Source organism: Intestinibacillus massiliensis, assembly GCF_900155735.1.
GTDB lineage: Bacteria > Bacillota > Clostridia > Oscillospirales > Butyricicoccaceae > Intestinibacillus > Intestinibacillus massiliensis.
In genome coordinates this window covers 198,462-254,603 of sequence record NZ_LT707060.1, presented here as the reverse complement: position 1 = coordinate 254,603, position 56,142 = coordinate 198,462, and the positions used below count along the sequence as shown (strand labels likewise).

Annotated in this window: 60 protein-coding genes and 2 pseudogenes (2 of these 62 running past the window's edge); 18 read left to right on the top strand and 44 right to left on the bottom strand. The window is 55.1% G+C overall.

Annotated features, from left to right (window positions below; all coding sequences use genetic code 11):
- The 4 genes from CZ203_RS12635 to CZ203_RS12620 all read right to left on the bottom strand — a co-directional run.
- On the bottom strand, positions 1–96 hold the start of the coding sequence (locus CZ203_RS12635) for a phage tail assembly chaperone (protein ID WP_087066470.1). It extends 306 nt beyond the left edge of the window; only the first 96 of its 402 coding nucleotides appear in the window; it begins with the start codon at positions 94–96; its stop codon lies off the left edge, out of view.
- Positions 93–524, bottom strand: coding sequence for a phage tail tube protein (locus CZ203_RS12630; protein ID WP_087066469.1), 432 nt, complete (start codon positions 522–524; stop codon positions 93–95). Before CZ203_RS12630 ends, CZ203_RS12635 begins: the two co-directional genes overlap by 4 nt.
- A gap of 372 nt (positions 525–896) precedes the next feature.
- Complete coding sequence (locus CZ203_RS12625; protein ID WP_087066468.1) at positions 897–1,955, bottom strand: phage tail sheath C-terminal domain-containing protein; 1,059 nt, start codon at positions 1,953–1,955, stop codon at positions 897–899.
- Between the two features lies 1 nt (position 1,956).
- Positions 1,957–2,409, bottom strand: coding sequence for a hypothetical protein (locus CZ203_RS12620; protein ID WP_087066467.1), 453 nt, complete (start codon positions 2,407–2,409; stop codon positions 1,957–1,959).
- 544 nt (positions 2,410–2,953) lie between these two features.
- On the opposite strand from CZ203_RS12620, the gene CZ203_RS14305 reads away from it, so the two are divergent.
- The 6 genes and pseudogenes from CZ203_RS14305 to CZ203_RS15205 form a co-directional block, all read left to right on the top strand.
- On the top strand, positions 2,954–3,097 hold the full coding sequence (locus CZ203_RS14305; RefSeq protein WP_143436219.1) for a recombinase family protein: 144 nt from the start codon (positions 2,954–2,956) through the stop codon (positions 3,095–3,097).
- A 104-nt stretch (positions 3,098–3,201) separates the two neighbouring features.
- Positions 3,202–4,467: a hypothetical protein gene (locus tag CZ203_RS12615; RefSeq protein ID WP_087066466.1), complete on the top strand. Its 1,266-nt coding sequence runs from the start codon at positions 3,202–3,204 to the stop codon at positions 4,465–4,467.
- Between the two features lie 53 nt (positions 4,468–4,520).
- Positions 4,521–4,661, top strand: coding sequence for a recombinase family protein (locus tag CZ203_RS14300; RefSeq protein WP_143436218.1), 141 nt, complete (start codon positions 4,521–4,523; stop codon positions 4,659–4,661).
- A gap of 501 nt (positions 4,662–5,162) precedes the next feature.
- On the top strand, positions 5,163–6,347 hold the full coding sequence (locus tag CZ203_RS12610; protein ID WP_087066465.1) for a hypothetical protein: 1,185 nt from the start codon (positions 5,163–5,165) through the stop codon (positions 6,345–6,347).
- 55 nt (positions 6,348–6,402) lie between these two features.
- On the top strand, positions 6,403–7,875 hold the full coding sequence (locus tag CZ203_RS12605) for a recombinase family protein (protein WP_159456523.1): 1,473 nt from the start codon (positions 6,403–6,405) through the stop codon (positions 7,873–7,875).
- Positions 7,865–8,026: pseudogene (locus tag CZ203_RS15205) on the top strand (manganese catalase family protein); the annotation flags it as partial. The gene CZ203_RS12605 and the pseudogene CZ203_RS15205, both read left to right, overlap by 11 nt.
- 60 nt (positions 8,027–8,086) lie before the next feature.
- Here CZ203_RS15205 and CZ203_RS12595 read toward each other — a convergent pair.
- The 5 genes from CZ203_RS12595 to CZ203_RS12575 all read right to left on the bottom strand — a co-directional run bounded on the left by CZ203_RS12595 (position 8,087) and on the right by CZ203_RS12575 (position 15,364).
- Positions 8,087–10,375: an S-layer homology domain-containing protein gene (locus CZ203_RS12595; protein ID WP_087066463.1), complete on the bottom strand. Its 2,289-nt coding sequence runs from the start codon at positions 10,373–10,375 to the stop codon at positions 8,087–8,089.
- Between the two features lie 16 nt (positions 10,376–10,391).
- On the bottom strand, positions 10,392–11,630 hold the full coding sequence (locus CZ203_RS12590; protein ID WP_087066462.1) for an ABC transporter permease: 1,239 nt from the start codon (positions 11,628–11,630) through the stop codon (positions 10,392–10,394).
- Positions 11,627–12,370, bottom strand: a complete 744-nt coding sequence (locus CZ203_RS12585; RefSeq protein ID WP_087066461.1) for an ABC transporter ATP-binding protein — start codon at positions 12,368–12,370, stop codon at positions 11,627–11,629. Before CZ203_RS12585 ends, CZ203_RS12590 begins: the two co-directional genes overlap by 4 nt.
- A gap of 11 nt (positions 12,371–12,381) precedes the next feature.
- Entirely contained in the window at positions 12,382–14,217 is a 1,836-nt protein-coding gene (locus CZ203_RS12580; protein WP_087066460.1) for an efflux RND transporter periplasmic adaptor subunit, read from the bottom strand.
- 250 nt (positions 14,218–14,467) lie between these two features.
- Positions 14,468–15,364, bottom strand: a complete 897-nt coding sequence (locus CZ203_RS12575; RefSeq protein ID WP_087066459.1) for a DMT family transporter — start codon at positions 15,362–15,364, stop codon at positions 14,468–14,470.
- Between the two features lie 371 nt (positions 15,365–15,735).
- Here CZ203_RS12575 and CZ203_RS12570 point away from each other — a divergent pair, with 371 nt between their 5' ends.
- The 3 genes from CZ203_RS12570 (at position 15,736) to CZ203_RS12560 (ending at position 17,917) form a co-directional block, all read left to right on the top strand.
- Positions 15,736–15,948, top strand: coding sequence for a helix-turn-helix domain-containing protein (locus tag CZ203_RS12570; RefSeq protein ID WP_087066458.1), 213 nt, complete (start codon positions 15,736–15,738; stop codon positions 15,946–15,948).
- Between the two features lie 119 nt (positions 15,949–16,067).
- A complete protein-coding gene (locus CZ203_RS12565; protein WP_087066457.1) occupies positions 16,068–16,256 on the top strand; it encodes a hypothetical protein in 189 nt (62 codons plus the stop codon).
- Complete coding sequence (locus tag CZ203_RS12560; RefSeq protein ID WP_235847530.1) at positions 16,253–17,917, top strand: recombinase family protein; 1,665 nt, start codon at positions 16,253–16,255, stop codon at positions 17,915–17,917. The genes CZ203_RS12565 and CZ203_RS12560 overlap by 4 nt, the downstream gene beginning before the upstream one ends.
- Positions 17,918–17,994: 77 nt before the next feature.
- On the opposite strand, the gene CZ203_RS12555 is transcribed toward CZ203_RS12560, so the two are convergent.
- From CZ203_RS12555 to CZ203_RS12535, 5 genes are read right to left on the bottom strand one after another with little or no spacing between them, the layout of a single operon-like run.
- Positions 17,995–18,792, bottom strand: coding sequence for an N-acetylmuramoyl-L-alanine amidase (locus CZ203_RS12555; protein WP_087066455.1), 798 nt, complete (start codon positions 18,790–18,792; stop codon positions 17,995–17,997).
- 14 nt (positions 18,793–18,806) lie between these two features.
- Entirely contained in the window at positions 18,807–24,044 is a 5,238-nt protein-coding gene (locus tag CZ203_RS12550; protein ID WP_087066454.1) for a GumC domain-containing protein, read from the bottom strand.
- Positions 24,045–24,056: 12 nt separating this feature from the next.
- Positions 24,057–25,475 (bottom strand): HlyD family secretion protein, encoded by a 1,419-nt coding sequence (locus tag CZ203_RS12545; RefSeq protein ID WP_087066453.1) that lies wholly within the window; start codon positions 25,473–25,475, stop codon positions 24,057–24,059.
- Between the two features lie 6 nt (positions 25,476–25,481).
- On the bottom strand, positions 25,482–25,730 hold the full coding sequence (locus CZ203_RS12540; RefSeq protein WP_087066452.1) for a hypothetical protein: 249 nt from the start codon (positions 25,728–25,730) through the stop codon (positions 25,482–25,484).
- A gap of 4 nt (positions 25,731–25,734) precedes the next feature.
- A complete protein-coding gene (locus tag CZ203_RS12535) occupies positions 25,735–26,082 on the bottom strand; it encodes a hypothetical protein (RefSeq protein WP_087066451.1) in 348 nt (115 codons plus the stop codon).
- Between the two features lie 178 nt (positions 26,083–26,260).
- Between CZ203_RS12535 and CZ203_RS12530 the strand changes: the two genes are divergently transcribed.
- Positions 26,261–26,515 carry a hypothetical protein gene (locus CZ203_RS12530; RefSeq protein ID WP_087066450.1) on the top strand — a complete coding sequence of 85 codons (255 nt, stop codon included), beginning with the start codon at positions 26,261–26,263 and terminating at the stop codon, positions 26,513–26,515.
- A gap of 232 nt (positions 26,516–26,747) precedes the next feature.
- Here the strand turns inward: CZ203_RS12530 and CZ203_RS12525 are convergent, their stop codons facing one another.
- The 27 genes from CZ203_RS12525 to CZ203_RS14800 all read right to left on the bottom strand — a co-directional run bounded on the left by CZ203_RS12525 (position 26,748) and on the right by CZ203_RS14800 (position 47,697).
- The gene (locus tag CZ203_RS12525; protein ID WP_087066449.1) at positions 26,748–27,119 is read right to left on the bottom strand and encodes a hypothetical protein; all 372 of its coding nucleotides are present in this window, start codon (positions 27,117–27,119) and stop codon (positions 26,748–26,750) included.
- A 14-nt stretch (positions 27,120–27,133) separates the two neighbouring features.
- A complete protein-coding gene (locus tag CZ203_RS12520; protein WP_087066448.1) occupies positions 27,134–28,879 on the bottom strand; it encodes a hypothetical protein in 1,746 nt (581 codons plus the stop codon).
- Entirely contained in the window at positions 28,880–29,848 is a 969-nt protein-coding gene (locus tag CZ203_RS12515) for a hypothetical protein (protein ID WP_087066447.1), read from the bottom strand.
- Between the two features lie 11 nt (positions 29,849–29,859).
- The gene (locus CZ203_RS12510) at positions 29,860–31,692 is read right to left on the bottom strand and encodes a hypothetical protein (protein WP_087066446.1); all 1,833 of its coding nucleotides are present in this window, start codon (positions 31,690–31,692) and stop codon (positions 29,860–29,862) included.
- A gap of 3 nt (positions 31,693–31,695) precedes the next feature.
- A complete protein-coding gene (locus CZ203_RS12505) occupies positions 31,696–32,091 on the bottom strand; it encodes a hypothetical protein (protein ID WP_087066445.1) in 396 nt (131 codons plus the stop codon).
- A 55-nt stretch (positions 32,092–32,146) separates the two neighbouring features.
- Positions 32,147–33,226, bottom strand: coding sequence for an FN3 associated domain-containing protein (locus CZ203_RS12500; protein WP_087066444.1), 1,080 nt, complete (start codon positions 33,224–33,226; stop codon positions 32,147–32,149).
- A gap of 34 nt (positions 33,227–33,260) precedes the next feature.
- Positions 33,261–34,151 carry a hypothetical protein gene (locus tag CZ203_RS12495; RefSeq protein ID WP_087066443.1) on the bottom strand — a complete coding sequence of 297 codons (891 nt, stop codon included), beginning with the start codon at positions 34,149–34,151 and terminating at the stop codon, positions 33,261–33,263.
- 133 nt (positions 34,152–34,284) lie between these two features.
- Positions 34,285–35,517: a hypothetical protein gene (locus CZ203_RS12490; RefSeq protein WP_159456519.1), complete on the bottom strand. Its 1,233-nt coding sequence runs from the start codon at positions 35,515–35,517 to the stop codon at positions 34,285–34,287.
- Between the two features lie 440 nt (positions 35,518–35,957).
- On the bottom strand, positions 35,958–36,182 hold the full coding sequence (locus tag CZ203_RS12485) for a hypothetical protein (protein ID WP_087066441.1): 225 nt from the start codon (positions 36,180–36,182) through the stop codon (positions 35,958–35,960).
- A 3-nt stretch (positions 36,183–36,185) separates the two neighbouring features.
- Complete coding sequence (locus CZ203_RS12480) at positions 36,186–37,526, bottom strand: phage terminase large subunit (protein WP_087066440.1); 1,341 nt, start codon at positions 37,524–37,526, stop codon at positions 36,186–36,188.
- A gap of 2 nt (positions 37,527–37,528) precedes the next feature.
- Positions 37,529–38,017: a helix-turn-helix domain-containing protein gene (locus CZ203_RS12475; RefSeq protein ID WP_087066439.1), complete on the bottom strand. Its 489-nt coding sequence runs from the start codon at positions 38,015–38,017 to the stop codon at positions 37,529–37,531.
- A gap of 148 nt (positions 38,018–38,165) precedes the next feature.
- The gene (locus CZ203_RS12470) at positions 38,166–38,774 is read right to left on the bottom strand and encodes a recombinase family protein (RefSeq protein WP_087066438.1); all 609 of its coding nucleotides are present in this window, start codon (positions 38,772–38,774) and stop codon (positions 38,166–38,168) included.
- 149 nt (positions 38,775–38,923) lie between these two features.
- The gene (locus CZ203_RS12465; protein WP_087066437.1) at positions 38,924–39,307 is read right to left on the bottom strand and encodes a hypothetical protein; all 384 of its coding nucleotides are present in this window, start codon (positions 39,305–39,307) and stop codon (positions 38,924–38,926) included.
- 306 nt (positions 39,308–39,613) lie between these two features.
- Positions 39,614–40,408 (bottom strand): rolling circle replication-associated protein, encoded by a 795-nt coding sequence (locus CZ203_RS12460; protein WP_087066436.1) that lies wholly within the window; start codon positions 40,406–40,408, stop codon positions 39,614–39,616.
- Positions 40,409–40,449: 41 nt separating this feature from the next.
- Positions 40,450–40,752, bottom strand: coding sequence for a hypothetical protein (locus CZ203_RS12455; protein WP_087066435.1), 303 nt, complete (start codon positions 40,750–40,752; stop codon positions 40,450–40,452).
- Between the two features lie 17 nt (positions 40,753–40,769).
- Positions 40,770–41,126: a hypothetical protein gene (locus tag CZ203_RS12450; RefSeq protein WP_087066434.1), complete on the bottom strand. Its 357-nt coding sequence runs from the start codon at positions 41,124–41,126 to the stop codon at positions 40,770–40,772.
- Entirely contained in the window at positions 41,108–42,205 is a 1,098-nt protein-coding gene (locus CZ203_RS12445; protein ID WP_087066433.1) for a phosphoadenosine phosphosulfate reductase domain-containing protein, read from the bottom strand. Before CZ203_RS12445 ends, CZ203_RS12450 begins: the two co-directional genes overlap by 19 nt.
- A gap of 82 nt (positions 42,206–42,287) precedes the next feature.
- Entirely contained in the window at positions 42,288–42,992 is a 705-nt protein-coding gene (locus tag CZ203_RS12440) for a hypothetical protein (RefSeq protein WP_087066432.1), read from the bottom strand.
- A gap of 230 nt (positions 42,993–43,222) precedes the next feature.
- On the bottom strand, positions 43,223–43,591 hold the full coding sequence (locus tag CZ203_RS12435; protein WP_143436216.1) for a hypothetical protein: 369 nt from the start codon (positions 43,589–43,591) through the stop codon (positions 43,223–43,225).
- A gap of 20 nt (positions 43,592–43,611) precedes the next feature.
- Entirely contained in the window at positions 43,612–45,540 is a 1,929-nt protein-coding gene (locus CZ203_RS15395; RefSeq protein ID WP_328588174.1) for a DNA cytosine methyltransferase, read from the bottom strand.
- 8 nt (positions 45,541–45,548) lie between these two features.
- Positions 45,549–45,887 (bottom strand): hypothetical protein, encoded by a 339-nt coding sequence (locus CZ203_RS12425; protein ID WP_087066430.1) that lies wholly within the window; start codon positions 45,885–45,887, stop codon positions 45,549–45,551.
- Positions 45,884–46,318, bottom strand: coding sequence for a hypothetical protein (locus tag CZ203_RS12420; protein ID WP_143436214.1), 435 nt, complete (start codon positions 46,316–46,318; stop codon positions 45,884–45,886). Before CZ203_RS12420 ends, CZ203_RS12425 begins: the two co-directional genes overlap by 4 nt.
- 112 nt (positions 46,319–46,430) lie before the next feature.
- Positions 46,431–46,613, bottom strand: a complete 183-nt coding sequence (locus tag CZ203_RS14290; protein ID WP_143436213.1) for a hypothetical protein — start codon at positions 46,611–46,613, stop codon at positions 46,431–46,433.
- Positions 46,614–46,879: 266 nt separating this feature from the next.
- The gene (locus CZ203_RS12410; protein WP_087066427.1) at positions 46,880–47,062 is read right to left on the bottom strand and encodes a hypothetical protein; all 183 of its coding nucleotides are present in this window, start codon (positions 47,060–47,062) and stop codon (positions 46,880–46,882) included.
- Positions 47,059–47,271: a hypothetical protein gene (locus tag CZ203_RS12405; RefSeq protein WP_087066426.1), complete on the bottom strand. Its 213-nt coding sequence runs from the start codon at positions 47,269–47,271 to the stop codon at positions 47,059–47,061. The genes CZ203_RS12410 and CZ203_RS12405 overlap by 4 nt, the downstream gene beginning before the upstream one ends.
- Positions 47,272–47,311: 40 nt before the next feature.
- Positions 47,312–47,494 (bottom strand): hypothetical protein, encoded by a 183-nt coding sequence (locus CZ203_RS12400; RefSeq protein WP_087066425.1) that lies wholly within the window; start codon positions 47,492–47,494, stop codon positions 47,312–47,314.
- Between the two features lie 50 nt (positions 47,495–47,544).
- Positions 47,545–47,697, bottom strand: a complete 153-nt coding sequence (locus tag CZ203_RS14800) for a hypothetical protein (RefSeq protein ID WP_159456517.1) — start codon at positions 47,695–47,697, stop codon at positions 47,545–47,547.
- A 145-nt stretch (positions 47,698–47,842) separates the two neighbouring features.
- On the opposite strand from CZ203_RS14800, the gene CZ203_RS12395 reads away from it, so the two are divergent.
- The 6 genes and pseudogenes from CZ203_RS12395 to CZ203_RS12380 all read left to right on the top strand — a co-directional run.
- Positions 47,843–48,313 (top strand): helix-turn-helix domain-containing protein, encoded by a 471-nt coding sequence (locus CZ203_RS12395; RefSeq protein WP_087066424.1) that lies wholly within the window; start codon positions 47,843–47,845, stop codon positions 48,311–48,313.
- A gap of 235 nt (positions 48,314–48,548) precedes the next feature.
- A complete protein-coding gene (locus CZ203_RS14795) occupies positions 48,549–48,725 on the top strand; it encodes a hypothetical protein (protein ID WP_159456516.1) in 177 nt (58 codons plus the stop codon).
- A 2-nt stretch (positions 48,726–48,727) separates the two neighbouring features.
- Complete coding sequence (locus CZ203_RS12390; protein WP_087066423.1) at positions 48,728–49,030, top strand: hypothetical protein; 303 nt, start codon at positions 48,728–48,730, stop codon at positions 49,028–49,030.
- A gap of 206 nt (positions 49,031–49,236) precedes the next feature.
- Positions 49,237–49,635 (top strand): hypothetical protein, encoded by a 399-nt coding sequence (locus tag CZ203_RS14285; RefSeq protein WP_143436212.1) that lies wholly within the window; start codon positions 49,237–49,239, stop codon positions 49,633–49,635.
- Positions 49,636–49,755: 120 nt separating this feature from the next.
- On the top strand, positions 49,756–51,318 hold the full coding sequence (locus CZ203_RS12385; protein ID WP_087066422.1) for a recombinase family protein: 1,563 nt from the start codon (positions 49,756–49,758) through the stop codon (positions 51,316–51,318).
- A 12-nt stretch (positions 51,319–51,330) separates the two neighbouring features.
- Positions 51,331–51,687 (top strand): annotated as a pseudogene (locus tag CZ203_RS12380) (manganese catalase family protein); the annotation flags it as partial.
- A gap of 87 nt (positions 51,688–51,774) precedes the next feature.
- Here the strand turns inward: CZ203_RS12380 and CZ203_RS12375 are convergent.
- From CZ203_RS12375 to CZ203_RS12365, 3 genes are all read right to left on the bottom strand, one after another.
- Positions 51,775–52,695, bottom strand: coding sequence for a sugar phosphate isomerase/epimerase family protein (locus CZ203_RS12375; protein ID WP_087066329.1), 921 nt, complete (start codon positions 52,693–52,695; stop codon positions 51,775–51,777).
- Positions 52,696–52,773: 78 nt separating this feature from the next.
- On the bottom strand, positions 52,774–53,937 hold the full coding sequence (locus CZ203_RS12370; protein ID WP_087066420.1) for a Gfo/Idh/MocA family protein: 1,164 nt from the start codon (positions 53,935–53,937) through the stop codon (positions 52,774–52,776).
- Between the two features lie 33 nt (positions 53,938–53,970).
- On the bottom strand, positions 53,971–54,897 hold the full coding sequence (locus tag CZ203_RS12365) for a sugar phosphate isomerase/epimerase family protein (RefSeq protein ID WP_087066419.1): 927 nt from the start codon (positions 54,895–54,897) through the stop codon (positions 53,971–53,973).
- 245 nt (positions 54,898–55,142) lie between these two features.
- Here CZ203_RS12365 and CZ203_RS12360 point away from each other — a divergent pair, with 245 nt between their 5' ends.
- Positions 55,143–55,994: a helix-turn-helix domain-containing protein gene (locus CZ203_RS12360; RefSeq protein ID WP_087066418.1), complete on the top strand. Its 852-nt coding sequence runs from the start codon at positions 55,143–55,145 to the stop codon at positions 55,992–55,994.
- Positions 55,995–55,996: 2 nt separating this feature from the next.
- Positions 55,997–56,142: the beginning of a (deoxy)nucleoside triphosphate pyrophosphohydrolase gene (locus CZ203_RS12355; protein ID WP_235847529.1), read on the top strand. The gene runs 268 nt beyond the window's last position; only the first 146 of its 414 coding nucleotides appear in the window; the start codon lies at positions 55,997–55,999; its stop codon lies off the right edge, out of view.

The window sequence follows — 56,142 nt, the reverse complement described above, 5'->3', positions numbered from 1 at the left end:
GGAAAGCTGCAGCAGCTTCACGCGCGCCGTGCGCGCCTTCGGCGGTTCCATCCCGAGCAGGATTTCCAGCGCATTGCGCTGCGTCCCGGTGCTCATCGTGCGTCCACCTCATCTAGGAACTTGAAGCGTGTGAATGTGAACGGGCATTCCACCGTGCCGATGGAAGCGCGCTTCCAGTCCGCCAGCGTCAGGTCGTCCATGGACACGTTGCCGATAGAGACGCGCTCCGCGCCGTAGGCGTCCGGGTCGTCCAGTTCGGAGATCAGCGTGAAGCGCACATCCTGCCCGTCCATGATGCGGCTTCCAATGAACTGCGCCATACGGGAGGACACCTTGTAAAGCGTCATGCTGCCGGTGCCCTTGGTGGAAGTCACCTTGACGTCGACGGCCATTTCGCCGTCCATGCTCACGTCTTCCTTGTTAAACGCCATCTTGGCCTGAAAGGCGCTGCACTCGCCGACCTTTTCGCCCTCAAGCCACAGGTGGCCGTGCGTGCCGCTCATTACCCTTTTTGCAGAATCCATAATATCTATCCTTCCTATCATCCCGGGCGCGAAAAAGCGCCCCGCCTTGACTTCGGCGCGGCGCTATGCTATCATAAAAATACAAAAGGGCGCTGCCATATGGCGGCCAGCCTCACGTTCAGTCAATCAAGTTGACCGCTCGGGTACCAGCCGGGCGGTCAACGCGCGTTTATGGTAAATATGTACAGCAAAACCACTGTGCATAACAAAAATCTCGCGATTTTCTTCCACATCCGCTATCACCTCCCTCCGCATAAAATGCGCTGGGGGAAATGACTGACCGCCGTCTATGACAGCGCCTTGCTTTTATTATAGCAAAGACGCCGTTCTTGTCAAATTCCCGCCCCGCCTTCCCGGCGGGGCTTTTCCGTTTTAGATCATGATATTGAGGCTAACGTCCTCGATCGCGTCCAGCGGCACGATCGACGCGGTCAGGAATACCTTGTCGTCCGTGCTGTGCTCCTTGATCTGCTGGTCGGCCAGCTCGGAAACGTCCACGCCCTGCTGCACCAGGTATTCGCGCGTCGCTTCCACGTCGATGTCCACCGTGCTGCCCGGCTGTAACAGCCCTTCGGATTCAAGCTGCTGGAAATAGGTCGTGATCGCCGTTACCAGTACCAGCTTGTTCTGGTAGCTGTTGCCCCGGCCGATATAGGTATCCGCCGCCGTTACGCGGATGTCGTTGTCGATCATGTCCAGCAGCTCGACGATCTTGATCTTTTTATAGACCTTGCTTTTGCTGGCCGGCAGGGTTTTCAGGCTGTTCACCGCGCGGCCGACCTTGACCTTCACGCCGTCATGGATCAGGATAAACTCCCCGTTGTCGACCGCTGCGTCGCCCGCGGCCTGTGTCAGCCGCCCGATATCCGCCAGCTCGGGCAGCGGCGCGTAGGTGCAGCTGTTCGCCATCGGCGTACCCGCAATCAGCCCGGCAATGCGGGAACACATGGCGGCCGCGTCCAGCGTCACACCGCCGACCTTGCACCCGTCCGTGGTCAGGTTTACCACGGCCTCCGTATCCGCGGCCAGGTGCGGCAGTACGGCCTTGTAAATGCGGTGCTCGGCGCGCTGTTCCAAAATCCATGCCTTGACCGCCCCGGCCTGCTCCGCCGTTACGTCCGGCGGCGCACACAGGTAGTCGAATGTCTGCGTGCCGAGCCAGGCCAGCGCGTCGTCCAGGTTCGCGGCGTCCGCGCCCAGCACATAGGCGAGCACACGGCGCGGCGCGTTCGTATGGCCGAGGAACGCCCGCGCGATGTAGGACGCATTGTCCGCGGCCAGCGCCTTCGGGATCTGTGCGGCGCTTGTCAGCGTCAGCGCCCCGCTCGCCGCGGCATCCTTGAGGATAAGCGCCACAGTCCCCTTCTGCGACCGCTTGATCGCGTCGGACGCGGCTTCCTTGAATGCAATATTGATGGTTGGTAACGGCATATCAATGTGCCTCCTTCGCAGTAATGTTTGCGACGACCTCCGCCGCTGGTGGGAACACCTCCGCCGCCGGCGGGCGGTCGTCTAAATAATGTAATTTAACCGTAACAAGGATGGTATCCGCAGTATTGGGCGCACATACTGTGCGCACATCCCGCACCGGCAGTACGCGGCCGCCTACGCGGAGGCCGTCGTGTAAAAATAGCGCTTCCACAGCGTCGGCGGTGTCGTCTAAGCCGTCCGCCCCCGTTTCCCCAATACACTGGATGATAACCGCCTGTACGACATCTGCCGTATCCTCACACCCGCCCAGCACGGCTTTCCGCTTGCCGGATAGGAGCGCAAGTGCAGGCCGGTCAAAGCCGTCTGGGGGCGTGCCCCGGTATATTCGTATACCCGGGAAACGTCCAGCAAGCACCCTCTCCAGTGCCTCCCAGATTTCCTTTTTTGAGATCATACAGCCCCCTTTTCCGTGCGGCATCCCCTTTGCCTATTTACTGCCCTCATGTAATCCCCCCTTCCCGCAAAACAAAAGAGCCTGGGCGCAGGCCGGTCAATCCGGCTTGCGTTCAGGCTCCTGGCTCAAAGGCTCGTGGCTCAACTTGTACTGTGAAATTTTCTTTGCAGTGTTTGCACTTGTAAGCAAGATCCCGGATATACGTGGTTTTTCCAACCGGGAACAGCTTCCTCCCACACTTTGGGCAGCAATACCAGCCGTTTTTCATCATACAGATCCTCCTATGCAATCGTTCCCGTTTTGCGCGGCCTAGTGCCTTTCCCTTCTGCCGCTTCCTTCACCTCTAACGGGATCGCGGCACGGTTTAAAATACAGAACATCTGTTTGTATTTAATATAATAGCATGTACAGCGCATATTGTAAAGCCCTAATTTTTATAATTTTCCGCCACTACCCCAGTACAGCATATTTAGAGCCTTTTGAACTTAAATATAGAGGCAGGGCTAAACTTTTGCCCTATAAATAACCGGAAGGAGGCCACGCCATGCACCCCACCCCTGACGGCATCCGCATCGGCGCGGCCTATATCCGCGTCTCGACCGACGACCAGGTGGAATACTCCCCCGAATCGCAGCTCGTAGAAATTGGGAAATACGAAAAGACGAACAGCATCACAGAATTTTGTTAAGACCTGGAGAATATAAGGAATTGTCCTGGTAAATCCTCCCTTGCTATGTTAAAATGATACTTATAAATCTATTGATAATGGAATAGGCATAGGGGGTTATATCTATGAAAAAATTTGTGGCATTACTCGCAGCACTATCGCTGCTAATATCTCTCGCAGCATGTGGGCAGGCGCCTGCAGCCGATGAAGGGACAATTCCTAATCATTCTTCAGAATCAATGGCAGCAACGCCTACTGATAAAAATATTGATGTTCGGTTTTCAGATTTACAATCCACACTAGACAATTTCGAGCATGTGGCGGCCAGTATCACCAACAACTCTGACCAGTATTTAACCGCTGAACTCCACTTAACCGTTACAGACCAAAGCGGGAAACAGATTGGTGAACATACTGTTTTTTTGGACAATATGAACCCAAAGGATTACACATCTACGCCATTTCTTGCTGAAAGAAGTTCGGAATATAATTTCAGCTATGATATTGTCGATTACAAATTTTCAGAAACATTTGCCACCACACCTGAGGTAAATGACACAAACGTAAAGCAATACATTCGCATTACTTCCACCGATTACGGGGTCTATTCTTATGACCACAGCAAACGTGAATTAGGTGTAGATGTTTATAATCGTACCGATAAATACTTCACTGGCGAAGTGCGAATCGTTGCCAAAGATGCTTCTGGCACAATTTTAGATTCGACAACCTATACCGCAGAGAATAGTAAGCCTTTCAGCAGTTCTGCTTCAAAAGTACTTGCCGTCCCTCTTGATGCGGGCTATGTTTTGGACTATGAAATTCTAAGCTATTCCTTCACTGCAGATCCGTCTGTCAACGACCAGAATAGTTCACAAGGGACAACTACCGGAGATGATAAACAAAATTACCCTAATTTTGCTACGTTTGGTGTATCTGCCGAGTCATTTCTATCTACACTTAGTACCGTTTACAGCGGAATGGATACAGAATCTAAATATGGGTTTACTGTCAATCTTACCCCTGAAGCAAATCCCGAAAAAATAGAAGCTACCGCATCTTTACCAGCGACAACCGTCACGTATTATAATTTGATTCCAGGCATTAAAATCTCCACTTCTACCCAGGATAGCACCGGGGATTTATATAACGTTGCGTACATTATTGAAAAAAATAAGCTTGAGAGTACTGAAGCCCAAAAATTTTCTGGTGCGACATTAGCCTGCATGCTACTGATGTTTGAGTACGATACCACTACACAGGACAAAATCGAGGATGAGCTCGCCCTTAGTGATATTACTACGGAAAGAAATGCCGTATCTGTAGGAACAACAGCTACATGGGTATATAACGTTACAGATACGCAAGTAGTTTTGCATATTCTGGCATAACCAACCGCCCGCCCACCCGGGCGGGCATTTTCACACCGGAAAAAGGCCACGCCATGCACCCCCCTGACGGCATCCGCATCGGCGCGGCTTATATCCGCGTCTCGACCGACGACCAGGTGGAATACTCCCCCGAATCACAGCTCGTAGAAATCCGGAAATACGCAAAGGCGAATAACATCATGGAATTTTGTTAAGACCTGGGGAATTTGAGGGATCATTCTGGTAAATCCTCCCTTGTTATGTTAAACTGGTACACATAAAGATGCTTCATTATATTTATTCAGAAAGGCTGCTGCACTACGTTTTTAGGGAATGCGGGGAAAGCATTTCTGACGATGGCAGCTTCTGTTCGTCCTGCGGGGCATCCGTTGTTTCAGGTACTGTTGTGCATACCGACTTTAAGCTTACAATTGATCGTTCGAGTCAAGTATATTTAGGCAACCCTCCGATTAAGGTAATTATTGATAATTCAATCAGGCTTTCTATCGAAAACGGTCATACTGAAACAGTAAACTTGCCTATTGATGATCAAACCATTGAATTGAGTTTAAAAGCTCATTTAGATTAACATATCTAGATATTAAAATGACTGGTGATATACCAATTGAACTTGTATGGAATAGACTTTCCGGAAAAATCGTTACTACAGTTAAATAAAACTTAATTAATGGATGCGTATGTGAGGAGGGTCATCTATGAAACGAATCGTTGCGCTGCTAGCTGCTTTGTCAATCCTTTGCAGTTTAACAGCTTGTACCCAAGCACCTGAAAGCGCGGATTTAGAAACTAATACGGTAGAACCAGCCCCGGCAGCACCTGAGGACAATAAAGCGGCGGAAAACCAAACAAGCGATACTCTTCTCGACTATATCGACGTGTTGGACGACCCGGATGCCTACGTTGGACAGAAAATCAAAGTAGCCGGGCGGATTTCAGATTTTGATTTTGGTGGCAAGGCCGTTTTCAAAGAACGCACTAAGTCCAGCCTATCAAGCTTTGCTGTTGATATATTACCGGATCAATACCAGAAGAAGGCAAAAGATGTTTATGCGGTCAATGATTGTATTTTAGTCAGCGGAGAATGGACTTCATCTTATTATCTCCGAAACGCTTCTGTCATCAACAGTGGAAATCAGGCTCAAGAAATTGTACAAGAGCAAACACAACAATGGCGGTTAAAAAATGAAAGCATTGCAAGCACCTTGCCATTAACAGATTATATGGAAATCACAGAAAATCCAGATAAATATAATAAAACCCGCGTACGTGTCGCCGGACAAATATCCAACATGAGCGACTACTTTTCCACATTCTCCTTTCTAGAACGGCAAACAGGAGAATCAGCATTAAATATTTCTTTTTCCGGCTTCCCACTTGAAATGAAAGCACAATGTGCCGATGGTGAATATGTTATAATCTCTGGCGTAGTGACGGGGGTCGGAGTTCCTTTTCAAGGAACATTGGATTTAAATGATTGCTTTTTAGAGTCAGTTGGAGATGCCGCCAAAGAAGCGTCAGAAAATACCACGGCCGACTGGGTAAAAGCATACAACGAAAAGCGTAAAGCTTTTATACAAACCTGTGAAACCTATTCCTATGAGGAACTCGCACGTAGGCCGGAAGATTATAAGGGTAAAAACATTAAAATATCTGGTTCCGTACTACAAGTAGATGGGGATACTATATTGGTTGACGCTGGTGATATAGACATTATTTATGTCAGTTACGTTGGAAAGCAAAAAAGTGATCCTAAAATACTTGAAAATGATAAAATCGAATTTTATGGAACCTATTCGGGAACTATTACATATGTAACCGTACTAGGGTCAAACAAAACCGTGCCCTATGTCTACGCACTGTATTCGAGTGCGAACCAATAATAAAAACCGCCCGCCCACCTGGGCGGGCATTTTCACACCGGAAGGAGGCCACGCCATGCAACCCACCCCCACCCCTGACGATATCCGCATCGGCGCGGCTTATATCCGCGTCTCGACCGACGACCAGGTGGAATACTCCCCCGAATCGCAGCTCGTAGAAATCCGGAAATACGCCAAGGCGAACAACATCGTTATCCCGGATGAATATGTCTTCGTGGACGAGGGCATCAGCGGCAAGTCCACGAACAAGCGCGACGGGTTCATGCGCATGATCGGCGTTGCCAAGACCAAGCCCCGCCCCTTCGACGTGGTGCTGCTCTGGAAGTTCTCCCGTTTCGCCCGCAACCGCGAGGACAGCATCCTGTATAAGTCCATGCTCCGGCGCGAGCTGGGCATCGAGGTCGTGTCCGTCAGCGAGCCGATCGGCGACGAGGGCATGTCCATCATCATCGAGGCCATGATCGAAGCCATGGACGAATATTACAGCATCAACCTTGCGGGCGAGGTGCGCCGCGGTATGACGCAGCGCGCCAAGGAGGGCAAGCCGAACACCTACGCGCCCATGGGATATCGGATGCAGGACGGCGAATATGCAGAAGACCCGGATGCCGCGCCGGTCGTCCGTAAAATCTTTGAGGACTTCGCCGGCGGCAAGCCGCTGGTCACCATCGCCCGCGAGCTGAACGCGATCGGCATCCGCACCCGCTTCGGCAACCCGCTGGAGAACCGCTCCGTGGAGTACATCCTGCGCAACCCGGTTTATATCGGGAAGGTGCGCTGGACGCCGACCGGCCGCACGCGGCGCGACTGGGATAACCCCGATACCATCACCGTTGACGGCACGCACGCGCCCCTCATCCCGCGCGGGCTGTATGACGAGGTGCAGCACCTGCTTGACGAGCAGAAGCGTAAATACGCCCCGCACGGCCGCCGGGACGGGCACATGTTCGCCCTCAAGGGCTTGCTGCGCTGCTCGAGCTGCGGGTCTACGCTCGTGCTCTCGTCCAAGACCCGCACGGCGAAGGGCGGCCCCTCGGTGCAGTGCCACCGGTATGCGCGCGGCCAATGCCCGGAATCGCACAGCATCCAGCTTGCGGCCATTACCGAGGCCGTATTCGACCGGATCGAGCAGGATTTCCAGACTCTCAACTTTGGCGTGATGGCGGCCGACGGGCAACGGATGAAAAGCAGCAACGCCGCCCAGCTCCTCGGCCGGCAGATTGCCCGCGAGGAACAGAAGCTGGAACGCATCCGCGAAGCGTATGAGGCCGGCGTCGATACCCTGGAGGAATACCGCGCGCGCAAGGCCGCGATCGAGGGACGCATCGCCGCCCTTCGTGAAAGCGCGCCCGCGCCGGGGGAAGCGGTCACCCCGGCGGCATTCGCCGCCGCGCACCAGGACGCCCTCCAAAAACTGCGTGACGAAGGCGTCACGGACGCGGACAAAAACGACGCCCTGCGCCGTTTCATCCGATGCATCATTTTTGACCGCAAGAATAATTGCTTCCAAATCCAATATTACGCATAAAAAAAGAGATAATCCGAAACATTCTTCGGACTATCTCTTTTTACGATTTGGCGGTCCGGACGGCGAGCTCGGCGCATCCATGCGCTACCTGAACCAGCGCTATACGATGCCCTATAAGGAGACCAAAGGTATCCTGACCGATATCGGTACCGTGGTATCAAAATTGCCCCCTGCGTAAAAAGCCCCCTGCCGCAAGCAGGGGGCTTTCCCTTTATTTTGCAATAATCATACGGATCATACCGCCGTCTTCCGGCTTTGCGTCCGCATATAGGGTAAATTCCTTAAAGTTCGCCTTGGCTTCCCGCAGCGAAATCATCTTTTTATAGTCCGATACATAGACGCCGATATCCTTTTGCAGCGGATAGTAGCCGTCACGCGTCTTCACGCCGTCCGAGGCATCGAACGCGTCCAGGCCGACCGAGCCTGCGGCCGTAAGCTTCTTGACCGGCAGGAAGATCTTCGTGTCTGCATACTGATCCATGCCGCGCGGGATACCGACCGGGCCGGACATGCCGGAGGGCGTCGACAGCACCTGGTAGGTCTTCTTTGCGGAAGCGTATTCGCCGTCGTCGTTTTCCGCCCAGCAGGTCAGGGAAACCGAATAATTGTAATTGTATTCGGGCTCGCCGCCTTCGTCTTCGAACTTCCCAATGATGTCGCCCTTTGTGCTGTTAATGCTCGCAATGCCGTACTGCCAGCCGTAGCCGGTTACGTCATCGAGCACGATGCCGATTACATTGCCGGAGGTGTCGGTCAGCGTCGTGCGGATTTCGCCCGACTTTACCGTGCCGCGCAGGATGTCGTCCGCGTCGATCGCGGTCACCGGCGCCTTGTCCGCGACCATTTCGTAAATCTTGACGTTGGAAGCGACCTTTTTGCTGCCGATTGTACCGGCCTCGATCGACCAGTCGCCGCTGATACGGCTGGACATATTGTAGCGGGACAGATAGATTTTGCCGTCCGTACCGCCGGTCACTGAGACCATCTGGCCGACCAGGTTGTCCGCCGTGTCCTTGTCCGCCTTGCCGGAAACCTTGACGCCGTTCAGCAGCTCGACCGTAACGTCCGTGCCGTTCTTCTTGGTGTAAACGCCGACCATCGCGCCCGAAACCTCGGAGGCCGGGAACGCCGCCTGCACGTTGCCGTAGGTATCGAGCAGCAGCGTCACCTTGTCATTATGCTTCATGTTCTTGAAGTATCCGGACGCGCCTTCGGCCACGTTAAATTCGCGCCCCAGCAGCTTCACCTTTTCCGGATACCCGTAGGCCGGGGAAGCGTCTTCCAGGCAGCCGGTCACGCGGCGGTCGGATACCGTAACGGTGCGTGTTTCCGGGTTGACCGTGACGAGGTCGTACTTTTTGATCTCCTCACGCCCGATCTCCACACCGTTTTTGATCACGGTGTAGCCCTGCGGGATATTGCCCGAAGCGGCGGTGCCGTATACAAACGCGCCCGATTCCGCGCCCTCGTACGCCACGGAGATCAGCTCGAGCTGATGGCCGCTGTCGTAGTACAGATTGAGCGTGCGGTCGCTCAGGTCGAAGTAGGTTTCGCCGTAATCGAGCAGCTCGCCGTCCAGCACGACCTGGGTCTTGCGCGGCACCTTATATTTCTGCCCGCCCTCGCTCTCGAGCGAATCGACGCGCGCCTGCTTGACGTCGACCGTTTCCACATTGCCGCTGTCCGGCACGAACGCGCGCACCTTGGAGGTCGTGGTCTTGTCGAAAAGCACCGTGCCGCGGGTGCCGACGACCGATTTGTCGAGCGTGCCCTCCATCGGCCGGTTGATGATCGTGCCGCCCTCATAGAAGCTGGCCTGGCCGTTGCGCAGGTCGCTGTCCGTCTCATAAGTCGCGAGCAGGATGCTGTTGTCGATGCTGTTGGAGGCGACGCTGTGCATCAGCAGCTTGTCGCCCTCCTTGGGGCTTGCCTGCAGGGTGTTGAGCAGCATCACCGCCGCGTCGCCGCGCTTTACCACGTCGTTCGCGCCGTAGGATGCCGCCCCCTCGTTGAGGCGCAGCGCCTCCGCCTTGGCAATGTAGTCGTTCGGCCAGAAGGGGCCGACGTCCTCGACCGTATAGCCCAGCATGCGCAGCAGCATTGTGCATACCTCGCCGTAGCTGATGGTCTGGTCAGGGCCGAAGGTGCCGTCCGCAAACCCGCGGATGATCTGCCGGTCGCGGATGGTGGTCTGCTTGACGGCGGCGTTGATGTAGCCCGCCGCCCAGTGGCTGTAGGGCACGTCTGGGAAAATCGTGTAATTGCGGTAGGCCGACACGTCCTGGATGCCGAGCGCCGTCACCGCGAGCTTGCAAAACTGCGCGCGGGTGAGCTGCCCGTTCGGGTTAAAGCGGTCGCCGCCCTCGCCCTGCATGATTTCCAGGTTATTGAGCACCGCCGCCGCCTGGCGGACCTTTGGATCCGTAATGTCGGAAAAAGCCGCGGCGCTGCCGAGCAGCATGGACAGCGCCAGCGCGCCGCTGATCAGTTGTCTTTTCATTTTGAGGTACCTCCCTTTATTGGGTGCGCAGCGCTTCGACCGGCTGCAGCTTGGAAGCCTTGTTCGCGGGGTAGATGCCGAACACGATGCCCAGCACCACCGAGAACAGGAACGCGCCGATCACAAGCGGCAGGCTGGGCGAAACGACCATGTCCGCCGCCGCCGCGGGCATCCAGGGCGAGCTTGCCACCGGCGCCAGCATGATGTTGCCGAGCACCGCCGCGCCGAAATAGCCGAGGCCGATGCCGAACAGGCCGCCAATGGCGGAAACGACGCTGGCCTCGATCAGGAACTGCCCGATGATGTCGCGCCGCCGCGCGCCGATCGCCATACGGATACCGATCTCGCGCGTGCGCTCGGTCACGGTGACCAGCATGATGTTCATAATGCCGATGCCGCCGACGAGCAGCGAGATGCCGGCGATGATCGCCATCGTGATGCTCTGCTGGTCGGTCGCGCTCTGCATCTGTTCCTGGAACTGCGCGTTTGCATAAGCCTGGAAATAGTCGTTGTTCGGGTCGATCTTGGTATTTGCAAACGCGGTGATATCGTCTGTGAAGCTCTTTGCCGCGTCGGTGTCGGTCGCGCGCATGGCATAGCTCGAGTTGTCCTCCCAGCCCATGATACGCATCTGCAGCGTGTTGGGCACGAGGACCATCTGGTCGTCCGTGTTGAGCTTGCCGCCGAACTTGCCGTTATACACGCCGATGACGGTATACGGCTGGTACGACTGCGACCATGAGTTGCCGATCTTGATCGTCTGCCCGATCGGGCTCATCGCGCCGAAAAAGTTCTTGCGCACCGCCTCGCCGATCACGCACACGCGCGCGCGGTTCTTGACGTCGCTCTTGCTAATATCGCGCCCGGCGGAAATATTGTTCGAGGTACAAAGGCCGTACTGCTCGTTGCCGAAGGAAATCCGCACGTCGTTCATATTCTTGGTGCGGTATTTGAGCGTCACCTGGTTCTGGGACATCGGCGTGATCGCGACGATCCGTTTGCCGACCTCCTTTTCCGCATAATCCAGGATGGCGTCCCGCGCCTTAGAGCTGTTGACATAGAAGTACATGTCGATGCGGTTTGCACCCTGCGCCTCCATCTGCATCATGTACATCTGGCTCTGCCCCTGCGTGACGGACACGAGCGTGATGACCGCGGCCACGCCGATGATGATGCCCAGCATGGTCAGGAAGGAGCGCAGCTTGTTGTTCCCGATGGCCTTGAAAGCCATCGCCAGCGTTTGGGTTATGCTCATGCTTCCAGCTTCCCTCCTGTATAGATCTGGTCTCCCATAATGTGCCCGTCCGTGATCGTGACGACGCGCTTTGCCATCGTAGCCAAGTGGCTGTCGTGCGTGATGAGGATGACCGTGGTGCCGGTCTCGTCGTTCAGCTTGCGCAGGCGTGTCATGATTTCATGGCCGGACTTGGAGTCCAGGTTGCCGGTCGGCTCGTCCGCCATGATGATCGGCGGGCTGGCCGCCATGGCACGGGCGATCGCGACGCGCTGCTGCTGGCCGCCGGACATCTCCGCGGGCAGGTGCCCCATGCGGTTGCCGAGGCCGACGTCCGTCAGCGCGGATTCCGCGAGCCGCCGCCGCTCCGAACGCCCCACGCCGCGGTAAATCAGGGGCAGCTCCACGTTTTCCAGCGCGGTCAGGCCGGGGATCAGGTTGAAGCCCTGGAAGATAAAGCCGATTTCCCGGTTCCGGATGCCCGACAGCACCGAGGGGCGGATTTCGCTGACCGGCGTGCCGTTCAGCACGAAGCGCCCGTAGGTCGGCAGGTCGAGGCAGCCCAGGATGTTCATCAGCGTGGACTTGCCCGAACCGGACTGGCCGAGGAAGCACACGAACTCGCCGTAATCAATCGTCAAATTGATGTCCTCGAGCGCGCGCACCTCATTCTCCTTGCCCTCGTTATAGATCTTGCTCAGGTGCTCGACCACGATCAGGTGCTCGGGCGGCGTATCGGCCGGGGATCTCTGTCGTTTCATAAGCCGCCCCCTTAACCGACGGCGACGGACATGCCGCCCATGCCGCCCATATTGGCGTACGCATCCTGCGGGCCTGCGAGGAAGACCTCGGTGCCCTCGTCGATGCCGGAAACGATCTCGGTATTGGTGTCGTCAAAAATGCCGGTCTCGACCGCGACGAGTACGAAGCCCTCCGGCACGTCGCTGCCTTCGATCGCGGGCAGCGTGTTTTCAAAAGTCTGCCCCTCTGCTGGCTTGGCGTAAACCGCCGCGCCCTGCTCGGTGTAGACGACCGCGGTGGACGGCACCATGATGCAGTCGTCCTTCGAGGCCGAAATGATCTTGAAGGACACGCCGCGGTCTGGCGCGAGCGAGCCCGCCGTATCGTCAAGCTGGATGACCGCGGGGAAAGTGACGGCGCTGCTGCCACCGCCGCCGCCCTGTTGGTTCTGGTTCTGGGTGGCCTGCATGCTGACGCTCGAGACCGTGCCGGTATACATCTGGCTCTCGTCCATGTCCATCGTGATGATGGCGGGCATGCCGGACTGTACCTTATCGATGTCCAGCTCGGAAATATCGACGTTGACTACGATCGAGGACAGGTCGGCCACGGTGCAGGGCGTCGTATTGCCCTCAAGCTTGTCGCCCACCGTCACCGAAAGGTTCGTCACGATGCCGTCGATCGTCGAACGGACGGTCGAGTCCTGGATCAGCTTCTCCAGTTCTGCGATGCGCTCCTGCTTGGTCTGCAACGCTTTCTGCGCGCCCTCGAGCGAACGCTGCGCCGTGCCGACGGCGGTCTGCGTATCCTCGTTCTTCAGGCGGCACAGCACGTCGCCCGCGCTGTAGCGGTAATAGTCCAGGCTGCCGATCGAGGCGATCTCGCCGGACGATTTGACGGTGATATCCTCTTCGCGGGTGTATTCCAGCTTGCCCGACTCCGCGGGCATGACCGCGCCGGCGGACGTCGCGATAGAGGCGGTCGCCACCATGTCCTTTTTCAGGGTGCCCGGGTTCTTCATCGAAAGGGTCACGCGGAACAGCATCGCGCCGTCGTCGGAAACCTTCTGCACCCGCTCGACCGATTCCACCTTGCCGGGCACGTTCGACATGCTGGCCGGGATCGTCACGGTTGCGGAAGCCCCGGGTTTCACCGCGTCTATGTACGTGTAATTGATATATAAAGACAGGCGCATGGTGCTGTCGTCCACCATGGTGCCCAGCACCGTGCCTTCGGACAGGTTCTGCCCGACCTTGTAATCGACGGAAACCCCCTTGTCGTCGGTGCGCGGGATCACCTTGCCGGTAAAGGGCGCGGTGACAGTCAGGTTGTTCAGGTTTTTCTGCGCGGTGTTCAGCCCGGAATTCGCCTCGTCGACGGCGCGCATGGCGTCGTCCAGCTCGGAATTGGCGTCGTCCAGCTCCTTGCGCGTCTCCTTGGGGTCGACGATGAACAGGATATCGCCCGCGTGGACGGTTTGCCCGACCTCCGCGTTTACTTCAGTGACTTCGCCCTTGATGTCCTTGCCCAGGTCTACCTTGTTTTTCGCCGCCGTGCGGCCGCTGCCTTCCACATAGGTTTCCAGCATGCCGCGCGTCGCGATCCCGGTTTGCTCCGCATCACTGCCGGTATCCGTCTTTTCACGGGTCATCTTGACCAGGAAAATACCGCCCGCGACCACCGCGGCGGCGACCAGCACGATCAGGCCGACCTTTACCGGCTTCGGCAGCTTTTTCTTGGGGCGGTTCATTTTGTCCGCATATTTATTGCGCGCCACCTGCGGCGTGGTGGGCGCTTTGGTATCAGGGGCGGCCTGCGGCGTGGCGCCTGCCGGCACTGTTGGCATTTTTGGGGTGTTGTCTTCCATATTTTCATTCCTCCGGTGTTTGTTTGTCACGCATACGGCGCGGCGGCTGGGAACCGTCAACGCCCCTATATTGTATAAGACGTTTGTGGGTTGCCTTTCGTTTCAAAAAAACTACACAAACTCTACACAAAGTTATTCTATGCTTTTGACATGTGTGACGCAAGGCACATACACAAATTGTAAGCTTTTCTTAAGAGTTCGACAAAAACAGGGCGGCCCATGATGCCAGGCACCACGGGACGCCCTGTTTTCAGGCCCTTTTTTTGCCGCCAAGGGAGGAATACAGCACGCCACCCACGATCAGCGCCGCGCCGGCAAGGAAGGATGGCGTGACCTGCTCGCCGAGCAGCAGGATGCCGAGCACCACGGAGGTCAGCGGCTGGATCGGGTAAAACAGCGCGCAGGTGCTTGCCTCCATCTTGGACAGGCAGTAATTCCACAGCGTATGCGCGCCCGCCGTGCACAGCGTGCCGATATACAGCAGCGGCAGCAGGATTTTGGGCTGCAGCAGCGGCAGGCCGGGCGTCGTCGCGATTTCGTATATGCAGAGCGGCAGCGTCACGACCGCCGCGATATAAATGCCGTAGGTCGTGAGCGTCAGCGGGTCGTAATGCTGCGTCACGCGCCGCACCAGCACGCTGACGACCGACCAGACCAGCACGGACAGCAGCGAAAGCAGCACGCCCGCGGCATTGCCGACCGCCGCGTTGCCGCCGACAATAAAGGCCGCGCCCGCCACCGCGCAGGCCACGCAGACGGCCTTCTTTACCGTCAGCTTTTCATGCAGGATCAGCACGGCCAGCAGCACGATAAAGATCGGGTTCATGGAATTGATGAGCGACGCCATGGACGCGCCCGCGATCTTGGTGCCGAGCTGCTGGAACATGATCGAACCCACATAGCCGCCAAGGCCGAGCAGCACCACATATTTATAATCCTTGCGCCCTATTTTAACTGGTTTCTCCACATGCTGGGGGTTGCGCGCCCGTAAAATAATGGTCAGCGAAGCCGCGGCAAACAGGTACCGGAAAAACAGGATCGTAAAGGTCGGCAGGTAGCCGAGCACAAACTTGTTCGCCACGTACAGGCTGCCCCAGAGCGCAGTGGTCAGGATAAGTAGCAGGTAAACCCTGCGTGAGTCCTTCATGATAAAATCCCCCTTGCGGCGCGCGGTGCGCGCACCGGTTTGTTTCCCATTATACCACAGCGCCCCGCTTTTTTTAATGCCCCGGCAGGGATTATTTTCCCCGTCCCGCCGGCTTCGCATGGATTGGGAAAAATGTCTTAAAGTAGAAAACGCTGCGGTAAAGTATACCTTTTTGCAGTTTTCTGAAATTTTCGGAAGAAAGGATTTGCCACTATACTTTTCACAATTTCGGTGGTAAAATAGAACGAGCAGGGCAGCAGGATGCCCTACAGCCGTCTCAAAAATTTGCGCTGCGGTAAAGTATACCTTTTCAGAGCTTACCAGCCTTAAAAGGTGTATTTATCCAGTTTTTAATCAAAGGAGAGAACGCGATGAAGGACAAGGAAAACGCGCGCCTTTGGCTGCTGGCAAAGCGCCGTGAAAAAGGCTTGACGCAGGAACAGGTGGCGGAGGCCGCGGGGATTGCCCGCAGCTACTATACACGCATCGAAAACGGCGACCATAAGGTCCCGGTTGAAACCGCCAAGCGCATCGCACAGGTGCTGGAAATGGACTGGACGCTGTTTTACGAACAAAACGCCTAGCGCTTATAAGGGATCCTGGGGAAGCCGGACGCAATATGCGCCCGGCTTCCTTGTTGCCCGCGGTTTTCAGGCATTTCTGGCGGCGGCGCGCATACCCTTGTTGCAAGGGAGGTGCCGCAATGAAAAAGCGACCGCTTTATATGGTCGAGCTGACCGCTCCGCCGTCCGGCCCCGCCGGCCAAAACTTCACGGAAAACTTCCAGGCTGCCGTTTTGCTGGCGCTCCTCGGGCAGGGGCTGCTGACAAAGCGGCAGTTTGGCCTTTGCCTCGATGGGCTCCACAAGCCGTGGGAAGGGGGCGCCCTGTGACGCGCGTGGCGGCCTACTGCCGGGTGTCCACCGACAAGGACGACCAGGCCGGCTCCCTGGAGAGCCAAAAACGGTATTTTGCCGAATATATCGGCCGCAACCCCGAGTGGGAATTGGCCGAGGTCTACGCGGACGAGGGCGTTACCGGTACGTCCACGAAAAAGCGCGCCGCCTTCAACCGCATGATCGCTGACGCGCAGGCACGCCGCTTCGACCTGGTCGTCACCAAGGAGATCAGCCGCTTCGCCCGCAACACGCTGGACAGCATCCTCTACACCCGCAAGCTGAAAGGGCTTGGCGTGGGCGTGATCTTCATGAACGACAATATCAACACCCTCGACCCGGACGCGGAGCTGCGGCTGACCATCATGTCCTCCATCGCGCAGGAGGAAAGCCGCAAAACCTCCGACCGGGTAAAGTGGGGGCAAAAACGCCGCATGGAGCAGGGCGTGGTTTTCGGCCGGGACCTGCTGGGATACGACGTGCGGGACGGTAAGCTATATCGGAACGAGGCCGGGGCGAAAACCGTCCGCCTGATCTTCCATAAATTTGTACAAGAGGGGAAAGGCGCGCACACGATCGCCCGGGAATTGCAGGAGGGCGGCATCCCCACTGCCACCTATATGAAGCAGTGGTCAGGCACGGTCGTCCTGCGCATCCTCCGCAACGAGAAATACTGCGGCGACCTGATCCAGAAAAAGACCATTACCCCCAACTATTTGACCCATGAGAAAAAATACAACCGGGGTGAGGAGGAATTTGTCGTCCTGCGGGACCACCACGAACCCATTATCAGCCGGGAACTGTTCGGCCAGGCGCAGCAGGAGCTTGCGCGCCGTTCCCCTTCCGGCAGCCAGAAGGCCAAGCACTCCAACCGCTACTGCTTTTCTGGCAAGGTCAAATGCGGGCTTTGCGGCAGCTCCTATGTCGCCCGCACAAAAAAGCGGCGGGACGGCAGCGTATACAAGGCCTGGCGGTGCAGCCGGTCGGCAAGCCACGGCAGGTGCAAAACCGATCCCGCGGGCAACGCCGTCGGCTGCGACGGCCGCGCCGTCAGCGAGGACTGCCTGCGGCTGGTGCTGCGGCAAGTGGTGAAAAACCTGCCGCTGGACAAAGCCGCGTTGGCCGCAACCCTCGGGCGCATCATCCGGCCGGCCATGAAGCCCGGCGGGGAGGGCTGCCGCCCGGAAAAGCTGGCGGGCAAATTGCAGCGGCTTGCGGAAAAGCGGCAGTCCCTGCTGGAGCTTTACTTAAACCAGGACATTTCCAAGGCCGAATTCCAGCGTATGGCCGCGCGGTGCGATGCCGAAGCGGCCGGGTTGGCGGCGGAACAAGAAGCGCTTGCCCGGCGCGGGGCGCAAGATGGCTGCACGGATGCGCCCTACGGGCAGGCCGAAGCGTACATCCGCGCGCTCATGAGCGGCGACGTGTGGGACGACGCTTTTTACCGCCGCCTCCTCGACAGGATCACCGTCCTGCCCGGCGGCGTCCTGGAAATCCGTTTGCAAATGCTGCCCCAAAGCGCGCGCTACCTGGTCGCCGATCCGCAAGCCCTGCAAAAGGGCTGGGACGCCGCCCCTCCCGAAGCGAAGGCGGCCGCCCGTGGCCATTTTGCATCCTCGGTAGGTACCGAAGAACTAGCGCACGAACTTTATCAATGAAAATTTCCGGCCTGTCCATTGTATTTGCCCCTATAACAGCGAAAAGCACCGCAGTTTATTTTCTGCGGTGCTTTTCGCTATTTTTCAATCATTTTCACAAATAAAGCGTCTGAATATTGATGGTTCATTAAAAAGCGCATGGTTTCGTTTTCAAATCCAAAAATCTGCTGCACGGCTTCGCCGTTCACTCCAATGCCGCCGCCCGCCGGTCGCGGTTTGTCCGCTAATTTTTTCATCAGCGCATCAGGGTATGGATGCTTGCGCAGCTCTTGCATTGTGTCATCGTCAAATCCGTACCGCGCCTTTACTTGTGCGCACAGTACGTCCAGGTCACCGCCCTGCGGTATATATGCAATCCCCAGCATACGCAGCACGCCGCGCGCATAGGCCGCGCCAAAGGCGCGCTGTTTGGCCGCCGTGTCCGCGATAAGCCGGTCTGTGGCATTGTCCAAAAAGAACCCTTCACACAGCACGGCGGGCGCTTTCACCTCGCGCACCCAGCCCAGCGCCGTACTTGTTTTAATCCCCCGGCTGTTCTGGCCGATGCCTTTTACCTCGTCCTCGATCGCTTCGGCCAGCCGCCGCGCCTGCCCGCTGCCTGGGTATACGAATACCTCGAACCCGTCGCCGCCGCCGCTGTTGTTATGTACCTCAACGGCAAAATCTGGAGCGAATGCGTTACACTCCTGTATTTCCTCCGAGAGCCGGTCGTCTTCGTCCGTGGTGCGGCTGATACCGACTGTCACGCCATGCCGCCGCAGCTCATCGCGCATGGCAAGCGCCATCGTCAGGTTTACGTCACTCTCGCGCAGCCCGCCGGCCACCGCGCCACTGTCCTTGCCGCCGTGGCCGACGCCAATAAAAACCTTCGCCATAATTATCCCTCCAATTACTTTGCCCGTTCCGTGTATAAGTCTGCGAAAAAAGCTGCATCCGCATACGAATATCCTAAATCCTGTATTGCTGCAATGCGCGCTTTTCGCCCTCCTTTTTTTATTTTTCCTAGTGCTTCCCACGCCCGATTGAATTCTGTTGAATTAAAACCGGCTTTTTTTGCTTTTGTCCATTTCTTTTGCGCCGCTTCGCTCATTTGTGAAATGCGCAGCGTTTCCGGGGTGCTATAATCTGCGTTTATTTCTTTCGGGATGATGGTCATATCGTTTATTAACATATCATCAATTACGTTTTTCTGCGCATTCGGAATATCCATGCTTGCCAGTGCGCGCCGTTTTTCGTGGTTTACGTCCTTTGACGCAATTTGCCCGGCTTCCTTTTTCTTGTCCACCGCCCGCAAAGTGTCATATGCCTCTACAAAATTTTCATAAGGCACGCCGTTGAACATTTTCGCCTGCTTCGCCTTTTGGTAAGTCGCCTCAGAAAGCCGGTCAAACGCCAATAGCTCCCCTTCTGATAAATAATCCGGCGTTCGCGGCAACTCGCCGTCTTCATTCGGTTCTGTTCCGGCTACAAGCTGCTGGTCTATCCGCTGCTTTACGCCCGCCGGTGCGTCCATATCCATAATCAAGCGGCGCGCCTGTTCGTTTTGGGTTTCGATCGTCTTGCCGTCCTTATCCTTAATCGGTTTTAGGGCATTTACCTGATTCACAAGGCTGAAAGCGGTCTGTGGGTCGATATCCATAGATGCCAGCGCGTTAAAGTTCTGCGTCCCCTTTTCGGAAAGCATCTTTGCACCGCCGTCTAAATATTGCTGTCCTTCCTTTGTAGAGGTGGTGCCAAAAAGCAGCGCCTTTGCTGCATTTCCCTTGTCGTCCGTGTCAATTGGATATTTTAAGCGCTTATTGTCCGCCGTGTAAGCGCCCGGCACGGGTTGACGGCGTACTGTAAACCCGTTTTCCTGGTCAAGGCGCAGTTTTGGAAGCAAGTCTAAGTCTTCCGCCGCCTTGCGGCTACGGTTGAGCTGTGCGCCGCCGAATGGAGGTAGGATATTTGTGATGGGTTCTAAATAGTCCACCTGCTGGCCATTTACAAAGCTTGTGATAGGCGTTGTCAGTGCTGAAAGGCCAATATTCCCGGTGCCAAAGCGCGTCGGGTCGCCTTCCCCAAAAAATTTTTCTGCGGTGCTCTCATTTATGCCGAGCAGCGTTCTAGCGATTTGGTCGCCTGCTGGCATATTGGAAAGAAGTTCGCCGGAAAGCCTGCCTGCATATTTCCCCGTCTTCTCCATGGCCGACATTTTTTCACCGGATTTTTCCTCTTGTGCAGCAATTTCTTTATAAGTGTCCTGCGCCGCGTGGATTGGGTCGAACCCTGTTTCCCGCCCGTCTATAAAGTTTTTACGCACCTCGTTCATAAGCCATGTTGTAGCGAACATTTCAACTAGCCCCAGCGCGTCCTTTTGCTTCACACGCTCCTTTAGGAGCTGGTATGCGTTATTGACTTCCACCTGGAAAGGTGCAAATAGCTTTACAATCTCCGATTTCTGCATTAGCGGCACTTCTCCGATGCCGCGCCCGGCAATGGCGCGCCGCGTGATATCATCGGCGTATGTGGCGGCGTCGGCTATCCCTTTGCGTTCCGCTTGCCGATATGCGGCAAACCATGACATTTCGGCAACCTTCCGATCACCGATCTCCATCAGCCAACCCGCAAATTTTCCCGGCGCTTTTAAAACCCCTTCGTCAAACTGTCTTACAGAATGATCTAAATAGCGTTCCGTTAAAAACCCACTTTGCGAAAGCAAATTTTTTGCCTTTTTGCTGCCCAGCGAGACGCGCGTGGCGTCTATCGCACCTGCCGCCAGGTCTGCCGGATTTTTGATGTATGCGACTGCGTTTGGCAGGTTATAGACCTGGGATACAACCGAACTTAAGTTGCCAACAACTGCGCTGCCTTTTAACCGATTGTTTAACCACCGAAATGCTTTCATGGTTTTCCGTCCGCCCGGTGCTGCTTTTTGAAATGCCCGGTCAATGGGGTTTGTTTTGCCCGCAAGGTCATTTGTAAAATCCGTCAGCCATTCAATAAAGCGGTTGGCGTTCTTGGTGTCCGCCGTACCGTTTTGCAGGTCTCGCACCGCAACGCGCAGCCGCGCAATTTCCGGATCAATATTAATTTTGTACTCCGCCGCTTGGATGTATTTCACCATGCCGCCCACGGAATCCTGCGCATCGTCGATGCCGTGCCGCCGTTGCATAAATCCCGCCCATTTGCTTTTGGGCTTTGTCCAGTCGGATACACCGACAAGGCGCGGGTCGATATCCGCCGATGTTTGAAAGATGTTTTTTACAGCACTTAGGCCGTCGTCCATCTCTCGCCAATGGTGGTAATAGTCCCGGCGCGCCTGTACGCGCTTGTTTTTAAATATGCTGCCGTCCTCAATCGCCTGTTGCAGCTTTATAATTTCATCGTCATTTTCCTTGACGCTCTGCATCATGCGTTTTAGTTCGTCCGCGTACTGGGTATTCCCCGGCGCCGCCTGCATCCCCTCTTGCAAAGCCTTTACCTTGCTTTGCAGCCCGTCCCGGCGTGCCTGCAATACGGTAAGCTGATGTTTTGCCGTTTCTTCGACATTGGGATAGATTTTTTCAAGCGCCGCGTTAAGCCGCTGTAAATACGAATCATACAGCCTGCGGTTGATGCCGTCCATTTTCTGAATATTCTTCCATGTGTCCGGGAAATCCCGTTGCAGCTCTGCCAGCCCATAGGGTACTTTTTCACCCTTCACCACGCGATAGCCCTCGCCGTACCATTGCACGGCGGCGCTTTCCCGGCTCCCCTGCTTAATGCCCAGTTCTTTGCAGGCTTCGTAATACTGGTCAAGCTTGTTTTTCACGCCTTGTGCAAACCGCTTTTTAGCTTCCCACAGCGGTATTTCAAAAACTTCCTTCAGCTTTTGGCGCAGCGTCTTGTCCTTGCCCGCCGCCGCGTCCATCACACGGGAAACGTCCTTGTTATATGCACCGCTGGGGTTATTCAGCTTGTAATAGTCGTCCGCCCCCAGTGTTTCCAGCCCGCTTTTCATTTCGTAATCAATACCGTCGGTTAGTTCCTTTGCCCCATCCAACTCAAGTGGAGATTTCTCCCGGGCATTCTTTGCCGCAATTTTAGCTTTTTCTGCCGCCTGCACCTCGTTTGCCGGTGCTCTGGCAGTGCTTGTCGGCGGCACATCGTCCATGCCACGCGGCGCGCTGGCCACCTCTAAACCGCCCCCAAACGCTTGGGGTTCTTGACGCATCACAGGCAGTTCTTCCAACCTTGGTGTGTCCTGCTCATAAACGCCTTTGGATGATGCAAAGTCCGGCAAGTCTTCCAGCTTTGGCTTGGCAATATCTTCGACATGTTCTACCCGTTGCAGCATATCCCCGTCAAACTCCACGGTCTTGGTGCTGCCTGTTTTGCTATCACGGAAGGTAACGTCATAAGTACCGGAGGCGTTCTTTCTGTCAATCACGCCATAATTCCCCCGGTCTCCCGCGCGCACCCTTTCGCCTGGGCGGAAGCCGCCGAATGCTTCGGCATAATCGGCCACAGGAGGTAATTCGCCCGGTGTAAGCCCCGCGTCCGTTAGGATGTCTGCTTTATGTATTAACGGCTTGCCCTCCCTGGCGTTTTTTTGAAAAGCTTGTGTAGCCTGATCAAGCACGCCCCGAATATTTTCAAGCTCCTTTTCGGTTTCTGTAATCTGATCTTGGATTTTCAGTGCATCTTGGATGGAATCCGCGTTTTCGAGTTGCTTGTACAGCCCTACAACCTGATTTTCCGGCTCCATAGCCGCCTTGCCGTAAAGCTTGGCCTGTAATTCTTCGGCCATGCGGTATTTTTGTCCCATGGCCGCAATTTCCGGGGAGGTTTCCCCGATTTCGTGCAGGGCGTCCAGGTCTGCGCGGTGCACCGTCTTTGCGTCTATGCCGTCCGCAACCTGTAGCACCTGATCGTATCGCATTTTTGAAGCTTGCGCGGCTTTTTCCGCTTCGCGTGCTGCCGCTTTCTGTGCTGCTTCATTTTCCGCAAGCGTCTGTATCTCTTTTTTCAGCTTATCAACCTGGGCTTGCGTCCGCTTCACTCGCTGGTCAGCCGCCCGGTAATCGTCAAGCAATCCCGCCCGGCGCGTCTCCGGCGCTGTGCTGCGGTATTCCGCGTAATATTGCCGGGTTCCGGACATGGCTTCTTCAAGCTGCTCCTGTGCGGCGCGTAAATCGTCCTGCAATTTCTCCGCGACGGATTTCACTTGTTCCGGCGTCTCTGTCGCGGCCTTGCCGGCCTGCGTGGCGGTTGCGGCCTCCTGTACGCCCTCTGCGGGCTTTTGCATTACCGGCAATTCCTCTATGCCCTGACCCGCGCCTCGTGCGTCCTGCGCCCCCTGCGCGCCTTGTTTCGCTGTGTTCACCCTTGGCACTTGGCTGAACGTCCCATTTTGCAGCGCCTTGGCGTAATTCCCGCCTCCGGCCTTTGCCCGGCCAGCCCGTTCTACTGCGTCGTAGACCTCGCCGCCGGAAAGGAACGTTGTGGGGTCTGAAAGCGTTTCGTTTACAATGCCGTAGGCCATGCCCAGCCCTGGGTTTAGCTCGCTGATGTGCTCCCCAATGGTCTTTCCGCCGCCCAACCGTTTCACAACTTCCTTGTCATAATCCTCTTTTGACATATTGTAGTGAAATTCCGGAAGCCCTTGCCCGTGCAGCAGGGAATCCCCCGCATTTATGGCGTTTAAATAACCGCTTTGGAGTGCTTGCACGCCTGAGCCGATAAAGTTCGCCGCCGCACCTGCAAAATCCCCCTTCTTGGCAAGGTCTACGTAGGTTTCGTCCTGCGCGAACATATCCTCCCAAAACGGTTTACCGCGTGCTTCCTTATCTTTGGCGGCGGCTGTCTGCATCCCCTTTTGCACCTTTTTCTGGGTTTCCGGATTTTTCACCCCGGAAATCGCCGCGCTCTGTGGCGTTAAAGGTGCAATCGGTGTCCTATAGTTTCCGGCTGCGGCGGCATAGCTGGAAGCCGGTGCCCTGGCTGAAATGGATTTTTGATAATCTGCAAGCCCCTGCTGTGTCGGGCGGCTTTTTTTAGCCGTTTCCTCGCGCCACTGGCTGCCGCCATATGCGCCCTTCCCAAATTGTTTATCGACCTTTTTCGCCTGTTTTTCGGCCATTTTGCGCACGTACTCGCTTGCCATGCCGCTGCCTCCTTACTTGATCTTCTTAAATCGCGTCCGCCCGGTTGAAGGTTCATAAACCTCTTTTACATAGCCGTTATTAATCAGGGCTTCTAGCTCTGTCCATGATCTGCGCCCGTAGCCTTCGACATAAGCCCACCCCTTGTCTTCGGTCGTCCCCTGGGTGTTTGGTTGGGTGCCCGCCGCTTGGATGGGAAGCGCCGCTCTAACTTCGTTTAGGCCGTTTCTGACCCCCTGTAAAATTTCTGTCCCATCAAATGCCGGGCTGCTGCGCTCATATGAGCCGGTGTCCGTCTTACCCGAACCCGATCTTGCACGGCTCGCCGCTAACTGCAAATTTTTGTATTCCTGCTCCGCCATTTTTTCATCGTATAGGTCACCGATACGGTTGTCACGCTGCAAAGCCTTAAGTTGCTCCTCATACTGCGCGCGGGTAATCTGATTGGTCAATAACTGGTCATCCAGTTCCTTCTTTCGCAGTTCATAATCTCGCGTATCGGCTTGCATCTGGTAATCCTGATATTGCTTTTGCATCGTCGGCGTGCCCTGATAGAGGCCGGTTACGCCCGCCTCACTAAGTCCAAAATTCTTTTGATTCCAATAATCCTGCCGCTGCGCTTCCTGCTGCCGGTACAGGTCGTTAAGCGTGGCCTGTGCCTGCGCCGCGTCGATATTTGCGTTCGCCTGTGCTACGCCTGTATCACGCGCAAGCTGTGCCGCGGCAAGACCCTGCCGCAATTTGCTTAATGCATCCTGTTCAGAAGTGTTTATGCTATTCAGCCGGTTTGCGGCGGCGTTCTCATTGTTTAAGGTATCCTGCCTCCCCTGGCCGCTGTAGGTCGTACCGCTGTCTGCCATCTGCTCCTTTAGCGCCTTTTGCGCCTTGTAGCGCTCTAGTTCGCTTTGGTCACGGGATGTCTGGTACTGTTTTGGCAGTTCCGCCGCCTGCGCCTGGTTCTGCGCCTTAAAACTTTCAAACTGCTTGTCCAGCGCGGCAATTTGCGCCTGTCTCTGCGCCTCGTACATCCGGTCAATGTATTCTTGGCCGGATTTCCACGATTGGCCGGGCACATACCCGGCGCCATTGTCTTCCATTCCGCCCGCTGTTACCGGGTCTTTCGGCAAATATTGAGAATACCGGCTAGTAGGGCTATAGTTTAGCCCCTCGCCTTTGATTTTGTTGTTTCGGAATTGCTCATACTGCGCGGCAACTGAAAAATTCCCTGCGTCTGCGGCCTCTTTAATTTTTGCCTCATAGTCCGTGTCCTTATCGTAATAGCCGCCCTTATAAGGCGAGCTGGACGAACCCCCGCCGGAGCTTCCGGAACCGGAAGAGCCGCCGCCCTTATTCCCCTGCGTCTTTGATGCCGTACTCGCGGCCTTAACCGCCGACCCAATCGCCGCGCTGACCGCTGCCCCAAATAAACCCATATCCCGCTACTCCTTCCTTGTGAAAAAGTATGTAATGATTGCGCCGTAGCTTGTGCAGAACAGCGCCAGCGCTTCCTGCCGTACTTCCACGCCGCCGAACAGGATGCCGACCATCGCGCCGGTCAGCGTCAATGTAACCAAGCTTTTCACGTCGAACAGCCGGGCGATACGGTCGGTAACCTTTCTTCCCAGTTCGCCCCATGCCTTTGAGGTGTCTTCCCCAGCCAGCGTGTCCACTGCCTTTTTTTCTTCCATGCCGTCATTCCTCCTGTGCCCTGGCGATAATTTCACGATCCAAGTCTTTCCCGCGTTCCTCGGCTTCCTGCAATTCCGCGAAAGCCTTATCCAGTTCTTCCATGGGCGGCGGCTCGCTCTGGTCGTGCAGCGCCTTAATAATCCAGAAGAATACCCGCCCCTGCGCGTGCCCGATCTTGTCGTCGATCTGGCGGCGGCGCAGGCGCATCTTCTGTTTTTCGGCTTCCTCCGCTTCCGCCGTTTCCAGCTTGCGGTCAATGTACCGCGAGAGATACCGGAACAACAGCCCGGTCAGCCCGCCGCCGCCAACCACCGCGCCGATCACCGCCGCCGCAATCTGTTCAAATGTCAACCCCATCCCCCCGAATTACGAACAGCCGCCAAAGCTTGTCGCCAAATATGCGGTCTAAAAACCCGTCCAGTATTTTCAGCATTGCGCACCGCCCCTTTTTGAACGTTTACCCATGCTTATGACCTCCTGTACAAAACCCTTTTCTTACGCTATACTGTCTGCATAAGGATGTGATACCTTGCTTTCTATTGATGATATGTTACCCGTTGTTAAAGTGCTGGTGCATAAATCCTTGATGCAGGACAATGACGCGGTAAAGGCTATTGATGAATATCTGTGGTGGGGCGAATTTCCGGAGGGCGCGCCCATTAAGTGCACCCGTGAGCGTGGAGAAAATTTTGACATGCTCCTGATCTTCGACCCCACAGATTGCCGCGCCTCTTTTCGCGGCGCAAAAAACAGCTATCTAATCATTGATTTAAATAATTGGTAAGGGCGGCGCCATGGTTGCGCCGCCCTTACTGTTTACGACGCCGGGTGCCTGTACGCCTCGGGCACAAGGTCTGACAGTCCGCTGTCAATCAGCACTTCGGCACAACCCACCTTAAGCGCGGACGAAACCTCCGCAAACGCCGTCTTTCCGAGGATAACCCGCTGTGCGAAAAACATAGCCATCATAAATAACATCCTTTCAATATAAATTTGAACCCGTTTTATAACGGTATTCATTCGGGATAAACTTGTACGGCCATTTCTGCGATACAGTCTTCGATAAAATCCAGCCGGTCGGCGGTCGCCTTGACCTGTGCGAAAAGTATTTTGCTTTCCTTCGCCAGCCGGTCGGCAATTTCGTTCATTGCGTTGTTAGCGTCGCGCGTCAACACGGCTTTATATGCTTTTGTGGCTGTCACGTATTGCACGCTTTCCACCGCCTGATAGCCGGGGAATACCTCCGCCACATCGCCCGCGTCGGTCGTAATCTTAATAACCGCCGTATCCATCCCTAAAACCGTGTCTAATTCCGTGTCACACAGGACAAGCAACAGCTTGCCGTCCTGCGCCGCATAGTCCGTGCAAGTAATTCCATTCGCTTTCATCTGGCTCCCCTTTCTCAAATGGCATAGGCAAAGATGCCGTTGCAATAGGCGTCGCCGGTCTCGGTAAATTTACCGCCGCCAATGCATACGCACTTTGCCTGCACGCCGCCTGTGGTATAGTCGTCCGTATCCTTACCGCCGCCGACGGATGTCGTAGCACTGCCAGCAGCCGTTCCGGTTTGCAGGTGGTTGGCTGTACCGGTAACATTTGTTCCATTTGACCACGCACCGATCTTTTTGCAGAGAAAAACAGACTGGTTCGGCGTGGGCGTGGAATCCGTCGTACCGTTCGCAATCGCGCGCTTTGCACCGCTATCAATATAAGAAAAGGACTTAGAAAAATACGTTGTGTTGTTAACAGTGGAAAGCATCTTGTCAAACTGGGCGTTAAGGTACGACGAACCCGCAAGCTTTGTCCGCGCAGTATCATTTTTCAAAACCGCGTTCAGCGCTACCCCACTCGCCGCAACGGCCTGCATGGCCGTGCTGCTCGCCGCAACGGCCGCGACATCAGCAAAATTGTCAGGATTGAGACCTGCCAATTTGACGGCGGCTTTGCCAATGGCAACCCCGCCTGCCGCGGCCATTACCGCGGCTGCTGCTGTCGTTGCACTCAATGCCTCACGTGCAACCGGTGTATTAAAGATTGCCACAATTGCGCTGTAATCTGCTACAACCGCTTTCCCGTCCGCATATTTCGCAATGTCCAAACCGCTCAACTTCGCACACGCCAGCATGCCCACGTCGCCCGTTACGCCTGTCAGCTTCGCCTTTAGCCTGCTGTCCTTGAGGAACTTATCTTTTGAAAGGGTATTCCCCCAAACCGCTGCAACCGCAAGAGAACTCGCACAGACTGCTTGCAATGCGAGCTCGCTCGCACAGACTGCTTGCAATGCGAGCTCGCTCGCACAGACTGCTTGCAATGCGAGCTCGCTCGCACAGACTGCTTGCAATGCGAGCTCGCTCGCACAGACTGCTTGCAATGCGAGCTCGCTCGCACAGACTGCTTGCAAATCCGCGTAGTCTGTCGGGTCTAAACCCGCCAGACTTACGACGGCCTTGCCTACGGCAATCCCGTCTGCGGCGATAAACGCCGCCCACGCGGATTCATTTTCTGCAACCATTTTATAGGCCATTGCTGATTTATGGATTGCTGCAATCGCAACCCAACTTGCGGCCACCGCGCCCATAGCAGTGGACGAGGCGGCCACCGCGCCCATAGCAGTGGACGAGGCGGCCACCGCGCCCATAGCAGTGGACGAGGCGGCCACCGCGCCCATAGCAGTGGACGAGGCGGCCACCGCGCCCATAGCAGTGGACGAGGCGGCCACCGCGTTTATGTCCTCAAATGAATTGCAATTTTGGCTGGCCAAAGTCGCAATCCATTTGCCCGCGCTTACGCGGCCTGCGCCTACGGCGCGGGACATAATAGGGTCTGCATAGATCGCTTCCGCCCGTTCCCTATCCCCATACAATGCGTTATCATCCGCGCACGCCGGGTATAGCGCCAGCATAAAGGTTTGCACCGCCGCGTCACAATATGGGCTGCCTGTCAAGATGCTGTATAATTCCCCGCTGTTCCGGTCGGGATGCCCTGCCGGGTGCGCAAGTATCACGCTTACCCCTCCGGCGTTCCCGCAAAACTGCTCCGCCTGCGTCCGGCTCCCCAAGATCGCCCGTAGACGGAACACCCCTTTCCGGTAATTGTCCTTGAATTCGTGGGAATAGTACGAAAAATCCTGCTGCTGTTTCCCGAGCATTTATATATCCCCTCCATACTCTACCGCGATATACCCGATTTCCACCGCCGCCGATGTCGTCGCCGTCGTTGCCGTCTGCATCGTCGGGAGATTTACCGCTGTCACTACTGTCTTTTCGTTATGCGCCGGGCTTGTCCCCGTCGCCGCGCCCACAAACACCTTTTCACTGCTCACGCTGCCCGGCGTTCCGCCTGACCAGCCTGGGATGCGCAGGCAGTACAGGAACCCTTCCGCCGTCACGCCCTTTACCATCACGAAGCCCGCAAAATCGTATGCCGTCACCGTTACTCGGGGCGCTTCATCAAAAGCTTCCCGAAACCGGAACGTGTTCCAGCCTGCCCCGGCATTCTGGAACGTCCCCGTTTCCATCCGGTAATCATCCAGTTCGCCCGATGTTTGCGACGCGGACACGGCCTCTATCATATCCGCCACGTCCTGCGCAAGCTTTGCCCATGTTACCCCGAAATCAGGGATAATGCCTGCGTTTACATCCCTGATCTGCCCCGCAAGGCTTTCAAGCACCGCCTGCAACGTCCCTTCCGGTATGCCTGGGTATTGGCTTACGCCTATCGCTCGCGCGCCCTGGCTCCCCTGGAGCTGCTGCCGGTATGCGACGAGGTTCGCCTGCACCCCTTCCAGCGCCGTTTGTACCGTGTCGCCTTGCACATCCTTGACCGCCTTCACGCCCACGCGCCCCGCGCCGCCCGCCTCCGTGAACCAGTCGTAGAGCGCTTGCAATAGCCCCTGCATATTCCCCGCCGGAAGCTTCCCGACCGCCGCCCCGCCGATGTTGGCCGCGCCGGCGGCGCTTTCCAGCGCAGTCAGTAAAACCGTATTGATATAGTCCCGCAATTGCATCTGCGGGCGCATAAGCTGTTCCCGTACTTCTTCCTCATTTGTTGGGTCTGGGTATGCGGCGGCGTCTGCAAACCCCTGTTCCGGGTTGAACGCCATCCTTTCAAGCGCCATGGGTGCACCTCCTATGATTTAACCTTTTTTGCGCCGCGCCACGTCAAAGTAATTGCCGATATGCTCATATCGCGGCTCTTTTCGTTGTTCTCGAGTAGCAACCCGAAAAGGAACACCTTCTTTTTATTCGGCTTCCTTCGGAATGACTTTGCAAAATTAATAACCGTCCATAGGAATGTATTCCATAAGAACCCACCCCACATTTTTGCAGGCACCCGGATATCTTCCGTGTCGTACTCCCCGTTTGGCTCGTTCTCGGTTATATACTTAATACGGATGCGGCTTGCCGTGTCTGCCCGCGCTGTAATCCAACATTCCATTACGGTTTTAAGATAGTTTTGTAGCCCAAAATCACGTAATGGCATTTGATACCGGCACATGATTGCGCCGCCGAAATCCTCAAAATCATTTTGAAAGCGCACCATACGGTTATCTCGCACGATGTACAGCGTGCCGTCATCCTCGCAGAACCCCACGCCGTGGATATTGTCAAACCGCCACCAGGATAAGCGCGCGGCGTCCGCGTCTGTTTCTCCGCTGTAGGCATACGGGCTTACCCCGTAATCCCACACATACGCGCGCCCATTCACGCACAGCCAGTACCGGTTTTCAAAGTCACATGAAAACGCGGATTTAAGCCCGTCTTCCTGCAACAGCCCTGGGCGCAATGCATTCCCGCGTATGTTGCGGCTGATCGGCTGTACATTGCGCTCGTTTTCAATCTGGGTGGAAACCAGCGTATATGCTCCGCCGTAGGTGTTGCACCATACAAGCCGGTTTTCGATAAGCTGGATTGTCCCCGGCATATCGCACCCAACGTCCGGGTTAATGCAGACGGTCGAAAAACGCCCCTCGCTGTCTGCAAAGCTGTAGGACAGGCCGTAAATAGAACGTTCTAGGAATACGCAGAGAATGTCATATTGCTCCCCAAACCCGTATATGTCGCTGCTATTATTGGAAACGGTAAAATCGCTGTCCGCCGGGAAATATGCAGGGTCAAGGACTTCTGAAATATAGAACGTGCTGGAACCGTTGCCGCCGATCACAACGCGGCTATTGTTCTGCCCGCCATATGTCGCCGCATAACGGCACTTTATGACCTTCTCCCGTTCCTCCTTAGAGGATTTATAGGCCGTTATCACCACATTGTTTTGCCCCTTTGCCGGGGCTGTGGAAAATGTAACCACGCCGTTTGTCCGGTTCACCGTTAAGCCGCTGCCCTCCGTGATTTCCGTAGTCCCTACCGTCGCCTTCACCGCCGTTGCATCCAGCCCCTTTTCGGTCAGTGTGTAGGCCGTGGCAGTGCCATCACCGTTGAAGGTGTTGGAAAATCCAGCGCCGAGCAGGTTATAACCGTCTGTCAAGTCGCCTTTGCTGCCGTCCGGCGTGCGGTTAATTACGACATTTGGGATTGTCGGCACTACGTCTTTGCAGGTCTCGCCGTCAAATACAAGGTACTCCGCGCCGTTCCTATACCACAGCTTGCCGCCGAATAAGAGGAAGCTTCCCCCTTGCTCCGTCAGTCCTGTTTTGCGTTCCGTTACGGTTTTCCCGTCCCGGCTGACGGTCAGCATCTTTGTGCCTGCGTGCAATACAAATTCGCCCTTGTATGGCTTGTGATACACGGCCAGCACCGCCGCACCGATATCTTCCGTAAACCAGTCCTGTCCGAACCGCTTGCAAAGCGTCCGGTTCCTATACCACATATTCAGCACATCCGGGGATTGATGGTCTTTCAGTTTAAATTCCAGGTCTTCCAGGTTCAACCCGCCGTTGAGCGCCTCGCAAGACCATGTATATATCGGGTCGTCCGCATAGGTCGGCATGGTCATTTTTTTACCCATGCGTCAGCCATCCTCCCCGACATAGTACGATGTGATCACCGCGCGTTCAGCGTCTACCCGCGCATTGTTGTACTGCGCGAAAAAATCAGCGTGCTTGCTCATGGAATCATCCATAAAGAAGTGTGCTGCAAGCCCAAACGGCAAAATCATGCGCCAAAATACCGGCTCGTATGGAATCACGTCCTGCTTGCTGGTGATATACGGGATAGCTTCCAACGGCTCCTTGCCGTATGCCTGGCAGTAAGTGTTGTTGAGGTCAAAGTTTTCCGCGAGCAGCATATTAAGGACATGGAATAAGTACGGGTCGTAATCCTTGGTGTTCTTGGTGTTCTCGTACATCATGGAAAGCGCGGTCATGTAAATATCGTTTGCCGTGTTCCCCTTTGCTGTTCCATCCATATAAATCCCCTCCTATAAAATCAGCGGGGCGGCGTGATAGCCGCCCCGCCAGCCGTTACGCCTTGGTAAAGGTCTGTTCTGCTACGTCGGAAGTGAATTTGCCGTCAGCAAAGCCGACCGCACGGAACACCGTATCACCAGCCTGCCATCCCGTCGTCCCCACGCTCCCGCTTGTCAGCTTCGCAGAATCGGAAAAACGCGGGTCGCTTCCGTCCGTTGTATATCTGATTTCGTTTGCGCCGCTGCACTTTACCGTAACCGGCGTCGTACCGGGCGTCGCACATTCCAGCGTCGGCGCGGCCAGCTTTTCGGAAGCCTTAACCAGCGCATACACGCCGTCGCACTTTGCCGCCATAACAAAGGCGTCGTAATATTGGCGGCCTTCCACCACCGCACCGGATACGCCAACCGGGTCGGTATGTACCTTTGTTTCGTTGATTTTGTATGGGAAAATTACAGATTTCTTGTTCGTCGCCACAAAGTAGCAGTTTGCCGGGAGGTAACTTGCAGGGACTTTGACCACCTTCATCCCGTGCACCTCGCCCACTGTGCCGCGCGACAGGGAGGCTTCCCCCAGTTTATCAACGCCGAGAAATTCCGGCGCCATCCGGATATAGCTGTACATCTTTGCGGTCACATACAACACGCGGTCGGATTCCGGTACAAGGTGATCGTCAAAATACTCAACGCACTTTGTAAGTTCATCGTGGATATTGGTTTTAGTCGGCTCCGCCGTAACGGTTGCCACATGGCCGAACCTGATAAAACGGGACAGCGCGTATTTGTCGGCCATCGGTGTAATTTCGAGCCTGATTTCTTCACGAATCCAGGCGGAAGCCTTGTTTTTAATCGGCTGGTCTGCTGCATTGCCCTTGTCCACCGTACCGCAAAACGCCGTATCCTGTGACATTCTGAGGTTCTGCACGGTTTCCCCGATTTCCTCCAGGTTGCCGTACCGGCTCCCGCCGTTGCGCTTGTACGTGGTGGGCTTGTTGGTCTGCAAGGTATAGACCTTGACCTCCTGTGCGCCGGAAAAGTCAATGTGTTCATCTGTGTTCGGTTTAACAAAGCTGCTTGCCCCAAATACGTTTTCGATCTGCGACGCATATTTTGCCGCAAGGTTAATCGTTGCCATTTATAAGCCCCTTCTTTCTAAAAATATTAACTTCTTACCACAGTTTCCCGTTCAGGCCATCAATCACCGGGTCACGCCCGCCTGACTGCTCAACCCCCGTCGCGGAACCGATTGCTTTTCCCCGCACATGTGCGTTTTGCCTTAAGGTCTGGTTTTCCGCTTCCAGCGCTTTTACGCGGTGCAGCGCATAGGCTGCGGTTAAGTCCATGCCGCGCTCTACCTGCTGCCATACCTCTTGCGGTATATCCTTCGCGGGCATATCCGGGAAATTCTCAATGAATGCGGCGTACATCTGGTTTTGTTCCTGCTGTTTCGCGGCTTCCTGCTCTTGCTGCTGCATCCGCTCGCGGAACGCACGGCTTTCCGCCAGTTCTTGCGCCAGTTCTTTGGATAGCCCGGTCTGCTGCATGATCTGCTGCACCTCTGCTACCTTTTCTTGCTGCTGCATGGCCTGCAAATACTGGTCAACCGTCATGCCGGACGCCCGCGCCTTACTTTCAACAAGCTGCATTGCCGGGTGCTGTGAAAGCTGTTGCTGAACAATCTGGTTGATCTGCTCCGGGTTAGGGGCAACGCCCGTTGCCAGCCGTTCCGCCATCTGCGACGGCGTAAGCTGTACCGTTTCGCCGTCGATCTGCACGGGATAGGTGGCCTCTTGCGCCGTGCCCTCGGGCGGGCTGGGTTCCCCGTCATCCTCCAGCACGCCATCCGCGCCCGCCCAGTCTTCCTCATCCCCGAAAATGCTTTCCAGGTCGTTTTCGGGGATTACGCCCTGCCCGGGCTCCGCGCCCTCCTGCCCGCCGGTATCCGGCGGGGTGGTATCCTCCGGCGCAAAGGCCGTGCCATCGTCGCCCGCACCTTCCGCAAAGAATTGGATGCCGATCATGCGGCGCAGCTCCGCGCCATGCTTCCCTTTTGTATTCATGCCTTTTATCCTCACTTTCTGCCGTTCGGCGTTCCGGCAAGCGCGCCGCAAAGCGGCGTGCCTGCAATGTATGGATAGGAGGTTTCAAGCAGGGTCGGCTATCCCCCGCTTGCCGGAACGCCGAAAGATCATACTATTCTTCCGTGCCGAAAACTTGCGCTGTTATCTCCGGGTTTGCCTCAAGCTGTGCCCGTTCTTCGTCGGAAAGCTGTGCGAGCACACGCGCCGGGTCTATCGCCCCGCCTTGCCCGGCCTGTGCGGCCTGCTGTGCCCGCATCATCTGTTCTTGCTGGGCGCGCTGCTGTTTCAGATGTGTGATTAACGCGCCCCTATTAGACAGTACGCCGTCCGGGATGCTCTCCAAATATACGATTGGATCGTCGATAATCTTTTGTGCAAACAGGTTGTCCATGGTTTGCATTTGCGTGACCTCCGACCACATGGAGGCCGCGCCGATATCTACGTTAACCTTTAGGTGCATCCCCTTAAGCTGGGAAAAATCAAAATCCTGTATGGCTTCCTCGCCGTTTTCATCCGTATAACTGACTTTACGTACGCCGTAATCCGTTGAAACAATGTCCATGATAATCCGCACATAGTCTTCAACGAATTGATAGAACGCCATTTTTTGCAGTTCTAACGGCGCGGCGCTGGCTTTTTGTACGGCGATAATCGCAGAATTGTTGTCCGGCCTGATATTGCCGAGCGCCGCATCTGACGCGCCCATCGTGTCGCGCGTGTATTCCAGGGTCTTATCCACAAATTGTGCAACTTGTGCGGAAATCTCCTGTCCGCCCTGCTGTACAAAAAGTGCCTCTGTTGGCGTGCCGTCTACGCCATATGCGGCTGTGGGGTCACGTGAAAGGCCGTTCGGCAACTTCCTTCGGTTGTAAACCGTGACCGGGAATGCACTGCGTTCAATACTCGCCATTGTGTAGGCAAACATTTTGTTGATGAATATTTGGTTTGGTATTTCGCCAGCGATTGCGCCCATACCGTGGAATTGGTCTCGCATCGGCTCCCACCGCAAATAGGCTACCGGATAAAGCGTATATTCCGTATCACGCTCCGGCATAACCACGCAATCTTGTGTTGTTTTCATCGCGTGCACTGTGCCGTTTTCTTTCCATAGCTTCAAAATCACAGTCACACGGTTTGTGTCCTGCTGTCCCCATTCGGTGCGCGTTTCACCGCCCATATCCGGCTGTATACGTTCGATTTGCTCGTCCGGCACGCCGTTCGCCTTTGCTTCCTCCTTCACTTCATCCACCTCGCGGCGGGCGACAATCAGCAAATACCGCTGCTTCTGAATGTCTGCCGACCGCATATTTGCCGGAATTAGCTCGGTCGTATCAATCAGCTCCACGTCAACGCGCCCTTCGGCCTCTTGGCCGCTTTCCGCGTCCGGGTTGTGGTATAGGTATAAGGATGCATCGCCATGCACCGCCGCATTTCGCAAAGTGTACCGGTTGATATCCCGCAACTTGCACATTTCAAAAATGCGGTCAAACTCTGCCGAAAGGATTTTTGTAAATATCGCGGCCTGCTCGCCGTCCTCGGATAAAAACGGTCGGATATTTGCCGCGATATCGTCGGAAACCACCATAGAAATAAAGTAATTAACGACGCGTTTTAGGATATTGAACTGCGGCTTGATAAGGTTCTTTGCCTTAACACCTTCCCACTGACGCCCGATAAAAAAGTTTTCATTCTGTTTTACATCTTCATATAAGTTAATGCTGTCGTTAAACTGTACGCCTGCTTGGTATTCGTCCCAAACGGCGGCGGGCTGCTTCTTAATCTGTATCATTCGTCCCCGTCCTCCTGCGGCCTGCCGTCATAAGACATTAAGGCGCGCAATTCGCGCATAAAGTCTTCATCCGCATCGCTTTGTGCGCCGGGCGGCTCCCGCTCGCGTATCTTAAACACGCGGCGCGGCCTGTCCGCCGCTTCCCGCATTGCGCGCCGCTGGATTGCCGCCCCGGTCACAACACCGGCCAGACATGCCAGTAATACAACAAATACTTGCATCGGTTATCCTCCAAACTCCCAAAACTCCACGCCCGGCGCTTCGTCCTCATAGTGCGGTTGCCTCTCGGCTGGCATCGGTTGCCCATCTATGAAATACCGGATTGCATCCGGCGCGTGTGTCAACTCATGCGGTTCCGTCGCTACGTCGTTCACATGCTTTTGATCATGCGTAAGCGCCGGAAGCGTCCGTATTAGGTTGCGGCAAGTGGCAAAGATACGTAGCCGTGCGCACTTATAACCAAATTCATCAGAAAATGGTTTTAACCACTCTTTGAGTTTCAGCCACCCGGCCACACGCGGGTTAGACACCTTTTCAAGAGAAATCCCCTTGTTTTCAAAGCCGTCCGCCACGCTCTCGCCCGTGTCCTGCCGCCGGTTCCAAAGGTCTTTCGGGGCAAAATAGCTATATATTTCTTCTCCCTCCGGCGTCATGCTAAAAATACGGTCGGCGGCCTCCGGGATAATCAGGTTAGGTTCATATACCTCGCGGTATACATAGGCGCGCCCTTGGTAATCCATTGCAACCCAGTAGCACGCAAGCATATCCAGCCCATAGTCAAGGGCGACATAGCGCCGCCAGTCATCAGGGATTACAAACGGCTCTATTACATGAATGTTTCTATCCCATTCGGTGAAATATTGCCCTTCCCATATATCCCAGTCGCCGTCTAAAAGCGCTTTGCGGTTATCTTTGGAGAGGTTTTGAAGGCGTTTAATATATCCAGGGTCGTCTTTCATCAAAAATTTGTTTTCCTGCACGAACGACGGTATAAAAATGACGTGGGATGTAATCGCCCCGTCTTCATTCTTAACCGGGTATTCCGTGCAAGGCATTCCCGCATCTATAAACCGTTCTTTTACCCACATATGCCCTACATTTCCGGGGTTCGTAGAGCTTTTAACCTGTTTGGGGTAGCTGTTCGCGCCTCTGATACGGGAGAGCATGTAAATATACACGTCCTTGATAAAATGCGTCAGTTCATCAAACCGTATAATGTCGTATTCCGCTGACTGGTATTGGCCTACGTCGGCCATGCTGTTTACATAGCCAAACTCTATGCGGGAACCGTTGGAAAACTCCCAAATATGGTTTGACTGGTTATATCTCGCGACCTCGCGCGGGAAGATCTCAAGTGAAGTTAAAATCAGCGAGCGTTTCAGTTCCGGGAAGGTATTGCGCAATAATAATTGCTTGATGCCCGGATATTGCAGCGCCTTAATCAGCGCGTCCAATACCTGCACATAGCTTTTCCCGCCGCCCGCCGCACCGCCGAAAAGCACTTCTTCCGTCGTGGCCTCAATGAATAGGCGCTGTTTTTGTGTAATCTCAAGGTGAAGTTCCATATTCAAACCACCTTTAGCGTAACGTCAAGCTTGCCTGTGCCGCCGACAATGGCCGTCGCTTCCGAGGCGGCAAGCGCCTGTTTGTCGTACAGTGTGCCGATCACGCGGGACAGCTCGCCCAGGTCTGTGACCTTCAGCTTTTGAAACTTGCGGAAAAGCGCCGCCCGCTGGTCTTCGGTGATGTGTTCCGCGCCCTCGATTTCATCCAGCAGTACGGCGAAAGCTTTTTCATCTTCGCGTGCGGTGCGCAGGCGCTTGGCCGTAATCTCGGTTGCGTCGTGGATTGCTTCCCATGCCGTATCAACCAGCCGAGCCTTGTTCTTGCGCTGTTGCTCTGCAAAAACCGCGTCGTTCGTCCCCTCGGCTTTCCATCGGCTGACCGTCTGCTTCGGCACGCCCAGGCGCGCGGCGACTTCCGAAACGCCGACGCCAGCGGCAAGCATGGCCAGCGCCCGCTGTTTGACTTCTTCGTTATGCGGCTTCTTTGCCATCTTGCAGCCCTCCTTAATCTGTTGTTCCTGCTTTCTAGCGTAAAATAAAAAAATCGTCTTTTTCGTCCTTTTTTATTTTTTTGAAAAAGCGCCCCAAACGCTTGGGGTTTTGGGGCAGTAAAAAGCCGCCCATAAAGGGCGGCTCTTATTACGTTTCTTCTTTGTACTGCCGGGCGAGTTTATAGAAGGTTGACTTTTTAACCCCTAATTCCTGCATGGCTTGTATCGCGGTAATATTTTTTCTTACCCACGCTTGGTATACTGTGTCCCAGCGCTCCGGGTATCCCACGCACCGCCGCCCCAGGTGCTTCCCCTTCTCCTTCGCCGCGGCGATCCCCTCGGCCTGCCGCTGGCGGATTGTCTCCCGTTCCTGCTCGGCAATGCTGGAAAGCACCTCAATTAAAATATTGTTGATCATATCAATAATCCAGCTTTGCCCCTCTGGTAGCTCCGTCATAGTCGTGGGCAGGTCTATAATTTTAAGCCGGATGCCCTGCGCCTTGAAATATTCAAGTTCGGCCTTTACCTGTTCTTTGTTGCGCCCTAACCGGTCTAGGCTTTTGATAACCAGCGTATCCCCGTGCCGGAGCAACGCATCGCGTAATGACCTGTAGCCGGGGCGGTCAAAGTTTTTCCCGCTTTCCTTATCCGTGATAATATCCCGCTCGTCCTGCACATACTCCCGTAGCGCTATCATCTGCCGGTCAAGGTTCTGTTCCTTCGAGCTGACCCGCGCGTATCCATAAATTTTTACCATGCCTTATACCTCACTTGTCAAATTACCGGGTTTTCGTCCGTAAATGCCCCTATCGCTTTGCGAACGTCCGTAATGGCAATACACCACCTTTTCGGACACGATAAACATAAAAATAACCTTGCTTTTTCACTGTGCGTAAAGGTGTACCTTTACGCACGCATGCTTTGGGGTATCAGATACATATCATGCAGCTTGCGGGGGCGCTGCTCGTCGGCGTACCCAATCCGATAAGCTATCGGCAACCACCGCCACCCCTCGAGATACCTTAACCGGAAAACCGTGCGCGCCTGGCTGTCGTTGATGCCGTCAATAAATTCTTCAATCCTGTGCAGCTCCCGTGTATACTCTGCGCGCCGCCGCTTTATTTCATCTTCCCGCCTGCTTATCTCCGCGTCCGGGTCTTCGGTAAGGGAATAAACGCCATAAATGCGGCTATCTTCATCCGCGCGGTTCTGCAAGCTTTCCAATTCATATTCCAACACAATAATTTCATCTTTAAGCTTTAGGAATTGCTTTAGCTCATTTTTCGTCAATCTCGCCGCCTCCTCATATGGGACGCATCCCGCGTGTCTGTCCCGCGCTTGCCCGGCTGCACCTCTGCTCAGATTTCGCACGGCTTAGAGAAAAAAAGAAAATATTTTTGTGATTTTAATATATGCACTTGCATATGCTTACTGATCGGCTCGGGTTCACGGTCTATCCGCCGATTCCCGCCCTAATCGTTTTCCTTGCTTTCCCAGTTTCCCCGCGGAGGCTGCTACCCCCGTCCCATGCTGTCCCGTTCGCCGCTATTTTGCCCTGTCCGAAAGATAGACGGTTTCCTAGCCCATAATGCGGGGTTATTCCCGCATCCGTTTGCCGCGTATCCTGTCCCGTTTATCGCAGTAGCGTTTAAATGCCGCCGCGTCAATAATGCGCCCAATTAGGTATTCATATCCGCCAAATTCGTTCTGGTCTCCGCGCAGGCGTAGGATTTTAACCCCTGGGGGCGCTTCTAACCTTGTGCTGTCCGCAACTATCGTGCGTGTTGGCTTGTCCGGCTTTTTTAGGTTCTTCGAGTGTGACCAACTCCGCGCATTCATCGGCTTGTCTTTATAGGTTTTCAGAAGGTATTCCACGGTGTCGGCAAAGTTTTCGTCCGCACCGGCCAACCGGCGCGCCGTCCAATCCCCGGCCTTCCAGCACCGCGCCAGAATATCAAAATCCCTTCGCTTCCCTTTTTCATCATATCCTGCTGAATTAATAATCATATGTACATGCTCACGCACCCCGATTCCCTCGCGGTCATGTTCTTCGATCACCCAAATATATTTAAAAGGCAGGTTTATTTTTTTATATTCGTCCCGCATTTCCCGCAGGAACCTACGCAAATTTGCTTTCACCTGTTCCCGCTCCGGCGGCTCGCCCGCAATATCCAGCCCTAGGAACAAATCCTTGCCCGCCCTAAAGTTAAGGCAAATCAGCCGCATCATTTTCAACGTGGTTTGTATGCGGTTGATCTCCCGCTTTGCGTCACTTGTTGCCTTTTGCTTTTTCGCCCGTACTTTTGGCGTATCTTGCGGCATAATAAACGTTTTATAGGTATACCCTTCATATAACTGGCCGGACGCCAGTTCTTTTTTTATTTTTGCCACCCTTCACCCCGCCTTTTGTTTCAAATGCGGATATAGCCGCCCTATTTAATAGGGCGGCTTTTCCTCCGCTCCGCTTTCCAGCGCCGCGCCAACTCTTTGTGCAGCCTTTCGGTATATGCTTCATCCAGCAGCCCCGCGCACGTCCCTGCCGCTTCTATGGCCTGCGCCGCACCCCCGGCACTAAGCCCCTGCCGCAACGCCTTAAGCAGGAGCCGGGCGTTATAGCCCAAACAGTCCAGCTTGTTCTTTTCCCGAAAGCAGGCGCACGCCGCTTCAAAATCCCCCAGGGGATCTTCTCTTCCCGCCAGCGGCAGCCTGTCCTTGACGCTGACCCACTCAGTCATTCATGCTGGGCCTCCCTTCATCCAGCATCACGGACGCGGAAAAACACCGTGATACTCAATTCAAATTCAGCGTTTTCAATTTCCCGAACGCAACATTCTCTCCAATGTGCGCCATGGTCATAGGACTGCGACACCATTCTGGAGACAATCTCATTCACGATTTCTGTCGCCATTTCCATCGTGACGCCCTGATGCTTGAAGAACTCAAACTTAAACCCGAAAGCATCTTTCAGGCGTTCATAGTAGACGTCAATTTCATTGTCTACTCTTATGCGCAGCTGAGTTGGAATCGTCTGTTCTTTCGGAATATAAAAAGCAATATTCACATTTCCCTCCTCCGGCTCCTGGCCGGATGTCATATCTTCATTTTGCATTTGCAATTCTCATTGATATACTCAACGACCTCCCGGTATCCAAGCCCACCCTGCTCCAAGCCACGCAAAGCGAAATCTATCGTCTGCGGCTCCATCCCCTTGAGGCGCTCCAACCGTTCCGGGTCGAATTGGCACCCAAACAGGCACAGCTTACATCCCGTCCGCTGCTCACCGCTAAACTTTAACGTGCCGTCCGCTTGCCGCACCAGGTCGCCATACATCGGCGCTGTCGGCAGCTTATACCTGTCGATATACCAAAGCACGTCTTGTTCCAGCCAGAAGCCCATTGGTTTTGATTTCACGTGGTTGCCCTTGAAGGCATTGCAGCCCGTTTTCAAATACGACTGTTTACGCGTCTCGCTGTCGGAAGCCATTTCGGCGATCACTGGGCTGAGGCCGAGTTCACGTTCAATTATTTTGATCGGTGCCTTTTTGAGGATATCGCAGCATTTTTCCGACACCTTAAACGGGGCTGTGATCAGCGGCCTCCACTTTAGCGCCAGCTTGTTGTACGTTGAAACCTTGTTGTCGCTCTTAATCCCCGTCAGGTCGAGTACGATCGTATCCGGCGCGCCCATCGCGCGGAGCATATTGGCCGACTGTATCCCATCTTTCAGGCGGCCTTTGATATCATCCCATCGCACACCGGATTCCTGCAGCCATGACCGTACCTCGCGCACCTTCCGGGCGGTCTTTTTGCTGGCAACCGGATACCCCTCCGTGCGCAGCACGTCGTAATAGGTCTGCTCGCCACGCACAACATGCAGGTCAATACCGATCCCGTGTTTATGCCCGATATAGGCGCAATACTGCCGGACAAATACCTCCATGCCGCTAAACTCATTGCTGGTATTGGCGTAGACGACCGGCAGCGGGATATCCCCATGATCCTTACGGGTCTTAGACCAAACCCGCGCCGTGATATCGAGCAGTACAGTGCTGTCCTTCCCGCCCGAAAAGGATACTGCGATTTTATAGCCTGTTTTCAAACACGCCTGGTAGATTTTCGATACCGAAAGATGGTGTTTAAACTCCGGGCTGTATCCCTGCATCTCTTTTAGTTTTTCAGCTGTTACCATAGTTCCCTCCCACGTCTGAGAGGCGAGCGCTCATTATACCGGTGCCTCTATGGTTTGTTGGTTCCCCGGATAGCGCCGGGGATTATTTGTCCGCTAAAGCCGCTTCTGCCTCGGCGTGGGTGGGATACCAGCGGCCATCAACACCAACGAATGGTTCTAGCCCTTCACATCCCCACATTCCCGGCGCGCTCAGAAACAGCTTGCCAGTCTCTTCATTTTGACCAACCTCAAATCCTTCAACCACATGTTCCTTGATTTGATACGGACAATGACGGCCACCTGTAAGGGCACAGCACATACGCCCAACGATTTTGTTGTACTGCGTTTCATTCTTATGCTCGCAGTTTTCACACTCAAAGTAATTCTCAAAGATGGTGTAAACTGTGCTACCCACCTTGCACGGCAGCACCACGCACAGCCCCTTGTCATCCGCCTTGACCAGCTCGGCGGCGCGGAGAAGGTCGGGAAACGGGATTGCATCCTCGTAGGCTTTGCAGCGATCACGCATATGTACCGCCTGACACGCAAAAGTATAGGCCAAGAATATCGGGCATTCTGGACGATAAAAGGCACAGTCGCATATCGATTGGTCAACGTCATCTGGTGTCCCGTCCGGGGCTACGTCACAGTGCCGCTCCAAGCACTGCTTGCGCGCCCATTCCGTCAGCAAGACCGGCTCGTCGCTTTCCCCGTCACTGCGGATATAAGCGTACCCGTCTTTTCCAAACACATAGTTAAGCATTGTTTCAAAATTCCCCTGTGGGTTGTCATTTGTCAATCTATCCATCGTCTACACCTCCTCCTGCGCGGGCTGTCTCATGTTGTATGGGTTAAAAGCACATTCGCAACAAGCCCCGCTGTGCCAATTTGCTTTTTGAGCGTGTTCACGTCCACGGATACATTTTCCACTGTCACAATACTTTAGGAAGTGCCGTTTCGCCATTCCATCATGTAAAATTTCTTCGGGTGTCGGTGCACCAAACCTTGATCGCTCTATCTTCTGCAACACAGTTGCCATTACCTATCGTCTCCTTCCGGCGGGCGGCGGTAAGCAAACCCAGCGCACCGCGATAGATCAAACTGGTATGACCCGTTATATGCAAGATCTTCGTCCGTATCAATCAGCAAATATTGATTTCTCCATCCGTACTCTATCGGCTCCATGCCGACAAGATAAACCGGCTCCCCGTCCATCCCCCGCAGCTCCTCCAGCGTCAGCGGCGGATTTACGTCCCGCTCCTGTTTCTCGCGGAGGGCGGCAAGGGCTTCTTTGCAAGCCGGTTCTGCAACAGCGAAGAACTTTAGTGTGCCGAATGTTAAAATTGGATTTCCTTCATCCTCTTGAACCGCTTCAAAAGCCGTAATTGCTTTCTCAATCTCCGTCATGCCTTGCTCCTTCCCTGCCCTCATCCGTCCCCAAACCTCCGCCTTGTTACAGCTATGGGGAACTCCTCGATTTCTGACGCCCACAGGCACGAACCACGCCCGTTAAGCTGCTCCCATATCAGCGGGAAACCGCCGATCCCGTCAAACAGGCTTGCCATCGTCGCATCACGTTCGTACAGCGCGGATATGCGTTTCAGCACCCATTTCCACGGCGGTAAGGCGATGGAATTTCCCAGCGCCTTATACCGTGCGCTGTCTGTGTCCTCGCAAAAAGACTTGTTATACCATCGCACCATTTGTCTCTGCGTTTTATGTCTGTACGGCTTATGCGTATTTTCCCAATACCCGCCATCCTGGTCGACCGTATGCGTGGAATCAAAACACTTGTGTTCCGGCGTTACATATCGCCAGACCTCCCATACGCCTTGCGTATTTAGCCTGGCCTTTTCCTCGCGCTTTGCTTTTTCAAAAAGCACTTCACGCCAAAATATGTACGCCCCGTCTGGCATATCTTCTATTGGTTCCAGCAGTGTCCACCCGTCCGGGTATCCTTGGAGCCGCTCGCATTCAAGCGGCGTCAGGCGGCGGACGGCGCATCCCTGCATCACATGGTTTATGTAATCCAAGTCCTGTCCGCTGGTTTCATTGGCTTGCATCGTACCGGATACGTCAGATGTGCGATGGTTGCGGCGACCTATCACAATCGACGGCGCGTGCGCGCCCGCCGCTAGCGGGTGGCATGGGTCACCATAATGCGGGTTGCTGCCATTTTGCGGACTGGTGATTTGCGTTGTGTCAAATGGCAGTACCTCTACTGCGGTATAGTCAGAAATGGCGCGCTGGTGATCGCCTGTCAATGTCGGTACGATCGAACCGGTTCCATTCCCCCGGGTGTCAAACACCGCAACCCCGTGCCTGTCTCCAGCCGTCAGCGTCGGTGCTGGGTCCCCGTCGCGCCCAACGCCCAGCCCGTTCCCCGCTCCGTCTCCGGTTCGGGTTTCGCCGCCACCGTTACAACGGGTCGCTTTATCGTTTATCGGAATACAGACGCACGGCACCCGGTTGCTCCCGCTGTCCGCAGCTTTGGGGCTCGGCGCGCACTCCTCAGCAATGCCAAGCCCGCCTGCTTTCGCGCCTTGCCCGCCGGAAAAGGACAACACCAGCGTGTCGCTGTCCTCCCGGAAATTCAGGTTAGCCTTTGCCCTTAAGCGCTTTGCGATTTCTGGGTTTCCGGCATTGTAAGTGCCGTCAAGATGCCTCACTATATAACCATGTCCCCCGCCTTCTCCAGCGTATAGCGCAGGCCATAACCCAACTTCTGTATATATCCGTCTGGATTGTACGTCCCACGGTGTCAGGCAGTTATCTGCTGTTCCAGCGCCAGTTTCAGCCTTGGCGGCAGTTCCCTGCCCCGTTTCTCCGCCCGCCGGAGTATCCCCGCACACGCCTTTGCGCTCAAATAATATTTCCGGTGCGGCGTGTCCTCCAAAATCTGCGACAAGCGCGATACGACGGCGACGCTGGGGGACTCCCCAAAACTGTGCGTCGAGTATGCGCCATGCCACGCTGTATCCGTTTCCCATGATACAGCCGATTGCCCGCCATTTCTCAGGTCGAGGAACAACGGCGCTTTTGTCCGCAATGCGGCAGATTTCTTCGAGCACCGCCCGGAAGTCTTCCCCTTTATTGCTGCTGAGTGCGCCGGGCACGTTTTCCCAGACAAGAAAACGAGGTCTGACAAGGTTACCTGTCCTTCCAGATTTTCGGTCATTCTCACGTATCTCCTTCACAATCCGTATTTGTTCCATAAAAAGGCCGGAACGTTCGCCCGCCAATCCTGCGCGCTTTCCCGCGACTGACAGGTCTTGGCACGGGCTTCCGCCGATCACGCAATCGACCGGCAGTACTTCGTAGCCTGATATCTTTGTGATATCCCCCAAGTGCCGCATCCCCTGCGTCACCCCTTGCGCCGGAAATACCTGCACTCGCTCGCGTCCGCATCGCAAAAGGTCGCGCGCCGCAATGCCCCGCACGCGCCAATGCCGTCCACGCTCTCGTTATGGAGTGCGCCGCAGTCCCCGCAACGCACGCATCGGGACGAGAGTTCGCGCAGCACCGCCCGCACCGTCGCCCGGGCGTATTCCTTGACCGGCTCGGCAAGCTGTTCATAGGGCAACATGTCCGGGTGGTTTGTGACCCCGTCCTTTGCCTTTTGCGCCATCCAGGCGTTATGGACGGCCTTTGCGAGTTCCTCTATTTCGTCCGGCTCCTCGGGTAAATATATCAGCTTGTTCATTTTTCTGTTTTCTCCCTTCCTACGGAATAGCACAGCCGTTTTTTGCCGCAAACCTCGCATTTGCAGGCTTGCAAGGGCTTGTCCACCAGCTTTCGCGCTTTGGGGAACCCGCCCTGGAAACGCGGCCAGCATGCCGCACAGACCATGGTAATTTTCATGTCCTTCTCCTTTTCGCCATATAGGGCGCGGCGCAGCCGGCGCGTTGCCGCCCCGAACCTGTGCCAATCGCTCATTTTGACAGAGCGGAAGCCCTCCGTTTTTTTCGGCTTCCCCGCCCCTTTGTACAAGGGGCACTCCTTCACGGTATAGCCCCCGTCCTGCTCCGCCGTCCAGCCCTCCACGGGCTTCTGCTCCCGGCTCCATGAGCAACCGCGCGTCCCTTCCAAATCCGGCACGGCGTTTTCGCAGCCCCAGCAAATCGTATCTCTCACAGCTCCACCCTTGCCTTTTCCCACCTTTGGCGGTATACTGGTTATGAACCTATTTTGCCTATGCTCCGGCATGGCGTGGCCGTTAAAAAGTTGCAGCTTTTTAACGGCCTTTTTATTTGCCATATTGCCGCGCCCGTTTCTTGAATGCTTTAAGGTGATCGTCTTCCAATTGCCTGCGCTGCTTTGCGGGCAACGCCTGGAAGGCGCCGTAGCTTATGCCCAGCTTGTGTGCTATGTAGGCGTCCAGCGCCAGCATATCAACCCCCGCCATGCATTCCTTGCCCGCTTTTCCCATGTTCCTTACCCCTGTTACTATTAAAATCCATCCGGTCTTTCCATAGCGCGCGCTCGATGCGCTCTTTTGCCTCCCAGGCCTTGTCCGGGTCTTGCGTCGCCTCCGCCAGCGGGTACCATTGGTCTGCCCCCCTGCGGCTGCCCTCAACGATGTAATAGCCGTCCCCTTCGAGCGTCTTGTAAAAACGCACTCGGGCGCGGTCAATCCATACCGGCGGGTGGCTTGTCAACTGTGATACCGGTTTAATCAGCTTCCCTTGCCATGCATTACACATTTTTCCGCGCCTGCCTCCGTATCCATGCCGCCGTAAGCCGCTGCAAGGTGACCGGCTCGGCCTTTTTGCGGCCGCGCGCCCCGGCGGCTTTTCTCCGGGCTTTTATCATCCGTTCCGCCTGCATAATGTTGTGCGTGCGGATGCTCTCCGCGAGCATGCGTTCTTTCGGTTTCATAGCTGCATCTCCTCAAGAACGCCCTGTATGGTCATGCCTGCCACGATGCCGCACATGCCGAGCGCGCAGGTCGCGGCCATGCAGGGCGTCGGCTCGCATACTCGCGTCAGCGCTAAAACGGCGACTGCGAACAGCAGCACGCAGCAGCACAGGAACACGCTCCCGGCAACCACCATCACCAGCCGCTTGTGCTTAATCCTTTTCATCATGCTTGTCCATCCTTTCCCGTGGGGCGTCCCGCCCCGTTGTTTATCCTGTTCTTTTCTCAATCTCAGCCTTGCGCAATCTAAGTTCCGCGTTTGTCAGAATGCACCTCACCGTCTGGTCAAAAAATTCCTGCCGCCGGGCAATTTCTTCCGGCGGCGCATCCCTGTATGCGTCGTCTACAATCCGCACCTTTGCGTTCGGTAATATGTACTCTGCAACAACCATCTTCCGCACCTCCTTGCAATATCCTATGCAGTGCACGGGCTGTCCCATTTCTAGCTTGCTTTGGTGGGCTGCTTCGTTCCCTCGTTGAGCACCGACGCGCCCATCAGCATGTAATAGAACCTTTCGCGCACGTCTTCAGGCAATGCCCGCAGGATTACCGCCAGTTCTTGCCCGTCCCGCCGTTTCTCCATGGCTTCCGTCATTTTCCTCGTCCTCCTTCCTGCTTTCTTGTTGTTTTCTGTGAAATCAATATATCATTCTTTGAAATCAATGTCAAGCCTTTTTCGCAACTTCTTGTTTACAATGAAACCAAGATGTGCTATGATGCAGATATAGGAGGTGAACAAAGTGAACGAACGACTTGCCACGTTGCGCGCAAAATTATCTTTAACTACACGTGCTTTTGGCGAAAAGATTAATTTATCCGGCGGTGCCATTACGAATATGGAAAAAGGCACACGCAATATAACGGATAGAACCATTTCAGACGTTTGCCGAGAATTCAACGTAAACGAACAATGGCTCCGTACCGGTGAAGGAGAAATGTTTATCCAGTCTGATGCTACCTTACTGGATGAACTGGTGCGGGAATACGGTTTGGATGCGCTTGATAAAAAGATCATGGAATTCTATCTGTCCATGCCGGCGGCGCACCGTCAGGTTATGAAAACCGAATTGCTGAAATTGGCCGGTTGCCTTGCGCCTGAACAGTCAAACGAGGATGAAATCGAATATGAATTGCAGTCTTATCGCCTGGAACTGGAAGCCGAGCAAAAAGGGACAATGTCCTCTCCCTCCGCCGAGCAAAGCGGCGCATAACTTCTGCGCGCTGACTTTCAGGCAAAAAAAGAAGCCCACCCCGGTGTGCTACCACCGGGGCGGGCTATAAGCGAAAAAGCGCTGGACGCAACGCCTTTTGTTATATTTTATCATATTATGGAGGGTCTTACAATGGGAAAGCATCTTTTAGACTAAGTGCACGTTTTCGGAAAAACCGTCTTTCGCACCCGCGCCGAGGCAGAGGTAGCTTTGGCAATCTGGAAAGGAGCAGAGCATGGCAAGAAGAATTGGATTTGAACTTGATACCAAGTGGGGACACGAGACGAGCGTCCTTGAGTATGACGACACGCTGGATAAAGAAATCGAAAACGACCTTTACAGGTGGATGTGGAACCGGATTACCCTCAGACGGCGGGAAATTAAGAACGGCCAGGAACTGGGGGAGGGATGATGATGGATGATCTTATCAGCCGGGAGACGCTTGCGGAAGAAATAGCAAGCATGAAAATCACAATGGCAGGCCGCAACATCTTTCCGCAGGGAGTAAAAGACTGCATACTTGAACACATCCACGATGCTCCTGCTGTCGACGCCGTGCTTGTGGTGCGGTGTCATGAATGTAAACATCAAATTTATGACCAAAAGCACAGAAAGCGCTGGTGTAACCACGAATCTGGATGCCGTGAAGTCAGAGCAGACGGGCAGGGATATTGTGATTTAGGTGCTCGTATTGACGGGGTACGGGAAGATGGATAACACCCAGGTCAACCCCCCGCCGCATTACAACTTATAAAATTCTACGCTTCCTTGTGCCCTCAATTGCAGTTATATTTTTACTGAACTTTTCAACTGGCGCATAATAAAACCGCCCCGGTGTGCTACAACCGGGGCGGGCTATGAGCAAAAAAGCGCTGTCCGCAACGCCTTTTGTAATATTTTATCATATTATGGGAGGTTTTACAATGGCAAAGCATATTTTAAACTACGTGTACGATTCTATAAAAAACGATTCTTCTTTAAGCGCATCCGAAAAGGATGAATTGTTAACAGAATTTAAGGAATATGTAGAAAGCCATAGTGAAGAAGAAAGTCATACAAACACAATTAAGTTGCTTTCTGCCTCATGCGGCGCATTAATAATAGGCTTTTTCATGGCAAAAACAGGCATGTTTACTTTGGATTTAAAAAACATCGTAACATGCGTCATTCTTTCTTTGTTATCTGGCTTTATATGTCTCTTAGTGTTCAGTCTGCTGGGAAATCGACGTTTATTCCCAGATTATAAAATTCTACGCTTCCTTGCGTTCCTTGTGCCCTCAATTGCAGTTATATTTTTACTGAACTTTTCTACTGGCGCATAATAAAACCGCCCGGTATCCTACCCCCGGGCGGCCAGTGCATAACCCCGTAAACAGGCAATTTAAAGGGTGTCTATGCCCTTTCATAATAGCATAAATTTAAATGAAAGGAAAGGTGTTCGTATGCCTTACGTCGCTTATTTGCGAAAATCCCGCGCCGACCAGGAAGCCGAGCAGCGCGGGGAGGGCGATACCTTCGCCCGGCATGAAAAAATACTAATAGACCTTGCCCAGCGGCAAAAGCTCCCCCTAACGGATATATACCGCGAGCTGGTTTCCGGTGAGACCATTTCCGCCCGCCCCGTCATGCAGCAGCTTCTAAGTGAGGTAGAGGCCGGTCTTTGGGACGGCGTGCTTGTGGTGGAAGTGGAACGCCTTGCGCGCGGCGATACCAGCGATCAAGGCCGCGTACAAAAAACGTTTTTCTATTCCAATACCCTGATAGTAACCCCCATGAAAACCTATGACCCCACAAACGAATATGACCAGGAATACTTTGAATTTGGTTTGTTCATGTCCCGCCGGGAATATAAAACGATCAACCGGCGTTTGCAGGCCGGGCGCATATCGTCTATCCGTGAGGGAAAATACCCCGGAAATATCCCGCCCTATGGCTATTTGCGCGAAAAGCTTCCAAAGGAAAAGGGATTTATTTTAACCCCCCATCCCGAGCAAGCGCCGGTCGTCCGGCAAATATTCGCGTGGTATGCCGATACGGAAAACCATTTAGGCGTTGCTAAAATTGCCACGCGCTTAAACCAGCAACACGTCCCAACCTTCAAAGGGAACGAATGGACAATATCAACCGTTCAACGCATCTTACAGAACCCCGTTTATTGTGGGTATCTCATCTGGGGACGGCGCGCCCATGTAAAACAGATGAAAAACGGGGAAATCACTACAAGCCGCCCTTGGTCAAAAAATTATGAGAAAGTAAAAGGGTTGCATGAACCGCTTGTTGATGAGGAAACATTTGACCGGGTTCAGCAGCTTTTTATGTTACATCCCCGCCGCCCGGTTCCAAAAAAGAAGATTATGCAAAATCCCCTGTCTGGCCTGATCGTCTGCGGCATGTGTGGCCGAAAGCTTCAACGCCGTCCGTATAATTCAGGCCGGCAAGCCACCTTGATTTGTACGCAAGCCGGTTGCGCGAACGTGTCTTCTGATCTGCGCATTGTGGAACAGGCCGTGCTTGAATCTCTGCGCAAATGGCTAGAAGACTACAAAACCGAAACGAGCATTGACCCCGACCGGCGCTTAAACGCGGAGCTTGAGGGCTTAAAGCAAAGCCTGCACAGCCTATATGAGAAGCAAAACGAGCTATTCAAAATGCAGCAACGCGCCTATGAACTCGTTGAACAAGGCGTTTATACAACCGCCGTATTTTTAGAACGTCAGCAGCAGCTTACCGCCCAGCGTAATAATTTGGAGGCGTCTATATCTGATCTTGAAAATCAGGTATCCGCCCTTGAGAATGAACGCGAAACAAAAAAGCAGCTTATCCCAAAAGTGCAGCATGTCCTTGACGTATACGGCTATGCCGAAACCGATGAAGAAAAAAACCGGCTTCTAACCTCCGTCTTAGAAAAGGTGATCTATATGAAGACTACAAACAACCGTTGGAGTACCGAAAACGACATGGAACTAACGATTTTCCCCCGTTTTTCTCTTTCTTGCAATCACTGATAACATTCATGTTCTGACGAACTGGCTCATCTGGAAATGATTGCCGCAATCGTTTACCAGCTCACGCGCAACCTGACGCCTGAGGAGATCAAGGCCGGCGGCTACGATGCCTACTACGTCGACCACACGACCGGCATTTATCCGCAGTTCGCTTCCGGCACGCCGTGGAGCGCCATGACCTTCCAGTCCAAGGGCGACGCGATCACGGACCTGTTCGAGGATCTCGCTGCGGAGCAGAAGGCTCGCACGACCTACGATAACCTGCTGCGCCTGATCGATGACCCGGACGTGCGCGATCCGATCAAGTTCCTGCGGGCACGCGAAGTCGTGCATTTCCAGCGCTTCGGCGAACCGCGCCATGCAACATAAACACCGCCGTACATAAAAAGGCCCAAGGGCGTCCCCGCCCCTGGGCCTTCCGCTGAGAAGTTATAAAAAAGTAGGAAAGTGAGGATTTTACTTACCGAGAAGCTCGCGCTCGATCTGCTCGCGCGCGGCCGGCGCCTGCTCGTTCATCTTCTCCGGGAAGCCGAACATGGAGACGCAGGCGATGTTGTCGCCGCCAACCTTCGGGGCGTCCGCCTTCTCCTGCTTGTGCGCGAAGTCCATCTCGCGCAGGGTCTCATAGATGCCCGGGAAGTCCACGTCGCCCTCGCCCATCATCAGGTGCTGATGGATCGTGACGTCCGCCTTGCCGCGCCCGTTCAGCCAGGGCGGGTTTGCGATATAACGGCAGTCCAGCGTCTGGTTGAAGGTGTCCGCAAACAGCACGTGCGTCAGCTCGTCGCCGCAGTAGCGCAGCATCGAGCGTACGTCGCCCTTGCCCTGGTCGTAGAAGAAGCCGTGCGGCGAAGAATATACATAGCCCAGGTTCTTCGAGCGGAACGACTTGACCATGTCGACCGTCTCGTTGTTCAGCTCGCAGAAGTCGTACGGGTGGGACTGGATCTCCACACGCAGGCCCTCGCGCTCGATGATCGGCAGCAGCTCCTCCATCGACTTGAACCACATCCCGTTGCAGATCTCCTGCTGGTTCGGGTCGCCCGATAGCTCCGTATTGATGACCGGTACGCCCATCTTTACCGCGATCTCGATGATCTTCTTCCAGTTCGCGACCGCAAACTGGCGCTGCTCCTCCGTCGGCCCGCTCCAGCGGTATACCACGATAAACGAAGAAATCTCCACACCGGTCTCGCGCAGCGCCTTCCGGTACTCCGCCTCGCACTCTTCAGAGAACAGCGGGTGCTTATAGAACGGGTTGATCCGCGGGTGCGGCGACTGCTCGATGTACTTGTAGCCCCAGTCGGCTACCTGGTGCACCATGTCGTTGATGCTCATCTGTTTCGCAAGTACGTCTACGTCAAATGCTACTTTCATCCTGAATGCCCCTTTCAATAACTGCGGACGCAGCCGCGGCGCACCCATAGGTACGCCCGGCCGCCCGCTTTATCTTAATTATTCGTAATCGACCCAGCTTGCGCCGTTGTCCGCAGACTCGACGCACTTGTCAACCCACTTGACGCCCAGCACGCCGGCGTGTACGCCCGGATACCAGAAGTCGATCTCTTCGCCCTTGTCGCACTTTTCAATTGCGACGGCAAAGCGGCTGTACAGGTTGGACCATGCCTCGAACAGGCCTTCCGGATGGCCGGAACCGATGCGGTCGTCCTCTACGGCTTCCGGATAGAGGTAGCCCATGTCGCGGTGCAGCACATGCTGCGGCTCGCCCTGTACCTCATAAAGGAGCTGGTTCGGGAACTCCGCGTTCCATTCGACAGAGGCCAGCTCGCCGACGACACGGATCTTATGGCCGAACATCGCGCCCGCGTTGACGCAGGACGACCACAGGTAGCCGATTGCGCCGTTATCATATTCCATGATGGTCATGGCGTTGTCCTCGAGCGGCTTGCGGCTCTCAACGAAGGCCTGCTTGGAGCACATCAGGCGTTTGATCTTCATGTTCGGGATCATGGCCTCGGACAGGTACAGCGGATGGGTGCCGACGTCGCCCAGCACATAGGACGGGCCGGACTTCTTCGGGTCGACGCGCCACGCCGTGGAGGCCGCGGTCTTCTCCACCGCAACGTTGTGGTAGCCGTGCGCAAACTGCATGTTGACGATGCGGATCGGGCCGAGCTTGCCATCCTCGATCATCTTGCGCGCCTGCTCGATCATCTGGTGGCCTGCATAGCCGTAGGAAACGAACATGATTTTGCCGGACTTTTTGACAAGCGCCTCCAGCTCCTCGGCCTGGGTGGTCGTGAAGCACATCGGCTTCTCCAGGTATACGTGCAGGCCGGCTTCCAGCGCTGCCTTGGCGATTTCAAAGTGCGTGAAGTTCGGGGTCGCGATCGAAACGGCCTGGATGCCGTCCGGGCGCTTCGCCTCGGCTTCAAACATGGACTTGTAGTCCGGGTAGCAGCGCTCCGGCGCGACGTGCAGGCTGGCGCCAAACGCGCGGCCGCGCTCCGGGTCGATATCAAATGCGCCGGCAACCAGTTCAAAGTTGAAGTCGCGCAGCGCCGCGGAGCGGTGGATATAGCCGATCTGGCTGCCCTTGCCGCCGCCGACCATCGCCCAGCGGATCGGGTTTTCTACTCTTTTTTCACCGTAATACATAATATGTTCTCCTTTATCTGTAAATATTTCCGTTTAAATTTCGTAACCGACCGATTTGAGGTAGTCGACGCTCGCCTTGACGTCGCGCAGGCTGGTGTCCGCGTTGCGCGGGTCGCGCTCCTGCTCAATCGTGATATAGCCGGCGTAGCCGATGTCCTCGAGCGCCTGCTTGATGGCGGGATAGTCGAGCGTACCCGTGCCGATGGGGCACATCGATCCTTTGCCGCAGCCTTCGAAGAAGCGGATGTGCTCGCCCAGCACCTCGCGGTAGACCTTTTCGTCCACATCCTTGAAATGGACGTAATCCAGGCGGCTGGCGTACTTTTTGAGCCACTGCACCGGATCCATGCCGGAATAATACAGGTGGCCGGTGTCCAGGCACAGGCCGGCAAGCTCGTACGGGATATCGCGCACCAGCGCTTCGATCTCGTCGGCAAACTCAATGTAGCCGCCCGCGTGCGGATGGATGACCGGGCGCACGCCGTAGCTGTTGGCGCGCTCGCACACGCCGCGGATATGACGCATCATGGTTTCCCACTGTGCGGGCGACAGGCGCGGCGCGCGGTCGGGGTGCCCGGCGGCATAGTCGCGCTCGTCATGCCCCCAGTCCATGATGGTCATGTACGGCGTGGGGAAATGCTGGCCGTCGTGCACCTTGAGCGGGGGGAGCTTTGTGATCAGGGAGCAGATGTCGTCGGTCTGCTTGAGCAGGTTTTCATAATTCCCCTCGTCGAGCAGGTCGTCGAAAATCGTGCCCGCGACAATGGACAGGCCGTTTTTCTCCAGTTCCGTGGAAACCGCCGCCACGTCAATTGGCAAGAAGCCATAGGGGCCAAGCTCCATCGCGCTGTAGCCGGCCTTGCCCGCTTCCTCCAGTACGCGCGTCCAGGGCGGTAAATACGGGTTTTTTACGTCGTCTACGCCCCAGCAGCAGGGCGCGCCGCAAATTTGAATAGACATGGTTCCTCTCCTTTTCGCATATAAGCCGGGCGGGTTCTCCGTTGCCGGGCCGCATGGTTGCCGCTTCGTCATTTGATGATTAGATTATAGCCCGCCGGGTGCGCCCCTGTTTTCCGATTATTGCGCTTTGTGGTGTGAAAACCCGGAAAATAGTGCACAAAAATGAGCGTGCATTTTTAAACTTTACGGTTTCTTGCGATTTGCCGGAAAATGCGTCATAATAGGGGTATGAGAAAGGAGCGCCTATGTCAGAATATTCTTTCCGTAGCCTGGCCCCGCCCCGGTTGCTTTACGCGACGCGCCAGGCCATCGTGAACCCCAAGGTGCAGCGCCCGATCCACCGGCACGAGGATGTGTCCGAGCTGCTGTTCGTTTATCAGGGCGAGGGCACTTATATCGTCGACGGCTATAGCTACGAAATCCGTCCCGGCGACCTGCTGCTCTATAACCAGGGCGGCCTGCACGAGGTCGCCTCCGCCACCGCGCACGAGATCGGCACCTTTTGTTTCGGGATCGCGGGGCTTGCGCTGTCCGGCTATGCCGACGGGCAGATGGCGGATGCGCAGGAGGGCTTTGTCCGCCCGGTCGGCACGCATTACAGCGAAATCTACGCCCTGTGCAAGCTGATCTACGAGCAGATGGAGTTGGACACGCAACAGGCGCGCGCCATCCTGTCCCAGCTCTTCCCTGGGCTGCTGCTGCTTGCGCTGACTTTCCCCTCCGACCACCGCAGCCAGGAGCAAAACACGGACGTCGTGCTGGCCAACCGCATCCGCCAGCACATCGCGACCCATTTCACCGACCCGCTCACGCTGGAAGGGCTTGGCCGGGCGCTCAATATTTCGCCCTACTACGCGGCGCACGTGTTTAAGAACATCACGGGCTTTTCCCCCATCCAGTACATGATCCGGTGCCGCATCGGCGAGGCGCAGAACCTGCTGATCTCGACCGGCTACAGCGCGACCCAGATCGCCGCGCTGGTGGGCTACAGCAGCATGAACCATTTTAACGCGATCTTCACCAAGACGGTCGGCCTGCCCCCCATCCGGTACCGCAAACAATACCTGGAGTCCCTCCAGGGCAAGAAAGGACAGTGACCATGCTGATGGATACCAACACGCGCAAGCCGGTTGAGGTGGTCGCCGCGCTGATCTGGGATCGGAGGCGGTTCCTGATTTGCCGCCGCCCGGCGCATAAGGCGCGCGGCCTGCTGTGGGAATTTGCGGGCGGCAAGGTCGAGCCTGG

Excerpts from the sequence above, each read along its gene's own strand:
- CZ203_RS12630 (WP_087066469.1), bottom strand. The coding sequence starts at position 524 with ATGGATTCTGCAAAAAGGGTAATGAGCGGCACGCACGGCCACCTGTGG.
- CZ203_RS12625 (WP_087066468.1), bottom strand. The coding sequence starts at position 1,955 with ATGCCGTTACCAACCATCAATATTGCATTCAAGGAAGCCGCGTCCGAC.
- CZ203_RS12620 (WP_087066467.1), bottom strand. The coding sequence starts at position 2,409 with ATGATCTCAAAAAAGGAAATCTGGGAGGCACTGGAGAGGGTGCTTGCT.
- CZ203_RS14305 (WP_143436219.1), top strand. The coding sequence starts at position 2,954 with ATGCACCCCACCCCTGACGGCATCCGCATCGGCGCGGCCTATATCCGC.
- CZ203_RS12615 (WP_087066466.1), top strand. The coding sequence starts at position 3,202 with ATGAAAAAATTTGTGGCATTACTCGCAGCACTATCGCTGCTAATATCT.
- CZ203_RS14300 (WP_143436218.1), top strand. The coding sequence starts at position 4,521 with ATGCACCCCCCTGACGGCATCCGCATCGGCGCGGCTTATATCCGCGTC.
- CZ203_RS12610 (WP_087066465.1), top strand. The coding sequence starts at position 5,163 with ATGAAACGAATCGTTGCGCTGCTAGCTGCTTTGTCAATCCTTTGCAGT.
- CZ203_RS12605 (WP_159456523.1), top strand. The coding sequence starts at position 6,403 with ATGCAACCCACCCCCACCCCTGACGATATCCGCATCGGCGCGGCTTAT.
- CZ203_RS12595 (WP_087066463.1), bottom strand. The coding sequence starts at position 10,375 with ATGAAAAGACAACTGATCAGCGGCGCGCTGGCGCTGTCCATGCTGCTC.
- CZ203_RS12590 (WP_087066462.1), bottom strand. The coding sequence starts at position 11,630 with ATGAGCATAACCCAAACGCTGGCGATGGCTTTCAAGGCCATCGGGAAC.
- CZ203_RS12585 (WP_087066461.1), bottom strand. The coding sequence starts at position 12,370 with ATGAAACGACAGAGATCCCCGGCCGATACGCCGCCCGAGCACCTGATC.
- CZ203_RS12580 (WP_087066460.1), bottom strand. The coding sequence starts at position 14,217 with ATGGAAGACAACACCCCAAAAATGCCAACAGTGCCGGCAGGCGCCACG.
- CZ203_RS12575 (WP_087066459.1), bottom strand. The coding sequence starts at position 15,364 with ATGAAGGACTCACGCAGGGTTTACCTGCTACTTATCCTGACCACTGCG.
- CZ203_RS12570 (WP_087066458.1), top strand. The coding sequence starts at position 15,736 with ATGAAGGACAAGGAAAACGCGCGCCTTTGGCTGCTGGCAAAGCGCCGT.
- CZ203_RS12565 (WP_087066457.1), top strand. The coding sequence starts at position 16,068 with ATGAAAAAGCGACCGCTTTATATGGTCGAGCTGACCGCTCCGCCGTCC.
- CZ203_RS12555 (WP_087066455.1), bottom strand. The coding sequence starts at position 18,792 with ATGGCGAAGGTTTTTATTGGCGTCGGCCACGGCGGCAAGGACAGTGGC.
- CZ203_RS12550 (WP_087066454.1), bottom strand. The coding sequence starts at position 24,044 with ATGGCAAGCGAGTACGTGCGCAAAATGGCCGAAAAACAGGCGAAAAAG.
- CZ203_RS12545 (WP_087066453.1), bottom strand. The coding sequence starts at position 25,475 with ATGGGTTTATTTGGGGCAGCGGTCAGCGCGGCGATTGGGTCGGCGGTT.
- CZ203_RS12540 (WP_087066452.1), bottom strand. The coding sequence starts at position 25,730 with ATGGAAGAAAAAAAGGCAGTGGACACGCTGGCTGGGGAAGACACCTCA.
- CZ203_RS12525 (WP_087066449.1), bottom strand. The coding sequence starts at position 27,119 with ATGAAAGCGAATGGAATTACTTGCACGGACTATGCGGCGCAGGACGGC.
- CZ203_RS12520 (WP_087066448.1), bottom strand. The coding sequence starts at position 28,879 with ATGCTCGGGAAACAGCAGCAGGATTTTTCGTACTATTCCCACGAATTC.
- CZ203_RS12515 (WP_087066447.1), bottom strand. The coding sequence starts at position 29,848 with ATGGCGCTTGAAAGGATGGCGTTCAACCCGGAACAGGGGTTTGCAGAC.
- CZ203_RS12510 (WP_087066446.1), bottom strand. The coding sequence starts at position 31,692 with ATGGGTAAAAAAATGACCATGCCGACCTATGCGGACGACCCGATATAT.
- CZ203_RS12505 (WP_087066445.1), bottom strand. The coding sequence starts at position 32,091 with ATGGATGGAACAGCAAAGGGGAACACGGCAAACGATATTTACATGACC.
- CZ203_RS12500 (WP_087066444.1), bottom strand. The coding sequence starts at position 33,226 with ATGGCAACGATTAACCTTGCGGCAAAATATGCGTCGCAGATCGAAAAC.
- CZ203_RS12495 (WP_087066443.1), bottom strand. The coding sequence starts at position 34,151 with ATGAATACAAAAGGGAAGCATGGCGCGGAGCTGCGCCGCATGATCGGC.
- CZ203_RS12485 (WP_087066441.1), bottom strand. The coding sequence starts at position 36,182 with ATGCAAGTATTTGTTGTATTACTGGCATGTCTGGCCGGTGTTGTGACC.
- CZ203_RS12480 (WP_087066440.1), bottom strand. The coding sequence starts at position 37,526 with ATGGAACTTCACCTTGAGATTACACAAAAACAGCGCCTATTCATTGAG.
- CZ203_RS12475 (WP_087066439.1), bottom strand. The coding sequence starts at position 38,017 with ATGGCAAAGAAGCCGCATAACGAAGAAGTCAAACAGCGGGCGCTGGCC.
- CZ203_RS12470 (WP_087066438.1), bottom strand. The coding sequence starts at position 38,774 with ATGGTAAAAATTTATGGATACGCGCGGGTCAGCTCGAAGGAACAGAAC.
- CZ203_RS12455 (WP_087066435.1), bottom strand. The coding sequence starts at position 40,752 with ATGACTGAGTGGGTCAGCGTCAAGGACAGGCTGCCGCTGGCGGGAAGA.
- CZ203_RS12450 (WP_087066434.1), bottom strand. The coding sequence starts at position 41,126 with ATGCAAAATGAAGATATGACATCCGGCCAGGAGCCGGAGGAGGGAAAT.
- CZ203_RS12445 (WP_087066433.1), bottom strand. The coding sequence starts at position 42,205 with ATGGTAACAGCTGAAAAACTAAAAGAGATGCAGGGATACAGCCCGGAG.
- CZ203_RS12440 (WP_087066432.1), bottom strand. The coding sequence starts at position 42,992 with ATGGATAGATTGACAAATGACAACCCACAGGGGAATTTTGAAACAATG.
- CZ203_RS12435 (WP_143436216.1), bottom strand. The coding sequence starts at position 43,591 with ATGACGGAGATTGAGAAAGCAATTACGGCTTTTGAAGCGGTTCAAGAG.
- CZ203_RS15395 (WP_328588174.1), bottom strand. The coding sequence starts at position 45,540 with ATGCGGCACTTGGGGGATATCACAAAGATATCAGGCTACGAAGTACTG.
- CZ203_RS12425 (WP_087066430.1), bottom strand. The coding sequence starts at position 45,887 with ATGAACAAGCTGATATATTTACCCGAGGAGCCGGACGAAATAGAGGAA.
- CZ203_RS14290 (WP_143436213.1), bottom strand. The coding sequence starts at position 46,613 with ATGGGAAAAGCGGGCAAGGAATGCATGGCGGGGGTTGATATGCTGGCG.
- CZ203_RS12410 (WP_087066427.1), bottom strand. The coding sequence starts at position 47,062 with ATGAAACCGAAAGAACGCATGCTCGCGGAGAGCATCCGCACGCACAAC.
- CZ203_RS12405 (WP_087066426.1), bottom strand. The coding sequence starts at position 47,271 with ATGATGAAAAGGATTAAGCACAAGCGGCTGGTGATGGTGGTTGCCGGG.
- CZ203_RS12400 (WP_087066425.1), bottom strand. The coding sequence starts at position 47,494 with ATGGTTGTTGCAGAGTACATATTACCGAACGCAAAGGTGCGGATTGTA.
- CZ203_RS14800 (WP_159456517.1), bottom strand. The coding sequence starts at position 47,697 with ATGACGGAAGCCATGGAGAAACGGCGGGACGGGCAAGAACTGGCGGTA.
- CZ203_RS14795 (WP_159456516.1), top strand. The coding sequence starts at position 48,549 with ATGGCAAGAAGAATTGGATTTGAACTTGATACCAAGTGGGGACACGAG.
- CZ203_RS12390 (WP_087066423.1), top strand. The coding sequence starts at position 48,728 with ATGGATGATCTTATCAGCCGGGAGACGCTTGCGGAAGAAATAGCAAGC.
- CZ203_RS14285 (WP_143436212.1), top strand. The coding sequence starts at position 49,237 with ATGGCAAAGCATATTTTAAACTACGTGTACGATTCTATAAAAAACGAT.
- CZ203_RS12385 (WP_087066422.1), top strand. The coding sequence starts at position 49,756 with ATGCCTTACGTCGCTTATTTGCGAAAATCCCGCGCCGACCAGGAAGCC.
- CZ203_RS12375 (WP_087066329.1), bottom strand. The coding sequence starts at position 52,695 with ATGAAAGTAGCATTTGACGTAGACGTACTTGCGAAACAGATGAGCATC.
- CZ203_RS12370 (WP_087066420.1), bottom strand. The coding sequence starts at position 53,937 with ATGTATTACGGTGAAAAAAGAGTAGAAAACCCGATCCGCTGGGCGATG.
- CZ203_RS12365 (WP_087066419.1), bottom strand. The coding sequence starts at position 54,897 with ATGTCTATTCAAATTTGCGGCGCGCCCTGCTGCTGGGGCGTAGACGAC.
- CZ203_RS12360 (WP_087066418.1), top strand. The coding sequence starts at position 55,143 with ATGTCAGAATATTCTTTCCGTAGCCTGGCCCCGCCCCGGTTGCTTTAC.